The sequence below is a fragment of the Sandaracinobacter sp. T42 genome (assembly GCF_059115405.1).
Genome location: NZ_CM181101.1, coordinates 915005 through 970795 on the forward strand (window position 1 = coordinate 915005; position 55791 = coordinate 970795).

Genomic DNA, 55791 nt, shown 5'->3' on the forward strand with positions numbered 1-55791 from the left:
CCGGTTGCGGCTGCGCCGCGCCGGTCTGCTGCGTCACCTGTGCGGCCGGGGGTGCGGGGGCGGGCGGGGTTTCCTCGTCCGCAAGCCCCTTCTTGAAGCTCTTGATGCCCTTCGCCAGGTCGCCCATCATCTCGGAAATGCGGCCCCGTCCGAAGAGAAGCATGACAACGAGGGCCACGATGACCCAGTGCCAGATGCTCATGCTGCCCATGGTTACTACTCCTCGTCACGCCGCGCGGGGCGCTCGTTCGCCTATCTAGTCGTTCGATCCATCCGGCGCCAGTGCGTCAGCGTCCGCGTCACCCGCAAAGGGCGGATGATCCCCCTCGATCGGATCGGGCAGCGGCTCCAGCAGGCCGGCCGCCTTCAGCTCGGCAAGGCCCGGCAGGTCGCGCCGCGTCTCCAGCCCGAAATGCGCCAGGAAGGCGGGCGTTGTCGCATATTGCATCGGTCGACCGGGCGTCTCGCGGCGTCCGGCCGGGCGGATGAAGCCCGCCTCCATCAGCGTGTCCAGCGTGCCGCGCGCCGTCTGCACGCCCCGGATCTCCTCGATCTCGGCACGTGTCACCGGCTCGTGATAGGCGATGATGGCGAGCGCTTCCTGCGCGGCGCGGCCCAGCTTCCTGGGCACGTCACGCGCCCGTTCCAGCACATGGGCGCAATCGGGCGCGGTCTGGAACAGAAAGCGGCCGCCGCGCTGGACCAGGTTCACCCCGCGCGGGGCGTAATCGGCCACAAGCTGCTCGATGGCGGCCCCCAGGTCGCCATCGCCGGCATAGGTTCGGATGTCGGCCGGCGTCAGCGGCTCCGCAGCGGCGAACAGCACGGCCTCCACCCGGCGGACATAGCCGGCGGAGTCCGCAGTCGCCTCTTCAGTCGACATCTTCGACGTCAGCCTTCTCGCCCGTCACCCGCTGGCTCAGCGCCGCGGCCATGAAGGGGTCCAGCTCGCCGTCCAGCACGTCCCCGGGGGATGTGCTCGTCACACCAGTCCGCAGGTCCTTCACCAGCTGATAGGGCTGCAGCACATAGGATCGGATCTGGTGGCCCCAGCCGATGTCCGTCTTGGTGGCGTTGATGGCGTTCGCTTCCGCCTCGCGCCGGGCCAGTTCCGCCTCGTACAGGCGCGCGCGCAGCATCTTCCAGGCGGTCGCCCGATTCTTGTGCTGCGACCGTTCCGTCTGGCACGAAACCACGATGCCGGAAGGCAGGTGGGTGATCCGCACCGCCGAATCGGTGGTGTTGATATGCTGCCCGCCGGCGCCCGATGCCCGGTAGGTGTCGATCCGGCAGTCCGATTCCTTGATGTCGATCTCGATCGAGTCGTCGATTTCCGGATAGACCCAGACGCTCGAGAAGCTGGTGTGCCGCCGGGCGGAAGAATCATAGGGGCTGATCCGCACCAGCCGGTGCACGCCCGATTCGGTCTTGGCCCAGCCGAAGGCGCCTTCGCCCTTCAGCAGGATCGTCGCGGACTTGATGCCCGCCTGCTCGCCTGCGTTGTAGTCGATCAGCTCGACCTTGAAGCCGCGCCGTTCGCCCCAGCGCATGTACATGCGCTGCAGCATCTCGGCCCAGTCCTGGCTTTCGGTGCCGCCTGCGCCGGAATTGATTTCGATGAACGCGTTCAGCCCGTCGGCCTCGCCCGACAGCAGCGCCTCCACCTTGTCATGCTCGGCCTTGGCTTCCAGCTCCGCCAGGGCCTTCACGCCCTCGTCGACGAGCGCCTCGTCGCCTTCCATCTCGGCCAGTTCGATCAGCTCGACCGTGCCTTGAAGCTCGGATTCGATCTTCTTCGTGGCCGTGATCGCCTCGTCCAGCTTGCGCCGTTCGCGCATCAGCTCCTGGGCTGCTTTCGGATCGTTCCAGAGCGCGGGATCCTCCGCGCGGTGGTTCAGCTGGTCGAGCCGTTGAAGGGCGCGATCCCAGTCAAAGAAACCTCCTCAGCAGGGCAAGCGCCTGCTCGATCTTGTCGATGTGGTTCTGGGCTTCTGCACGCATGATGGCGGCCGTTTAGGGGGCAGGGGCGGCTTCGGGCAAGTTCTTTCCGTTCGTGCCGTTCCACAGCATCAGCCGGAACAGCAGGAAGCCCGCGCCCGCCGCCGCCGCGATGCCTGCATGCAGCAGCCAGAACTGCACCGGCGCCATGGTGGAAAGCAGCCCGCCGATCCGCCCCACCAGCCAGTTCCCGGCCGAAAAGGAAAGGTAATACAGCCCGATCACCGTCGCGTTCAGCGGCGCGGGCGCAACCCGCGCGAACAGCGCCAGCGTCACCGGCATGATGTGCGCGAAACCGATGGAGTTCAGCACATGGAACAGAACCGGCAGCAGCAGCCCGATCCGGCCATCGCCCTGCGTTGCCGCCGCCAGCGCCAGCACCAGCATGCCCGAAGTGGTGAAAGCGCTGCCGATCAGGATCTTCCCCAGTTCGTCAGGCTCCCGGTGGCGCTTGCTCCACCAGCGCCAGAACAGCGCCACGCCCGCCAGGAACGAAACCGACACGATCGCATCCAGCGTCACCAGCCAGGTGGTCGGCAGCCGGGTGTCCCCGAACATCAGGTTGAACTCCGAATCGCCCCACACAAGATAGGCGTTGAAGATCTGGTTGTTGGGGATGATCGCCAGCGCCAGCACCGGGATCAGCGCCAGCAGGCCGAAGGTCTGCTTCCATTCGGCGGGGGTCAGCTTCAGCTTCGCGCGCGCGCCCCTCTCCAGCGCCGGGTCCGCCGGCAGGTGGCGCTGCCCCGCCACATAGATGGCAAGCCCGATCAGCATTCCGATCCCGGCCGCGCCGAAGCCCCAGTGCCAGCCGACCTTCTCGCCCAGCGTCCCCACGATCAGCGGGGACGCGATGACACCGGCGTTGATCCCCAGATAGAAGATCTGGAACGCATCCGCCCGGCGGTTGTCCTCGGGCCCGTACAGCCCGCCCACCTGGCTGGCGATATTCCCCTTGAACAGGCCCGTCCCCACGATCAGGCACAGCAGCGCCAGAAGGAAGGCCGGCTCGAACGCCATCAGGAAATGGCCCGCCGCCATCAGGATCGCCCCGGCAAGCACGGTCCGCCGCCGCCCCAGCCAGCGGTCCGCGATGATCCCGCCAGCGATCGGCGTCAGATATACAAGGCTGGTGTAAAGTCCGAAGATGGCGCTCGCCAGCGGCTGCCCCTCCAGCCCGCCCAGCATCCCCTGCAGTGCCTCCAGCCCCCAGACCTTCTCGAAACGGCCCGGCAGCAGCAGGTATTTCACCATGTAAAGCACCAGCAGCGCCTGCATCCCGTAATAGGAAAAGCGCTCGAAGGCCTCCGCGAACGACAGATAGCCAAGTCCCCTGGGGTGCCCCAGGAAGGCGCGGTCGTCGCGGCTGCTCCGCTCGGTCGTGCTCAATAGATTCCGCCTTGCTGTCTCAGGAAGTCGCTGTCCGATTTCACCCGCGCCTTCGGCTGCACCGGCTGCAGCGCCTTCAGGTCGTCGGCCGTGCGATAGATCCGGCGCGGCTCGCTGTCGGCCTTGAACGCCTCCCAGATCACCGCCGCCTTCGGCTCCGAAGAGGGCCACGCGCCATAGACCCGCCTGCCAGAGCGGCGATCCACCCGCACCATGCGGATGCCCGCCGGGGCGATGAACGGCATCGGCTCCTGCGGATTGTCCTTGTAGGCCTCGGTATAGAATTGGCGCCAGATCGGCGCGGCGAAGGTGCCGCCCTGCAGGCCGCCCAGGTTCCGCGGCTTGTCATGCCCGATATACAGGCCCGCAACCATGGTGGGCGTGCCACCCACGAACCACACGTCCTTCGGCCCCGTCGTCGTGCCGGTCTTGCCGGCGATCGGCACCTCCAGCGACCGCAGGACCGCCGCCGTGCCGCGCTGCACCACCCCTTCCATCATGTGAGTCACCTGATAGGCGGTGCGGGCGTCCATCACCTGCCGCCGCGTATCGCGCGGGCGGGGCATGGCCTGCCCCTGCCAGCGCGCAGCCAGGCAGCCTTCGCAGGGGCGCGGATCGGCGCGGAACAGAATCTTGCCGTTCCTGTCCTGAACCAGGTCGAACAGCAGCGGCTCCACCGCCTTGCCGTTGTTCAGCAGCATGGAATAGGCGTTCACCAGCTTCATCGGCGTGGTTTCCCCCGCGCCCAGCGCGATGGCCAGAACCGGCTGATAGTCCCCGATCCCCAGGTCCTTCGCCAGCTTCACCACATTGTCCATGCCGCTGTTGTAGGCGATGCGGATGGTCATCAGGTTGCGCGATTGCTCCAGCCCCCAGCGCATCGTCTGCGCCCCGGCATAGCCGCCGGAAAAGTTGCGGAAGCATTTGGTTCCCAGGCTGCGCGACTGATACACGCAATAGGGCGCGTCCGAAACGATGGAGGCAGGCGTCATCCCGTTGTCGAGCCCCGCCGCATAGACGAAGGGCTTGAAGCTGGAACCCGGCTGCCGCATCGCCTGCGTCGCCCGGTTGAAGCTCGATCCCTTCACGTCGAAGCCGCCCACCATCGCCAGCACCCGGCCGGTCTGCGGCTCCTGCACCACCATCGCGCCGGACACCTCGGGGATCTGCCGCAGGCCATAGCTCCGGCCGCCGATCGGGGCCACGGGGATCACGTCCCCCGCCTTCAGCAACTGCCAGGCCGGAACGCCGCCCTTGGCGCGCATCGCGTCTCCGTTCGCCAGCCGTCCGCGGGAACCGTCGGCAAAGCCCAGCGTCATGCCGGATCCGTCCTTCGCCAGCACCACCGCGACCTTCCATTCCGGCACGCCCGCACCAACCGGGGCCGCCCGCAGCCGGCCTTCCCAGCCGTCGCCCGTCTCGATCGTGGCGGCCGGCCCGCGCCAGCCACGGCCCGAATCATAGCGCAGCAGCCCGTTCCGCAGCGCCTTTTCGGCCGCCGCCTGGATCACGGGGTCGATGGTCGTGCGAACCCACAGCCCGCCCGCATAGACGCTGTTCGGCCCGTCCTCGGCATCCTCGCCGAACTTCTCGATCAGCTGGCGGCGGACCTCCTCGATGAAGTAGCCGCCCACCGCCGCCTGCCGGTTGGCGACGCCGCCCGTGGTCGTCTCGATGGGGGAGGCCTTCAGCGCCTGCGCCTGCGCCTGCGTCAGGAAGCCATTGTTCGCCATCTCGCCCAGCACATAGTTGCGGCGCTCCAGCGCCCGGGCATAGTTGGTGCGCGGATTGTAATTGGAAGGCGCCTTCAGCAGCCCCGCCAGGAATGCCGCTTCCTCCGCCCGCAGTTCGGCGGCGGGCTTGCCGAACCAGCTCTGCGCGGCGGCCTCGATCCCATAGGCGTTCCGGCCCAGGAACACCTCGTTCAGATACAGTTCCAGGATCTGTTCCTTGGTGAACTGCTGCTCGATGCGCTTTGCCAGAATCGCCTCGCGCACCTTGCGCGCGATGGTCACGTCATTGTTCAGCAGCAGGTTCTTCGCCACCTGCTGGGTGATGGTGGAGGCCCCCACAGGCCGCTTGTCACTCCCAAGTGACCGCACATTGGTCCAGATCGCCGTGAGGATCCCGGCATAGTCCAGCCCGGAATGCTCGAAGAAGGTCTTGTCTTCAGCCGAGGTCACCGCCTGCACCACTACCGGCGGAATCTCGGCATAGGGCAGGTAGATTCGCCGTTCCCGCGTGAAGCTGTGGAAGGGCGTCCCGTCGCTGCTGCGCAGAGTCGTCGGCAGGGGGGACTGGTAATTGGCCAGGCTCGCCGCGTCGGGCAGGCCCCGGCCCACCAGCAGCCAGATCAGGAACAGCCCCGCCAGGCCCAGCGCCAGCAGGCTGCCCAGCAGGATCAGGGTCTTTCTGGGCAGGCGTCCCACCAGGGCCCGGGCACGTTCGAACAGGCCGGGGGTGGGGGCGCCGGCCCCGGAGTTTGCGGCATCCATGCCCCGCCTTTAGCGCGTGCCCGGGCCTTCGCACAGCCCATCTTGCGGGGCAGGCGCCGCGAAGGCGCCGGGCCGATCGCCCTGCGGCACTGAAAGCCGCGCTTCATGGGCCACAAGCTTTCGCTTCTGGCCCGAAAGCCGCTTCGGGCGCATCTGCCGGGCCATGGAACAGACTGGTGAATTGTGGCTGGTGGGCGCAGGGCCGGGGGATCCGGATCTGCTCACGCTGAAGGCCGCCCGCCTGATCGCCCAGGCCGATGTGCTCGTCCATGACGGGCTGGTGGGCGAAGGCATCTTTGCGCTGGCTCGCGCGGATGCCCTGCGCATATCGGTCGAAAAGCGTCGGGACCGGCACGCCATGCCCCAGCAGGATATCAACGCGCTTCTGGTGCGTCTGGTGCGCGAAGGCCGCAGGGTCGTCCGCCTGAAGGGCGGGGATCCGTTCGTGTTCGGCCGGGGCGGCGAAGAGCTGGAGGCCGCGCGCGCCGCCGGAATCGCCTGCGGGGTCGTGCCCGGTATCTCGGCCGCCAACGGCTGCGCGGCCGAAGCGGGCCTTCCCCTCACCCACCGCGCGCTCGCCAGCGCCGTCAGCTTCGTGGCCGGCACCTGCCAGGGCCTGAAAGAACAGGACTGGCGCGGCCTTGCCGGTCCGGGCCGCACGCTCGTCATCTACATGGGCGTGACCACGGCCGCCCTCATCGCCGAAAAGCTGATCGCAGACGGCGTCTCGCCCGACATGCCCGTCGCCGTCCTTGAGCGCGGCACCCTGCCCGGCGCCCGCGCGATCCGCACCCTGCTCGCCGAACTGGGCGATGTCGTCGCCCGCGAAGCCGTGCGCAGCCCCGCCGTGCTGGTCGTCGGGCGCGTCGCAGCCCTCGCCGACGCGGAGGATGTCATGGCGCGCGACGCCGTGCGCGAACTTCAGGAGTATGTGTCGTGGTGAAGCTGCTGACGGGCAATGAACTGGTGCGCGGCGACGTGCTCTGGTGGACCGGCGCCGGGTGGAGCCTCTCCATCGGCGATGCGGTTCCCGTCGAGGACGGCGATGCGATCATCGCGCGCGAATCCGTCCACGAACGCGTCAGCGATCTCACCCTGATCGACGCCGAGCCCGTGGCCGGCGGCGTCCGCTGGCGTCCGGTGAAGATCCGCGAGCGTATCCGCAGCTATGGCCCCACGGTCCGCGCCGATCTCGCGCGCGAAGGACAGGACTGGAACTGATGTACCGCTATGACGAAATCGACCAGGCGATCGTCGACGCCCGCGTCGATGAATTCCGCGACCAGGTCGGGCGCCGCCTCGCCGGCCAGCTGGATGAGGATCACTTCAAGCCGCTCCGGCTGAAGAACGGCCTCTATCTGCAACTGCACGCCTACATGCTCCGTGTCGCCATCCCCTATGGCACGCTGTCATCGGCCCAGCTCAGGAAGCTGGGCCACATCGCCCGCCGCTACGACCGGGGCTATGGCCATTTCACCACCCGCCAGAACATCCAGTACAACTGGATCCGTCTGGAAGACGCCCCCGACATCCTTGCCGAGCTCGCCACCGTCGAGATGCACGCCATCCAGACCAGCGGCAACTGCATCCGCAACATCAGCTCGGATCAGTATGCGGGCGCCGCGGCAGACGAGGTGGACGACCCGCGCATCTGGGCGGAGCTTCTGCGCCAGTGGTCCAGCTTCCACCCGGAATTCAGCTATCTGCCCCGCAAGTTCAAGATCGCCGTCATCGCCTCCGCGGCGGACCGCGCCGCGCTGAAGCTGCACGACATCGGCCTGCAGGTCGTGCGCGATGCGGCGGGTGAAACCGGGTTTCGCGTGTTCGTGGGCGGCGGCATGGGCCGTACGCCGATCATCGCCCCCGTCATCCGCGAATTCCTGCCCGCCACCGATTACCTCAGCTATGTCGAGGCGATCCTGCGCGTCTACAACCGCTACGGACGGCGCGACAACATCTACAAGGCCCGGATCAAGATCCTGGTGAACGAACTCGGCGCCGCCGAATTCGCCCGCCAGGTCGAAGCCGAGCACGCCATCGTGAAGACGCTGGGCATCGACGCCCCCCAGGCAGAGCTTGATCGCATCCGCGCCTTCTTCCAGCCACCGGCCTTCGATACCGGCCTGCCGGATACGGTCGACAGCAGCGATCCGGCCTTCGCCAGCTGGGTGTCCCGGCAGGTCGCCGCGCACAAGGCGCCCGGCTACGCCATCGTCAACATCTCGCTGAAGCCGGTCGGGCAGATCCCCGGCGACGCCTCGGCCGAACAGATGGAGGCCATCGCCGATCTCGCCGAACGCTACAGCTTCGACGAGATCCGGGTGACGCATGCCCAGAATCTGGTGCTGCCCCATGTGCGCAAGGCGGATCTGAAGGCGGTCTGGGCGGAACTGGTCCGGATCGGCCTCGCGGATGCGAACCTCGATCTGGCAACCGACATCATCGCCTGCCCGGGCCTCGATTACTGCACCCTCGCCAACGCCCGATCGATTCCCGTCGCGCAGGATATCGCGAAGCTGCTGGCGCCGCGCGAAGCCGAACTTGGCGAACTGAAGATCAAGATTTCCGGCTGCATCAACGCCTGCGGCCACCACCACGCGGGCCACATCGGCATCCTCGGGGTCGATCGCAAGGGGGTGGAAAACTACCAGCTCCTCCTCGGCGGCTCCGGGGCCGAGGATACCAGCCTCGCCCAGATCCTGGGCCCCGGCTTCGATGAAACCGGCATCGTGGCCGCCGTGGACCGGCTGACCACCGCCTATCTGGCCCGGCGCCAGCCGGGCGAACGCTTCCTCGATACCTATCGCCGCCTCGGCGCGGCTCCCTTCAAGGAGGCGGTCTATGGCTGATCTCTTCGTGCTCGACGACCGCGCCCGTCCCGGCGCCGAACCCGATGTCATACTCACGCCCGAAGAGGATGTCCGCGCCCATGCCGGTCTCGGCAACCATGGGGTCATCGGTCTCGCCTTCCCGAAATGGCGCGACGGCCGGGCCTATTCCTCGGCCCGGATCCTGCGCGAGCAGGGCTTCCAGGGCGACATCCGCGCCATCGGCGATCTCACCGTCGATCAGCTCGTCTATCTGAAGCGGGCAGGCTTCTCCTCGCTCGCCCCGGAACGGCCCGTCGATCCCAAAGTCGCCGCCCGCGCCCTCGCGCGCTTTCCCTTCGTCTACCAGCGCGCGACAGACGACACCCAGCCCGCCTGGGCGCTGCGCCACGGGGGCCCCGCCCGATGAGCGCCGGCCCCTTGAGCGCAGGCCTCTTGAGCGCAGCCCCCTTGCGCGCCCTGTCATGAGGGCAGCCAGGTGAGCACGGCCCCGGCCCCCCGGACCGATCCCGTCTGGACCGTCGCCGATGCCGGCGCGCTCGACGCCCGCTACGCCGGCGACGGCCTCGCGGCGCTGGCCGACGTGCTGACGGATCCGGCCTTCGGCGATGTCGCGATCGTCTCCTCCTTCGGGGCGGATTCCGCGGTCCTCCTGCACCTCGCGGCGCAGATCCGGCGCGACACCCCCGTCCTGTTCGTCGAAACCGGCTGGCTGTTCCCTGAAACCCTTCGCTACGCCGAGGATCTGTCCGCCTGGCTCGGCCTCACCGACATCCGCTGGCTCCATCCCGATCAGGCCACGCTGGATGCGAAGGATCCGAAGCGCCTGCGCTGGTCCTACGATCCGGACGGCTGCTGCGAAATCCGCAAGGTCGAACCGCTCGATCGCGGCCTCAGGCCCTTCAACCTCTGGATCTCAGGCCGCAAATCCCACCAGAACCGCGCCCGGGCCCAGCTCTCCCTGTTCGAACAGCAGGACAGCCGCCTGAAGCTCAACCCCCTGCACGACTGGAGCAACGATCGGCTTCGCAGTTACGCCGCCACGCATGGCCTGCCGCCGCATCCGCTGGTGGCGGATGGCTATCCGTCGATCGGCTGCTCGCCCTGCACCTCGCGCGTGCAGCCCGGCGAAGACCCGCGCGCCGGTCGCTGGCGTGGCTGGGACAAGTCCGAATGCGGTATCCACAAGGCGCCCGATCCGGGCAATGAACCGGTGTTCTAGCCGCCCGAAGGCCCTACACCCACAGCCGCTCGAAACGCGGACCAAGCCGGGTCAGTAGCTCATATTGCGAAACCCCGGACGCGGCCGACAACGTCGGCAACTGCCAGTCCAGCGCCAGCCAGTCGCCTTCCGCCAGATCATGACCGGTCACGTCGGCGGCCAGCATGTCCATGGAAATCAGGCCCACCGCGGGAATGCGCGTCCGCCCGTCCGTCAGGGTCAGGTGGGGCGCCACGGCGCGCGGGATACCATCGGCATAGCCGATGTTCAGGATGGCGATCCGGCTGTCGGCAGGCGCGATCCAGGTCGCGCCATAGCCCACCGCGCGGCCGGCCGGAACAGTGCGGATCTGAAGGATTCGCGCCTCGGGTGTCACCATCTGGTGAGGGGCCGCTTCCGGATGCGCCTTGCCACCATAGAGGCCAAGTCCCGGCCGCACGGCGGAAAAGCTGAACGCAGGCCCCCAGTGGATGCCCGCACTGTTCGCCAGCGCATGCGCCTGTCCCGGCGTCGCGGCGGCGATGGCGCGGAACCGCGCCAGCTGCTCCATCGTCAGCGGATGCGCCGGGTCGTCCGCGCAGGCGAGGTGGCTGTGAATGGTGCGGACAGGCACGGCCGCAATCGCACCGGCCACGTCCGCGGCGTCGATTCCCAACCGGTTCATGCCCGTATCCACCATCAGATCGGCTTCGCGGCCCGGAAAGGCATCGGCCCATGCCCGGATCTGCGCCGCGCTGTTCAGCACCGGCCGCGCCCCCGGAAGCGCGGCCGCCGCCGCGGCGCAATCGGCGGTGAAGCCATGCAGCACCAGCAGCGCGCGATCCACCCGCCCCAGCGTCAGCGCCTCCGCCCAGGTCGCCACGGCGAACCCGGCCGCCCCGGCCGCCGTCAGCCGGCTCACCACGTCCCGCGCGCCCAGCCCATAGGCGTCCGCCTTCACGGCAGCATAGGCAGGCACGTTCGCCCGCCCGGCAAGATCACGGAAGTTCGCCGCCATCGCCGCGCCGTCGAGCCGAATTCGAAGGGGGGCAGGGGCGGCAATCATGGCCCCGCTTTCGCCCAACCCGCCCTGCGGCGCAACCCGCCAGGCGGAATTCGCGCCCGCCGGGTCGCGCCGTCCGGGCCTCCCGGGGTCAGATCCGCAGCGCCATCGCGTTCAGGAACCGCATCGTCTCCAGCGGGCTCAGCGCCGAATTGTCCACCTCGATCCGCACCCGATCGATTCGCCCGGCAAAGGGGAAGGGCGCCGCATAGGCCGGCGATACGCGGTTCCCCAGGTCCGCCCCCACCGAAAAGCCGTCATAGCTGGTCGAAAACAGCGCATGTTCCAGCGCCGCCTCCGCCCGCTTCTGCCCATTCACGAAGAGCGCGCCCGTCCCGACGAAGGGCCGGCTCTTCATCGCCTGCACATAGCGCAGCTCGGCCTTGCCTCTGGGCACCGGCCCGCCGTCGATCAGCACCCGCCAGGGCAGCAGCGACTGCTCATAGAACAGCCGCCCGTCCTTCACATACAGGGTATAGCCCGCCGGCTGGCTGCCGTGCGCCACCAGCACCCCGTCGCCTTCCACCCGGCAGTCCACGATGATCTCGTGCGGCAACCCGCAGCACACCGGCGCCATCTCGCGCGAAAGCCGCTCGATCGGCGGCCGCAGGTCCCAGCTGGGGCGGATGCCGCGCCCCTGCCGGTCCTGCACCATGCGGATCACCATCTGCCGGTCGTCCAGCGGGAACACCCCATTGGCCTCGGCCGCCGCGCGCCATTTTCCAGCCAGCTCGGCCACCTTGTCGGGCATCTTCGCGGCAAGATCCTCCAGCTCGTTGGGGTCCTTCGAAAGGTCGTAAAGCGCCCACCGGTCCTCTGCGAACGGGCGGCCCCGCTCGTGCCGCGCCACCAGCCGGAACGGGGCCGCGTAAAAGGCCCGGTGCCCGCCCAGCTCGAAATATTGTTCGGTCCGCGTCGGCGCACCGGCTGCCCTGAAGGTGCCGGCGATGGATTTCCCCTGAACCGGCTTCAGCTTCATGCCCCGGCGCGTCGCAGGCGCGGGCACGCCCGTCACCTCCAGGATGGTCGGCAACAGGTCGATCACATGCACGAACTGCTGCCGCACCGCGCCCGCGTCCGGCTGTCCCTTGGGCCAGCTGATGATCAGCGGATCGGCCACGCCCCCCAGATGGGTGAACTGCTTGTACTGCCGGTAGGGCGTGTTCGATACATTGGTCCAGCCGATGGGATAGTGGGGAAAGGTCGGGTCCTCGCCCATCACGTCGATCAGCTTCTGCGCCTCCGCCACCGGCACCGGCCGCCCGAAGGCAGCGGCGAACACATTTGGCGTGCCGGTCTCGGTGCCTTCCGCCGATCCGCCATTGTCGGAAAACAGCAGCACCATCGTGTCGTCCGCGATGCCCAGATCGTCCAGCCGCCGCATCAGCCGCCCGATGTTGGAATCCAGGTTCGCCAGCATCGCGGCATAGATTTCCATGTAGCGGGCATAAAGCGCCTGCTCCCCCGGGCTCAGGCTGTCCCAGGGCTTCGCGCCGGATGAAAGCGGCGGCAGCTTCGTGTGCGCGGGCACGAGCCCCAGCGCCTTCTGCCGCGCCAGCCGTTCTGCGCGGATGGCATCCCATCCCTTGTCATACAGCCCCTTGAAGCGGTCCCGTTCGGCGCCGCGCACCTGCAACGGCGAATGCACCCCCGGAAAGGCCATCTGCAGAAAGAAGGGCCGCCCCGGGTCCAGCGCCTGCTGCGTCCCCATCCAGCTGATGGCGCGATCCGCCAGATCGTCCATCACATAATAATCCTGCGTGCGCGGCGGCTCCACCGGGGCCACCCCGTCGAACAGCTCCGATGGATGGAAGAAGTCCGTCGAATGCCCCTGGAACCAGTAGGCCCGCTCGAACCCCCGGTTCGTCGGCCAGTTGTGATAAGGCCCGTTGGCGCCGGTCGAATGGCCGGAATTCACATGCCACTTGCCCACCAGCATCGTGTTCCAGCCCGCGTCGCCCAGGATTTCGGCGACCGTCGCGGCCTCGTGCGTCAGGTCTCCGCGATAGCCGGGGTATCCGGCGTCCACGTCCGCCAGCCAGCCCATCCCGGCCGCATGATGGTTCAGCCCGGTCAGGAAGGAGGCGCGGGTGGGGCTGCACATCGCGGTGGTGCGGAAATTGGCATAGCGCAGGCCGCGCCCTGCCAGCGCATCGATGTTCGGCGTCGGGATCTCCGATCCGAAGCAGCCCAGGTCGGCAAAGCCCACATCGTCCAGGATGATGGCGATCACGTTCGGCGCATTTGGCTTCCAGGCCTGTTTCGTCACGTCGATCGGCCGGCTGTCCTGAAAGCTCTCCGCGATTTGGGCCGGTCCGTCGGCCACGGCGGCGGGCGTGATGAACTGCTTCGCCCGCTTCTCCACCGCCCGCGCGCCCACTGCGGCCGCGCCGGCTACGCCCGCACCCACCGCGCCGCCCACCAGCAGCGATCGCCGGTCCAGCCCCCGGCGTCCGCTCTCAGGCTCATCCGTCATCCGCGTCCCTCCAGATAAGGCAGGCAATCCGCCGCCGAAAGCCGCCCCAGAATGTCCGCCGCACAGTCCGGCTCCAGCGCGGCGAAGGCAGCGCGCAGCGCGGCCAGGCACTTCGCCTGGTACCGGAACGGCGGCTGCACGAATTCATGGCCCATCGCCTCGAAGCGCACCTCGGCATCTCCGGCTTCCACGGCCGCTGCATTGGCCACCAGGAACGGCAGGTAAACTTCCCCGATCACCTTCAGGATCGCGTCCACCACGGGCCGCCCCGGCCCCCACTCGCCCTCCACGCCCGACAGGTCGTCCACATGCGCCAGCCAGCGCATCGCCATCGGATAGTCGGCGCGCAGCATCGCGGCGGGCGTCGGGTCCGTCGCCAGCTGGGAAAGCTGGCCGTAAAGCGCGAACTCCGCCTCGCTCGGGCGGCTTCCGAACAGGAAGGGCGTATCGGGCGTGTGCGTCTCCAGCGCCGCCAGCACGGCGCGGGTGCTGGCTTCGATCAGCGGGAAATTCGCCGCCGTGCAGCCCACCAGCGGCATCCGCCCCACCTGCCGCTCGCGGAAGGCGGCGGCCATCTGCTGCTGCGCCAGCCGCCCCGCGCCGGGGAAGGCGTCGAACATCAGCCACTCGCTCATCTGCCGTTGATCGGCCTCGAACAGCCAGCGGTATCCGAACATGGCCTTGGTCAGCCACTCATCCGCGAAATCCTCGATCAGGAAGGCCAGGAAGGCCAGACAATCATCATTGTGGATCACGCTGCGGTCGGTGTGCCGCGCTTCCAGCTCGCGGGTCAGTACGGTCGAATCATTGGCGACACGGCCGTCCGGAAACTGCAGCAGCGGGATCACCGGCGCCTTCACCTGCGCGAACAGCCGCGTCCGCTCCTCATGGTCCTGCACCCAGGCAAAGGGGATACGCCGGTAACGCATCAGCGCCCGCATCTTCATGGAATAGGGGGAGCCCAGGGCCCCGTGCAGCCGGTAAAGCCCGTCGTCAGTTGGCCCAATAGACATAGTCCTGCCCTTCCTTCCAAGGCGCATCCAGCGTCACGTCGATGCGCACCGGCCCTTCCAGCAGGGCCGGCCACAAGGGCTTTGGCATGGCGGCGGCCTGCGCGTCGATCCGCGCGCGCAATTCCGCCACCTTTTCCGGCATCGCGGCGGAAAGATCCCGCCGCTCCGTCGGGTCGTCCGCCAGATTGTGCAGCCACACCCGCTCGGGCCGGGCGGAAACCTGCAGCTTCCAGTCGCCCTCGCGCACCACCCGGTAATCGCCGGATCGCCAGAACAGCGTGCGCGGCGGGATGCGCGCGCCCGATGTCAGCTGCGGCAGCAGGTTCAGGCTGTCGATCGCCCGGTCGGTTGGCACGGCGGCGTTCGCAGCGGCGGCGGCGGTGGCGAACAGATCCAGGTGGCTTCCCACGCCATCCACCCGCGTTCCCGCCGCGATCCGCGCCGGCCAGCGCGCGAACAGCGGGGCGCGGATGCCGCCTTCGAAGAAGGTCGCCTTCCAGCCGCGATAGGGTTTGTTCAGCCCCGGCATGCCCACATACCAGGCGCCGCCATTGTCCGATGTGAACAGGATCAGCGTGTTGTCCGCCAGCCCCTCGGCCTCCAGCTTCGCCTGCACCGCCGCCACCGATCGGTCCAGCGCCACGATCATCGCAGCATAGACCCGGTCCCGATGGTCGGGGATATGGCCCAGCCGGTCGTAATCGGCCTTCAGCGCCTGCAAGGGCGTATGCGGCGCGGTATGCGCCAGATACAGGAAGAAGGGCCGGTTCCGGTTGGCATGGATCGCCTTCACCGCCTGGTCGGTGAAATAGTCGGTCATGTACCGGTCGGGCGCGAAATGCCGGCCGCCGTTCCACCGCACCGCGTTCGGCAGGTTCGCCCACAGGAAGCGGTCGATCGGGTCCCACGGCAGCTTCGCATTCACCACATCGGGCGAATCCTCGGGCAGGAACTTCGCCCCGCCCGCCAGCACCGCCAGCGATTCGTCGAACCCCTGGTTCTCCGGCCGCAGCCCGTCGGCCTCGCCCAGATGCCATTTTCCGATGTGCAGCGTGCGGTATCCGGCGGCCTTCAGCACTTCGGGCAGCATCACCTCCGTCGCCGGCACGCCCATCTGCGCATAGGGCATGATCCCCGCCACGCGGTCGGCATGGAAGATGGCCTTGTGCGGCCCCACGCCGTCGCCATGCGCCAGATTCTTCGCAAAGATGGGCGGCACCGCGGTGAACTCGAATCCGAATCGCGTCGGGTATCGCCCGGTCATCATCGCCGCGCGCGAAGGGGAACAGGTGGCGTTCGCGGCATAGAAGCTGGAAACGCTCGCCCCTTCGCGCATCAGCCGGTCGATGGCGGGCGTCGGCACCAGCCCGCCGCCAAAGGCGGAGATATCGTTGATCCCCAGGTCGTCGGCCACGATCAGCACGATGTTGGGCGGCCGCTGGCCGGGCGGAACGGCGGCCTCGGCCGGGCCTTCCGCCCATGTCACCGGCTGGGTCGGCTGAACCGGGTTGGTCACCCGCGCGATCAGGCCGGGTGTGTAATACCAGTAACGCTGCCACCCGGCATAGGCCGCCACGCCCAGCGCCGTCGCCGCGCCCAGCAGGATCCAGCGCTTCTTCATCCCCGTCCTCCCAGCCGCGTCCGTGTCATCCCGCCCGCGGCAGGCAGGCTCACCAGCTCGCGATCCTCCGCGATCCACAGTTCGCCCTCGAATCGCCCGCGCGCATCCCCCAGGAAGGCGGCCTCCAGCCCCGGAACCCGCAGCGGCGGCACGATATGCGTCAGCACCAGCGCCTTCACCCCGGCGTCCTGCGCGATCCCGGCGGCCTGTTCCGGGGTGGTATGATAATCTTCGATATCGGCCAGGATCTTCGCCAGACCCGCGTTGCCTGCCGCCTTCGCCGCCGCACCCGGCACCCGCGTCAGGCGCGGCTGCAAGGCTTCATGGATCAGCAGGTCACACCCCTTCGCCGCCGCCGTCAGCGCGGGCGACGGCAGGGTGTCACCCGAAACCAGCAGGCACCGCCCCTTGTAATCGAAGCGATAGGCGACGGCCGGCGTCACCGGCCGGTGATCAACCGGCACGGCTGTAATTTTCAACCCGCCTTCGTCCAGCACCACGCCCCCGGTCACGGCAAAGGCGCGCGGCGAAAATCCGAACCCGGAAGGCGGCACCACGGCCGCGCCATGATGTGCCGTGCGATAGGTCGAATCCTGCCGATAGGCCGCGTTCAGCCCGGCCGCCACCTCGCCCACGCCCACCGGCCCCTGCAGGATCAGCGGAGTCGTCGCGGCCGATCCCACCCAGCGCTGCAAGGCCAGCGGCGCCAGCCCGTCGATATGGTCGGAATGAAAATGCGTCAGCAACACCCGGTCGATCCGCCCCGCCGGCAGCCCCATCAGCGAAAGGTTGCGCGCCGCGCCTTCGCCGGCATCCACGATGATCAGCCGCTTGCCGGCGATCACCGCCAGGCACGGCCCCGCACGCGCCGGATCCGGCATCGGGCTTCCGGTTCCGCAGAACCCCGCGTGCAACCCGTCCGGCAGGCCCGAGATCGTGTCGGCGCCGATCGCCCGCGCCGCCCCGCGTTCATACAGCCCCATCGCGATCCGCTCACGCAGGGCATAGCCCAGCACGCCCGCCGCCAGCAGCAGCAACGCCAGTCCGCCCAGCCAGCGCCTCATCCCGCCTCTCCCGCAATCTCCGCAAGGTCCCGCTCCACCGCCCACAGACGGTCCTGCCCCCACTGCGCCGGGTGGTCGCCCACGCGGAAACTCGGCACCCCCCACAGCCCGGCGTCGAACATCTCCGCGCGATTGGTCTCTGCCACCGCCCGCCAGCCGTCGTCCGCCAGCGCCGCCCGCACGTCCGCGTCCGTCAGCCCGGCCCGCGCGGCCAGCATTCCCAGCCCGGCGTCCGTCGTCGCGTCCACCGCCTCGGCAAAGGCCCCGGCCAGAAAACTCTCGGCGAAGTCCGGCCCCCGGCCCAGCGCAATTGCCCGGTGCAGCACCGCCAGCCCGCGCGCCACGCCCGCGCCCACGGGGTCGCAGATCCGGCCGAAGCCGATCCCCAGCCGCGCCGCCTCCCGCTTTGCATCGCGCACGATATACATCCGCTTCGCCAGCGGCACGGGCAGTCCGCGCATCACCATCGGCAGCACGGGGCGCAGCACCAGCCGCGCATTCCACCGATCCGCCAGCGCCCGCACGCGGCCCGCCGCCAGATGGGTATAGGGGCTGCGGAAGCTCAGGAAGAAGTGCAGCTCCGCCCCCCGCGCATCCCCCCGCAGTTCACCCGCCTCCAGCTGCCGTACCACCGGGTCACCGCGCCGCATATCCGCCAGCCGCGCCTCCAGATGCGACAACCGGTCCACCCCCCAGTAACATTCGCCCTCGAAGGCGAACACGCCCGGTAGATAATGCCCGGCCTTCGCCAGCGCGGCAGCCCCCTCGGCCAGCGCCGCCGCCCGGTCACCGCCGCCCGCGACCGCCCGCCCGGTCCACAGGGCCTCGCCCACCTCCCGCGCCCGCGCCGCAAAGGCCAGCGGGTCGTCGATCCCGGCCAGCGCCGCCTCGGCCCCCGCCACCGCTTCGGCGCCGGGCGCCCCCGCACCGCCCGGAAAGGCCAGCCCGTGCGCCCGCGCCAGCTGCGCCGCATCGCGCAGCCCCCAGCCCTGCAGCCGCCCCGGCTCCGGCGCCGCGGCCTCCGAAGGCGCGGGCACCAGATGCGGCACGATCCGCAGCGGATAGGCCGCCGCCAGCGCCGGCAGCAACTGCGCCGTCAGGTGCGACCAGGGGTCAGCCGCGCCGTGGAAATAATGCAGCGTCGGGGCAGAGCCCATCAGCCGCCGCCGCGTCGCATGCATCCGCCGCACCATGTCGCGCAGCCGCACGCTGGTGATGATGCCGCTGATGCCGCCTTCAAGCCGCCCTCGCACGGCGCGGCCGCTCCCTGTCCCCGAATGTCGCCACAAGACCTCCCCAGGATTGCGCGGCGCGCACTTTTATGGCACTTCAAGAGCCAATAGTGCCATGTCAAACCACCCCGGTCAACGGGGGCTCGACGAGGCCGCCACGCACAGGCAAGAGGCCAGGATGAATTCCGATCCCAAGTCCGATCGTTCGGGCGAACCGCTGGAAACGGATGGCCGCCGCCGTCGTTCCGCCAGCAGCCGCCGCCGAATCGTGGAGGCAATGCTGGAACTGGTGCGCGCCGGCCAGATCACCCCCAGCGCCGATGATGTCGCGGTTCGCGCCGGCGTCGGCCGCCGCACGGTGTTCCGCCTCTTCTCCGACATGGAGGGCGTCTACACTGAAATGCAGGCGATCATGCGCGCCCATATCGCCCCGGTGCGCGCCATGCCACTTACCGGTGACACGCCCCTTGAACGCCTCCATGCCCTGATCGACCGGCGCGTCCGCTTCTTCGAAGAGGTGATGTTCGTCACCGTCGCGGCCGCCATCCATCGCCACCGCTCGCCCCAGCTGCAGGCGGATCATGCCGCCATCCAGATGGAACTGCGCGCCATCCTGTTCGATGTGCTCGGCCCGGATCTCGCGCCCGATCCTGCCACGCGGCAGGCGCTCGATGCCGTCCTCAGCATCGACATGTGGCGCCGCCTCCGGCTGGAACAGGGGCAGGATGCGGCGGCCTCGGCCCTCATCCTCCACCGCCTTGCGGATGCGCTAGTGCAGGGCGGCTGACGCAAGGGCCGTCAGCGCCGCCAGCAGCGCCAGCAACAGGGCAACCCACAGGCGCGGCCCCGCGAACAGCCTCAGCACGGGGCGCGTCGGGAAAGAAAAGGTCTGCATTGTTCCCAGCGCCTTGAAGGCATGGACTGCGGCGAACGAAGGATCGGCCGCCAGCGCCAGAAGATCCCGGCGGCTCCGGTATCGCATGAACCCCACGATCGACCAGCCGGGGTCCGGCTGCACATCACCCCAGGCGTCCACATAGGGGCCGATCTTGCGCGCCACCATCGCCGGATGCCCGCCGCGCAACAAAAGCCGCCGGATGAAGTGGCGGCTGTATTGATCCAGCATCGCCCGGCCGGGAACCGGCTCGCCGGTCTCCGGATGCGGCACCAGCCCCGGTGTCACCTTCACCAGGTTCAGCATCACGAACTCGCGCCCGTCATCCGATTCCAGGAACGCCCGGAACTGAGCCCGGTCGGTGCCGCCGCTGCCGCCGCGCGCGGCGATGGCCGCCAGCCCCGCGTCGATCTCGGCCGGCTTCAGCGGCCCGCGCCAGTTGTCATACCACAGCCTGAACAGCAGATAGGCGCCCAGCGCCACTCCGAACGGCCACCACATCCCCGCGAACCCTCCAGCCTTTCGGCACTATGGGTATCATTAGTTTGCGGGGCTGCAAAGCCTCACTCCGCGCGCTTGCGCTTCCAGCGGTTCCACATGATCACACGGTACAGATACACAGCGAAGCAGCCCAGGATCACCGCCGTCGAAAGCGGCCCCAGCACCTTGTCGATCTCGCTGAAGTTGCGGCCCAGAAAATAGCCCGCCAGCGCCAGCCCCATCGTCCAGATGAAGGTGCCCAGCGTCGAAAAGATCAGGAAGGTGCGAGTGTTCATCCGCACCAGCCCGGCCGGCACCGAAATCAGCGAACGGATGGTGGGGATGATCCGCCCCACGCCCACCAGCCCCGCGCCATAGCGGTCGAACAGCGCCCGGCCCCGGGCGATCTCCGTCTCGTCCATCGTGAACAGCCGGCCATATCGCACCAGAAAGCCCTCGAACCGGTCCAGCCCCAGCTTCCAGGCCAGCGCGAACCAGAAGATGTTGCCCGCCATCGCGCCGGCGGTTCCCGCCAGGATCACGCCCAGGATCGATCCGCCCTGCTGTGCGGCGTTCACCCCGGCCAGCGGCATGATCACTTCGGATGGAATCGGCGGAAACACCGTTTCCACGAACATCAGGAAGGCAACCGCCAGATAGCCCCAGCTTTCGATCAGCTGGCCGATCCACGCATTCACCGGCTGCCCCTCATCCCGCTCACCCGGTCCCAGAACAGCCCCGGCGTGTTGGTGCCGTTGAAGCGGTCGATCGCGACAACGCCGGTGGGCGATGTCACGTTGATCTCCGTCAGCCGCCCCGCGATCACGTCGATGCCCACGAAGATCAGCCCGCGCGCCTTCAGGTCGGGGCCCAGCCGGGCGCAGATGGCCTGCTCCTCGGGCGTAAGTTCGGTCGCATGGGCACTGCCGCCGGCTGCCAGGTTCGAACGGATTTCGCCCTGCTTCGGCAGCCGGTTGATCGCGCCGGCGGGCTCCCCGTCGATCAGCATGATGCGTTTGTCGCCCTTTGAAACATCGGGCAGGAAGGCCTGCACCATGAAGGGCTCGCGCCACACCTGCCCGAACAGCTCCACCAGTGCGGGCAGGTTGGAATCGCCCGCGGGCACATGGAACACCGCGGATCCGGCATTGCCGTACAACGGCTTCACCACGATCTCCCCATGCCTGGCGCGAAACGCCTGCGCCGCCGCCAGCGACCGCGTCACCAGGGTGGGCGGCATCAGGTCGGCATAGTTCAGCACGAACAGCTTTTCGGGCGCGTTCCGCACGCTCGCCGGATCATTCACCACCAGCACGCCCGCCGCCTGCGCCCGCTCCAGCAGGTGGGTTGCGGTGATATAGGCCATGTCGAAGGGCGGATCCTGCCGCATCAGCACAACGTCGATGTCGCTGGCCAGGTCCAGCTGCTGCGGCTCGTCCAGCCAGCGATAATGCGGTTCGCCGGGCGCCGAAGGGCGCATCACCTCGACAGCGCGCGCGGTGGCCACGACGCGCCCCTCCAGCCAGTCCAGCTGGTCCGGCAGATAGTGCCACAGCCGGAATCCGCGCGCCTGCGCCTCCAGCATCAGGGCAAAGCTGGAATCGCCCGCCACATTGATTCCGTCCAGCGCGTCCATCTGGACCGCGATGCGCATGCTCCGTGCCATGACGCTGCTGATAGGCGGTGAAGGCCCCCAGTGAAAGGCCTGCGTGAAAGGCCCCCAGTGAAAGGCGCGGTCAGCGCGTCAGCGCATCATAGGCCTGGCGAATGCGGTCCTTCAGGGCGGGATCCCGTGTCGTTTCCCGCATGGCCGCCAGGCTGCGCCGGGCAGCCGCCGTATCGCCGGATGCCTGTTCCAGCCTGGCACGCTCCCACCATATCGGCGGCAGGGCGGGGGCGATCAGGGTCAACCGGCGATACAGGGTCAGCGCGCGCACATCGTCGCCAGCGGCCCGCGCCCGGCTGGCCTGGTTCATCAGCAGCCGCACCAGCGTCTCGCGATTGCCCAGCAGCGCCGCGTCGCCCGCGCGCAACGCGCGGCCCATCGCCAGCGTCGTCGGCAGCCCGGCCAGTTCGGAAGGAACCAGCAAGCGCCCGCTGGCGAAGACGTCGATCAGAACCAGTCGCTCGCCACCCTCCAGGGCCACCACCACATGCCCCGGCAGCCCCATCACCCGGGCATCCCAGCCCGCGCGCCGCGCCGTCGCCACATACAGGATCGCCAGCGCCACTGGCAGCCCGCGCCGGCGCGAAAGGACGGAAAGCATGTCGGCGTTGCGCGGCGAATCATAATCCTCGCGATCGCCGGTGAAGCCTTCCGTGCCGGCCAGAAGGTCGGCCAGCGCCTGCGCCCGGCTTTCGGCCGTCGGCAGCGAAGGGGGCAGCCGCGTCGCCAGGCCCCGCACATAGGCCAGCGAAGGTTCCAGATCAGCCCGTGTGCGGTCGGCGGCGGCAAGATGAAGCGCGGCCTCGTCGATGCGGATCTCCACATCGTCCTGGCATCCGATGGCGGCGAGAGCATCCATCTCCGGCTCCTCCCGGCAGCTGCACTTCGAACCTGCAGGCGCCTGCCTTCCTACACACCCGCACTGCTACACGTCTGCATTGCTACACATCCGCAATATGCCTCGGCCAGCGGCCGGGCGCCAGTGCGATCAGATCCACCCGTCCGCAAACCTCCGGCCCCGCCTCCGCGGCCAGCTGGAAGGCGGCCGCGCGCAGCCGTTCCGCAGCCCGCGGGGTCAGCGCCAGCGTCGCCGCCTCCAGCGTGGCGCGCCGCTTCACTTCCACCACCGCCAGCATCGCGCCGCGCCGGGCCACAAGATCCACCTCGATCATCGGCATCCGCCGCCGCCGCGCCACGATCCGCCAGCCCTTGGCCATCAGCAGCAGCGCGGCCAGCTGTTCGGCCCGCCGCCCCCGCTTCTCGGCCGCCTGCCGGCTCATGCGTCCTTCAGCGCCATCGCCCGGGCATAGGCCTCGCCGCGCGGCACGCCCAGCGCAGCGGCCACACTCGCCGCTGCCTTGCCCGGCGGCATGGTTCGCAGCGCCGTGCGCAGGGCCTCGTCCAGCGCATCCGCGCCCGAAACCTCTCCGGCTGGCGGCCCCACCAGCAGCACGATCTCGCCTTTCGGCGCCTGCCCGGCATAGCGCGCCGCCAGTTCGGGCAGCGGGCCCGCCACCAGTTCCTCGTGCCGCTTGGTCAGTTCCCGCGCCACCACGGCGTCCCGCCCGCCCAGCGCCGCCGCCAGCGCCGCAAGGGACGCCGCCAGGCGCGGCCCCGTCTCGTGGAAGATCAGGGTCGCCGGAATCCCCGCCACGGCCGAAATGGCCTTGTCGCGCGCCACCGCCTTCGCCGGCAGGAACCCCGCGAACAGGAAGCGGTCGGATGGAAGCCCGCTGATCGAAAGCGCCGCGATTGCCGCCGAAGGCCCGGGCGCCGTCGTCACCGCGATGCCCCGCGCCCGGGCCTCGCGCACCAGCGAATAGCCGGGGTCGGAAATCAGCGGCGTGCCCGCGTCCGAAACCAGCGCAACCGATTCGCGGGCAGCCCGGTCCAGCAGCCGGGCTTCCACCTCCGCGCCCGAATGCTCATGATAGGGCAGCATCGGCCGCTCGCTGCCTGCCGCGCGCAGCAGCTTCGCCGTCACGCGCGTATCCTCGCAGGCCACCACATCCGCCGTGCGAAGGATGCGGGCCGCCCGGGGCGACAGGTCCTCCAGGTTGCCGATCGGCCCCGCCACGATATACAGCCCCGGCGCCAGCCGGTCTCCGGATGGTTGGGTATCGGGTTCATCATCAGGTGGAGCATCACGCATGCAGGCAATCTGGGCGAGTGCGGGCAATGCGGCAAGCCAGCCGCGCATCGCGGCCAACAGGCGCATGCCGCGCATCGCGGCAAAAAGGCACATGCCGCGAATCGCAGCGGCGGGCACGCTCCTGGTCCTGACCGCGCTGGCGGCCTGTGCGCCGCGCCAGAAGGCCCCCGTCGCCCCCGTCGCGCCCGCGCCCGTCGAAAAGCCGGTCGCCGTGAAGCCCGGCGAAGTGCATCGTGTCGCCATCCTCGTGCCGCTCACCGGCCCGAACGCGCCCGTCGGGATCAGTCTCGCCAACGCCGCCACACTCGCCCTCGTCGACACCGGCAAACAGGGCATCCGCCTTACCAGCTATGATACCGCGGCGCTCGGCGCGGGCGGTGCGGCGAACCGTGCCCTTTCGGATGGCGCGCAGCTCATCCTCGGCCCCCTCCTCGCCTCGGATGCCGCCGCCGTGAAGGCGGCCGCTGAAGCGAAGGGCGTCACCATGCTCAGCTTCTCGAACGATTCGGGCATCGCGGGGGGGCGCCTCTATGTGCTCGGCTTCCAGCCCGCCCAGTCCGTCAGCCGCGTCGTGGAATATGCCGCGGGCCGTGGCACGAAGAAGTTCGCGGCTCTCGTCCCCGATGGCGTCTATGGTCAGCGCACCTCCGTCGCCTTCACCCGTGCCGTCAGTGCCGGCAACGGCCAGGTCGTGGCCCTCACCAGCTTCGCCCGCACGCCCGCCGCGCTGCCTGCCGCCGCCCGCAAGGTCACGGATTATGATGCCCGGCTGAAGCAGGCCGGCAGCACCACTGCGGCGAAGCGGCCCGATGGCACCATCGCGCCTGCCACCCGCACCACGCCGCCGGTCGCCTTCGAAGCGCTTCTGGTCGCCGATTCGGGCGCCATCGCCGCCGCCTTCTCGCCCCACCTCGCGAAATTCGGCGCACAGCCCGGCAGCTATCTGATGATGGGCACCGAATTGTGGAACACCGAACCCGGTCTCGGCGCGTCCCCCGCGCTGCGCGGCGCCGTCTTCGCCGCCGTGCCGGATCAGCGCTTCCAGTCCATGGCGAAACGCTATCAGGCCCGCTTCGGCGGCACGCCCTCGCGCCTCGCCAGCCTCTCCTACGATGCGATGCTGCTGGCGATCAGCGCGACGGGCCAGCAATGGCAGCCCGGCGCCAGCTTCCCGCAAAAGCTGCTGGAGGATCCCCAGGGCTTTGCCGGCGTCGACGGAATCTTCCGTTTCAAATCCAATATCGCCGAGCGCGGGCTAGAGGTGCAGCAGGTCGGCCCGCAGGGCTTCACCACCGTCAGCCCGGCCCCCGCCGCCTTCTAGATCAGACTAGCGGCTCGCCTTCGCCTTCAGCTCGGGTGAATCGGCGCCAACGTCGATGCAATGCACGCCGTTCACGGCGGGCCGCAGCCGCCAGTCGCGCACGGCCAGCGCCTTCGCCGCGTCCCGCCGCCCGGCGGCGCGGTGCGCCTCCATCGTCGGGCGGCTGAACTCGTATCCGCGCGCCTTCCCGCTATAGGCCTTGTCGCGATAGATGATCTGCGCGATCTCGATATGCTGCTCGCAGGCGAACCGGCGCAGCACCTCCAACTCGTCGGGCGTCAGCAGGCTCAGGTCGGGCGAACAGCTGTCCAGGATGCGGCGGACAACAAGCCGCGCCGGGCTCAGCGCCATTTCATGGTTCGTCCCCAGCCGCGTCCGGCTGGCATAGCGGATGTCCTGCGCGCGGGTTTCAGCCGCCAGCAGCGTTTCGGGGAACGTCCCTTCGGCGGGGAACAGGTCCACCTGGAAGATGTTCTTGTCGAACTCCGTGCCTTCATCCAGCACATGCTGAAGCGGCGCGTTGGATGCGATGCCGCCATCCCAGAACCAGTCGTCCCCGATCCGCACCGGCGGGAATCCGGGCGGCAGCGCGCCGGACGACATCACATGATCGGCCGTGATCCGGCAGTGATCAGGGCCGCCCTTCGAATCGAAGAAGTGCATCCGCCCGGTCGTCACCGAAACCGATCCGACGGAAAGCCGCACCGGCCCGTCGTTCAGATAATCCCAGTCGATCAGCGCATCCAGGGTCTGGCGCAGCGGCTCCGTGTCGTAAAAGCTGATGGCGCCCACGCTGCCGTGCGGCTGGAATTTCGTCGGCGGAAAGCGCGGGCTGAAAAAGCCCGGCACCCCCGTGGCCGCGATCCACAGCGCCGCCCCTTCAGACCACATGTCCCGCGCCGTCCCGTCGGGAATGTCGATAATCGGCACCAGCGCCGAAGAGATGGTTTCCCAGAACCGCACCAGCGCCGGAATCCGGTCGCCCGGCCGGTTGCCCGCGATCAGCGCGGCATTGATCGCGCCGATGGAAATGCCGCAAACCCAGTCCGGCGCCACGTCCATGCGCGCCAGTTCCTCGCACACGCCCAGATGATAGGCGCCAAGCGCCCCGCCGCCCTGCAGCACCAGCACATTCATGTGCGGCGGCCGCGCATCCGCCGGCGTATCCCGGCACGGGATCAGCGGCTGCCCTCTGCCTTGTCTGCCGCCCATCAAATCGTCCCCATTTCAGCCCAGTGCGGCCAGCTGTTCCATCGCAGGCCGCAGGGCCCGCACATCATAGCCCGCGGCCAGCGCCTTATCGATGATCGTCTCGATGTCGCCCCCGCGGCTTGCCGACGCAAGCGCCCACAGGTTGGTGGAACGCGTGCCCGAACGGCAGTAGGCCAGGATCGGCCGGGGGGAGACCATCAGCGCCGACAGCGCCGCCACCTGCTCCACCGTGAACCCGCTCTGGTCGATCGGGATCGCGCAATAACCCAGCCCCGCCGCCAGCGCCGCCGCCTCGATCTCGTCGCCCGCCGGCTGGTCCGCCGCCTCGCCGTCGGGCCGGTTGTTCACGATGAAGCCGAACCCCGCCGCCTTGATCTCGGCGACATCGGCCGGCGTGATCTGCGGCGCGGCGGCAAAGCTGTCGGTCAACCGGCGAATCTCGGCCATCAGTTCTTCCTCTTCAGGTCCGGCGCCAGCGCCTCGGCCCGCAGGCCTTCCAGCATCTCGCCGAAGGCCGCCACCTGCTGCCGTTCCTCGCCCAGCCGGCGAACGGCAACCGTGCCCTCCTCCGCCTCGCGCCGGCCCACCACCAGCATCACCGGCACCTTGGCCAGCGAATGCTCGCGCACCTTGTAGTTGATCTTCTCGTTCCGAAGATCCGCCTCGGCGCGGATTCCGGCAGACCGCAACTGCTCCACAAGACCCACGGCATAGTCGTCCGCGTCGGAAACGATCGTCGCCACCACCACCTGAACCGGCGCCAGCCACAGCGGGAAGCGCCCGGCATGATGCTCGATCAGGATGCCGATGAAACGCTCGAACGTCCCCAGGATCGCCCGGTGCAGCATCACCGGTCGGTGACGCTCGCCATCCTCGCCCACATAGCTCGCATCCAGCCGCTCGGGCAGCACCCGGTCTGACTGGATCGTCCCCACCTGCCAGGTCCGCCCGATCGCGTCCGTCAGGTGGAACTCCAGCTTCGGCGCATAAAAGGCGCCTTCGCCCGGCAACTCCTCGAACCCCGCCTTGATCCCGTCCGGCAGGTTCGATGCCATCACCGCCCGGCGCAGCTCATCCTCGGAAAGATCCCACATCGCGTCCGAACCGAACCGCTTCTCCGGCCGCAGGGCCAGCTTCACAGCATATTGGTCGAACCCCAGGTCGGCATAAACCGAATGCAGCAGATCGATGAACCCCGCCACCTCGTCCACCAGCTGGTCCTCGCGCACGAAGATGTGCGCGTCATCCTGCGTGAACTGCCGCACCCGCATGATGCCATGCAGCGCGCCGTGCGGCTCGTTCCGGTGGCAGCAGCCGAACTCCGCCATGCGAAGCGGCAGGTCGCGATAGCTCTTGATGCCCTGGCGGAAGATCAGCACATGCGCCGGGCAGTTCATCGGCTTCAGCGCCATCCACTCGGCGTCATCCGAAACGATCGGCCCCTCGTCCTCGGTGTTGGGCACTTCGTCGGGGATCACGAACATATTCTCGCGATACTTGCCCCAGTGGCCGCTCTGCTCCCACTGCTTCGCGTCCATCACCTGCGGGGTCTTCACCTCCACATAGCCCGCCGCATCCAGCCGGCGGCGCATGTAGGCCTCCAGCGTCCGCCAGATGAGATACCCCTTCGGGTGCCAGAACACGCTGCCATGCGCCTCGGATTGCAGGTGGAACAGGTCCATCTCCTGCCCCAGCTTGCGGTGGTCGCGCTTGGCCGCCTCCTCCAGCATCAGAAGATGCGCATCCAGCTGCTTCTTGTTGAGCCACCCCGTCCCGTAAATCCGGCTCAGCTGCGGATTCTTCTGGTCGCCCCGCCAATAGGCGCCGGAAACCCGCGTCAGCCTGAACGCCGCCGGGTCCAGCTTCCCCGTGCTGGGCAGGTGCGGCCCCCGGCACATGTCCATCCAGTCGTCCCCCGACCAGTAGACGCTCAGTTCCTCGCCCTCTGGCAGTTCCGCCGCCCACTCGGCCTTGAACGTCTCGCCCTGATGCTGCCACCGTGCGATCAGGTCATCCCGGCTCCACACCTCGCGCCGCAGCGCCTTGTCCGCCGAAATGATCTTCCGCATCTCCGCCTCGATCAGCGGCAGTTCGTCATCCGTGAACGGCCCGCGCCCGGCCGGCGGCGCCAGATCATAATAGAAACCGTCGTCCGTCGCCGGGCCAAAGGTGATCTGCGTGCCCGGAAACAGGGCCTGAACCGCTTCCGCCAGCACATGCGCGAAATCATGCCGCACCAGCTCAAGGGCGTCGGCCTCGTCCTTTGCCGTCACGATGGCAAGCGCCGCATCCCGCTCGATGGGCCGCTCCAGGTCGACAAGCTCGCCATCCACCCGCGCCGCCAGCGCCGCCTTCGCCAGCCCCGGCCCGATGGCCCGCGCCACATCGCCCGCAGTCGTTCCAGCCGCGACTTCGCGAACCGAGCCATCCGGAAGCGTCAGGTGAATCAGCGCGGACACGTGGCGGTCACTCCTCAGGAAATCAACGGCGCTCCCTAGCGCCGCCAGGGGGCGAACGGCAAGGGAAGAGGGCAGGGGGCAACGCCCGGCCCCCCTTTGCACAACCGCCGGGCCCGCAAGCCCCCGTTGTTCATCCCCCGTTCGGCCGGCATGATCAACCGTCCCCGGGCCGGAACATCCGTCCCGGCCAAACCGTTCAGAACTCCGCAACCGGGCCGCACGAAACAGCAAAGGAGCAGAACATGCTGAAACACACCATCGCCGCCCTCGCCCTCACGGTCCTCGCCGCCCCGGCACTGGCGGATCCGCCCCGGCACGCCCCCGCCCACGGCAAACGCGCCAAGGACGCCGCCCGCTGGGACGCCCGCTACCCCGAACGCTATTATGTGGCCGACAGCCGCTACAAACCGCGCCGGCTCAGCAGCAACGACACGATCTACCGCGGCTCCGATAACCGCTACTATTGCCGCCGCTCCGACGGCACCACCGGCCTCGTCGTCGGGGCGCTGGCCGGCGGAACACTCGGCAACGTCATCGCCCCCAACGGCTCCAAGACGGTCGGCAGCCTGATCGGCGGCAGCCTCGGCGCGATCCTGGGCAAGGAACTGGACGACGGCATCGAATGCCGGTGATCGGCTAAGAGTCGGGGCCTCCGGCGGGGAGGGCGCCGCCCTCCACCCGGCAGGGGCGTGACGCCCCTGCACCCCCAATAATCAGGACCGCCACAACAATCATCCCAGCAGCCCAAAGAGCTGGCGAGGCCAAAGTCGGGTTAACCAACCGCAATCGCCCACAAGCCAGTTATTCGTGTTGAACATTAGAATAGGGGTGCTGCGCGATTCTCTGCAATGTCTCGGCTCGTGTCGCGTGGGCGTTTTGCTGGCGAGTGTAATAAATAATTTCGAAGGACATAGAGGTTTCTCTTTTTAGCCGATTCACTGCTGCCTCCGAATGCCTATCAACCGGAATCACTAATTTCGGCTGCAACTTCAGCATGGTTTCGACAAAACCCAGTTGATACGCTCGATCAACTATTTCCTGCTTAAGCGCACTTCCATTGTCGCCCCGGGTTCGGAAGGGTACCAGATACGGATAAGCCAGCTGCCGCACGCTGCTGTTTGTTGCTGTCAGGATAGCGTTGATGTGGCGCCACTGCGCTCCCCATGAAGGCATCCCCAAACAGTATGCCTCGTTCATCCGCTCAAATGATTGAACATCATCAGACTGGCGAACTGCCTTCGCGGCTTCATAAAGTTCAGCGTCGCCCGAAGTAGGGCGGAAATCATCTTTTCCGCCGGCCGGGTTGATCGAGACGATAGCCAGCCCATTAATCTCGTAATTCTCACCTACCATGCCCGGCACCGCCACGTCAGCTTGAGCTGATATCGAGACAGGCCGCAAAAGTTCGTCTGCTGGCCCAAAAATCTCATACCGCATGACGTTCGAACGTTCATGCCAGAGCTTCGCCAATGCATTCCGATCGATCATATGTTGTCACCACCATTGGAAATCAGGGGGAAGTATACCCAATTCAATGCACCCCGCCTCCTCCCCCGCTCAGCCAGAGCTTGTCGAAGGCCGGGGGGGCGTCAACCTTGTCGCCGTACGCGAGGGTGTTGGCGTGGAGCGTCATGTGGATCCGAAGGCACCAGCGCGTCGGGGCCTTCGACAAGCTCTGGCTGAGCGGGTGGTGAAAGCGGAGGAAGATGCCTCCAGAATTCCGGGGACAGTATACTTAAATGCGACGCACTGCTCGACATCGTGCCAAGTTCGGAAAGTTTCGCGGCCTTATCTGTTTCGGAAAACCAGAAAACATTGGGGGTGCAGGGGTTTCAAACCCCTGCCGGGCGCCGGGCAGGGCCCGGCCCGTCGGAGGCATAAACCTCAGCTATCCAGGGCCCGGCGCAGCTGGTTGATGTCCCGGTCCAGCTCATGATCCGTCGCGCGCAGTTCCTCGATCCGCTTCACCGCGTGCATCACGGTGGTGTGGTCGCGGCCGCCGAAGCGCCGGCCGATTTCGGGCAGGGACCGGGGCGTCAGCATCTTGGCGAGGTACATGGCCACCTGCCGCGGCCGGGCGACTTCGCGGGCGCGGCGGGGCGAGATCAGGTCGTTGATCTTCAGGGCGTAATGGTCGGCGACGCGGCGCTGGATTTCGTCGATGGTCAGCTTGCGGGAATGGGCGCGCAGCACGTCGGCCAGCACTTCGCGGGTGAAGTCCAGGTCCAGCTTGCGGCCGACGAGGTTGCCGTAGGCGATCACCCGGTTGAGGGCGCCTTCCAGTTCGCGGACGTTGGCGACGATCTTGCGGGCCAGGAACTGCACCACGTCGTCGGGCACCTGCGCGTCGGGCATGGCGGCCAGCTTGGCGCGCAGGATGTTGTAGCGCAGCTCGAAGTCGGCCGGGTTGATGTCGGCGACAAGCCCCCAGGCGAGGCGGGAGAGGATTCGCGACTCGATGCCCTCGAGGTTCTGCGGGGACCGGTCGGCGGAGATCACCAGCCAGCGCCCGGCCGAGATGATCTCGTTCATGGTGTGGAAGAATTCTTCCTGCGTCGAATCCTTGCCGGCGATGAACTGCACATCGTCCACCATCAGCAGGTCGGCGGAGCGCAGACGCTGCTTGAAGGCGATGGTGTCCTTGGCACGCAGCGCGGCGAGGAACTCCACCATGAACTTCTCGGCCGAGAGATAGACGACCTTCGCCTTCGGGTTGGCCGCGAGCACCTGAGAGCCGATGGCGTGCATCAGGTGGGTCTTGCCGAGGCCGGTGGGGCCGTGGAGGAACAGCGGGTTGAAGCCTGCCGCCTTGCCGGAGGTGACGGCCGAGGCGAGCGCCTGCGCGGCGTTGAAGGCCAGTTCGTTGGATTTGCCCACCACGAACGAATCGAAGCTGTAGCGCGGCTCGAAGCCGGGCATGTCGGCCGGCGTGGCCGGGGCTGGCGCGGCGGCGGACTCGCTGTCGGCTTCCACGATCGAGGCGGCCGACACGTCGATCGTCACCTGCCGGATGCCGGGGATGTGCTGGGCGAAGGCGTGCCGCAGGCGGTCCGCGAAGTGATTCTTCACCCAGTCCGCCATGAAGCGGGACGGCACGGCCAGGCGGACTTCACCGTTCGACACGCCGGAAAGCTGCAGCGGCTTCAGCCAGCTGTTGAAGGTCTTTTCGCCTAGGTCGGACAGAAGGTGGGCCCGCACCAGCCCCCAGGCCCGCAGCGCCTGCGAATCCAGGCTGCCGCGATGGGCAGCGGGGTCCAGGCCGCCCGCCAGCAGGCCATGGTCCGCGTCCGTCTCCGGCGTGGCGCGCAGGACGTCCGGCGCGGCCGGAAGGGCGGGGCGGCTGGAGGAAGGCGTTGCGGGAAACATACTGTGCATGGAAGCGAAAACCTGCCGTCTTTTCTGTGCGGAGTCGGGCGCTGTCTGCGACGTCTCCGGCTGATTCGGACCCCGGATCACAAGGTGTCTGGCGGAACGGGCCGGGGACTAGTCCAGCCGGGGGCGGGATCGCGGTGCGGGCAGCCGGGCCGTTGCACAGCTTCCGGCTTCAGGCTCCGGCACGTTGCTGGCCGGTGCGTGATAGCTTCGGAATGCGAACTGACCCATGTCTTTTTGCCCTCCCGTACGCCCATGGTTCCACCAGTCCCGGAAAGCTGTCTTTCCGGGTTCCGGCCATGCGAAAGGCTCCGGCGGAACCGGTCGCCATGCGCTTGATGTCTGGTCTGCCGGCCCTGATCCGGAAGCGAATCGGGCTGTTGCCCTTACCCTCTTCCTGATGCCGTCTGGCCGGCTTGCAGGCTGACTAAATCAGCCCCGACGCCCCGGCACAAGGCCGCAAAATTGATCCGGCCGCAAATATTTCGATTGACAGCGCAACCAGCAGATTCTGCGGCACTTTTCCATAACCATTTGAAAACCAACAATTATATATTGACGCTTTTGTTGCAATTACGCGAATCAATTGTTGCCCGCCTTGGGCGTGCCGATCGTCAGGTGTTCGCCACACATGGCAAAGCGGGCGACGCATGCGCCGCCCGCTGTTGCAATTCGATCACGCAAGAAAGGCGCCCGGCTGATACCGGGGCCGGGAAGGCTCAGGCCAGGGCCGAAACCTGCTTGGTCAGACGCGAAAGCTTCCGCGACGCCGTATTCTTGTGCAGCACGCCCTTGGCGACGCCACGGGCCAGTTCGGGCTGGGCGGCCTGAAGGGCGGCGGCTGCGCCGGCCTTGTCACCAGCGGCGATCGCCGATTCGACCTTCTTCACATGGGTGCGAATCCGCGACAGACGCGCCTTGTTGACCGCTGCGCGACGCTCGTTGCGGCGGATGCGCTTTTCGGCCTGCGGAGTATTCGCCATGTCGTCCTGTCACTTTCGAAGAATCAAGGAATACCACCGGCAAGGCATATTACCCGCCGGAAAGGCGGCGCACATAGCTGCGGGGCGGGGGTGCCGTCAAGGTCGGGCTGCCCTTATCGCTGGCAGGCCGGGCAATCGAAGGTGGACCGCCCGGACTGGATCCGGCGGCGGATGACGCCCCCGCAGGCCGGACAGGCCTGCCCTTCGCGGCCATAGACGCGGAAATTGTGCTGGAAATAGCCGAGATCGCCCGAAACCTGGGCGTGATCCCTCAGCGTGGAGCCGCCGGCGGCGATCGCGCGGTCCAGCGTTTCCTTCAGCGCGGCCACCAGCGCCGACAGGCGCGGGGCTGAAACCGCGCCCGCCTTTCGCGCCGGGTTGATGCGGGCCTGGAACAGCGCCTCGCAGGCGTAGATGTTGCCGATTCCCGCCACCGTCTGCTGATCGAGGATCAGCGCCTTGATCGAAGTGGACCGGCCGGCTGCCTTCCCCGCGAGCCAGCCGGGCGAAAAGGCATCGGACAACGGTTCGGGCCCCAGCCTTGCCAGCAGCGGATGGTCGGCCGCGCCTGATGTGGGGACGAGGTGCATGGAGCCGAATCGGCGGTGGTCGTTGTAGGCCAGAGTCAGGCCGGGCAGTTCGAACAGCACATGATCGTGCAGGCCCGGTTCGCCGTTCAGCTGGTGAAACTTCCCCGACATGCCCAGGTGGAAGATCAGCGTATCCCCGCGATCGGTTTCCATGAGGCCATATTTGGCGCGGCGGTGAAGGCCGGTGACTGTGGCGCCCGACAGGCGCTGGGCAAGATCATCCGGCAGCGGCCAGCGAAGATCCGGCCGCCGGGCGATCACGCGGGTGAGGCGCCGGCCCAGCAGCAGCGGCGAAAGGCCGCGCACCACGGTTTCGACTTCGGGCAGTTCGGGCATGGGTGCCAAGTGGCACTGCCGGCCGGTTCGCGCTAGGGGGTGGGTATGGCTGAGAGCGAACAACTGGTTTCCCTGGGTTTCAGGGATGTGGCGCCCGAGGAAAAGACGCGGGCGGTGGGCGACATCTTCCGCCGGGTCGCGTCCCGGTACGACCTGATGAACGACCTGATGTCGGGTGGGCTGCACCGGCTGTGGAAGGACGAGTTCGTGCGGCTGCTGAAGCCGCAGCCGCACGAGACCATCCTGGACCTGGCCGGCGGCACGGGGGACATCGCCTTCCGGATCGCGAAGCGCGGGGCGAAGGTGACGGTGGCCGACATCAACCCCGGCATGCTGGCGGTGGGCCGGGAGCGGGCGGAGAAGCGCGGGCTGGAGCTGGATTTCGTGGAAGCCAATGCGGAGGAAATGCCCTTCGCGGACGCCGGCTTCGACGCGGTGACGATCGCGTTCGGAATCCGCAACGTGACCGACATTCCGAAAGCCCTGCGCGACATCCGGCGGGTGCTGAAATGGGGCGGGCGTTTTTACTGCCTGGAGTTTTCCAGCAGCGAATGGCCCGGATTCGCGAAGATCTATGATCAGTATACGCTGAAGCTGGTGCCGAAGGTGGGGGCGGTGGTGGCTGATGACGAGGAGGCCTATCGGTACCTTGCGGAATCGATCAAGCGCTTCCCGCCGATGCCGGCCTTCGCGAAGATGATCGAGGAAGCCGGGTTCCGGCAGGTGAAGGCGCGGCCGATCCTGGGTGGGGCGGTGGCCATCCACAGCGGCTGGAAGATCTGACCGGCGGATGCCCGGTTTCGCCCATGGCTGGCGCCTGCTGGGCGATGCCCGGCGGCTGGCGGGGCATGGGGCGCTGCGGCCGTTCGAGACGCATCCCGACGTGCCCGGCCCGGCGCGGCTGGGGGCGAAGCTGCTGCGGCTGGGCACCAGCGCGCCGGCGGTGCCGGATTATGCCGGCGGGCTGAAAAGCTGCGGCCCGGCAGCGGTTAAGCTGGGGCAGGCGCTGGCGACGCGGCCGGACCTTGTGGGGCCGGCGGCGGCGGCCGACCTGAAGCGGTTGCAGGATGATCTGCCGCCGGCGCCCTGGGCGCAGGTGGAGGCGGAGCTGAACGCGGCGCTGCCGGGCGGCTGGCGGGCGCATCTGGCGCAGGTTTCCGAGGTGCCCGCGGGGGCGGCCTCCATCGCGCAGGTGCATCGGGCGGTGATGCCGGACGGGCGGCCGATCGCGCTGAAGCTGTTGCGGCCGGGGGTGGAGCAGGATTTCGGCCGGGCGCTGGCGAGCTATGCCTGGGCCGCGGCGCAGGTGGAGCGGCTGGGGGGCGAGTTCGCCCGGCTTAAGCCGCGCGTGGTGATCGAGACCTTCCGGCAGTGGACGAACGCCGAACTGGACCTCAGGCGGGAGGCGGGGAACGCGAGCGAGCTGGCCGAGGCGGTGCGGGGCGAGCCGGGCATCCGCGTGCCGCGCGTGATCTGGGAGCTGACGACGCGGCGGACGCTGGCGCTGGAATGGGTGGACGGCGTGAAGCTGACCGATCTTGCCGCGGTGGAAGCCAGCGGGGCGGATCGTTCGCGGCTGGCCGCGACGCTGGTGCGCGGGTTCCTGAAGCAGGCGATCGGCGGCGGGTTCTTCCATGCGGACCTGCACCAGGGGAACATCCTGCTGACGCCCGGCGGGGAGCTGGTGCTGATCGATTTCGGGATCATGGGGCGGCTGGACCGGCGGGCGCGGGTTTACCTGGCGGAGATCCTGTATGGCCTGATCACCGGCAATTATGCCCGCGTGGCGGAGATTCATTTCGAGGCGGGCTATGTGCCGCCCCACCATGACGCGGGGGCGTTTGCTACGGCGCTGCGGGCAGTGGGCGAGCCGATCCGGGGGCGGAGCACGCGGGACATTTCGGTGGCGAACCTGCTGGACGGGCTGTTTTCCATCACGCGGCAGTTCGACATGCCGGTGCAGCCGCACCTGCTGCTGCTGCAGAAGACGATGGTGATGGTGGAGGGCGTGGCGCTGAGCCTGGACCCGGACGTGAACATGTGGGACGTGGCGGCCCCCTATGTGAAGGGCTGGATCCGCGACGAACTGGGGCCGGAAGCGAAGGCGGCGGACGCGCTGATCGCCAATGTGCGGCTGTTGCGAAAGCTGCCGGGGCTGGCGCAGCGTTTCGTGCGGGCCCTGCCGCCGGAAAGCGCCGCCCCGCCGCTGCCGCCGCTGCCGCCGTTGCCGGAACCTCGCCCCTCTCGCTGGCCGTGGGTGCTGCTGGGCGCGGCGCTGGGGGCGGCGGGCGTGCTGCTGGCGGGGCTGTTCTGACCGTTATGGTTTGTGGAACATTTGAAATTGTTCCACGTGGAACAATTACCTACACTTTGTTTTCAATGGGTTGATGGCATTTCGTGTAGGGTTTGTTGGAAATGTTCCACGGGCCGGAGGTGGCGTGACATGGTGCCTTCGGGGTTGATCATGACGAAGCGGGGTTTCTGCCCTGCCATTGCGAACTGGGGCGGGGCTTGAATTGAGGAAACTGTCCTTGGAATTCCCCGCTGTCCCCGGAATTCTTTAGTCAGTTTACAGTATGGCTATCCGTATCGATACGCAGCACAGTGGTGTCGAACATCGATCTAGTGGCGTGCGGGGGCAACAGAATGATAGAAAGCGTCAAGCTCACCCGATTCAAGCGGTTCGCAAACTCGTCTTTTGAATTACAACCGACCAGTATCTCATTCCTCGCAGGCGGTAACAACTCAGGTAAGTCTACCCTGCTACAGGCAATAGCCGTTTGGGAGTTTTGCCGCTTAGTGTTGGAAAACGAACGCGGCCGTGGGAGCCTGAGTGCCGGGTACGCCGGGCAAGGTCTTGGCCTATCGGACGACGAGTTCTCACCGATAGCTGTTGCTAGTCTTAAGCACCTGTGGACCAACCTCAAGAGCCAAATCCCCGGTCACGACGGCTACTCGCTCTCAATTGAGTGCGGCTGGAAGACCGCAGGCTTGGCCAAGCATCTCCGCCTATCCTTAGCGCTCACCAACGACCGGTTATTCGTCAAGGCGTCGGATTCGAATTTGTCGAATGATGATACCCTTCCGGCGGTCGCCTATCTGCCGCCGTTCGCGGGAATTGCGCAACGCGAGAACAAGATGACTGGTGCCGAGCGGCGCGGATTGATTGGACGAGGACTCGCTGGAGGCGTCATCCGCAACCTACTCCTCGATATGCACGAGACCAACCTAGCGGCACGCGCCCGGCTCAAGGAAGGTCGTGCGAAGATTAAGTCGTCCGACCTCAAGCGGCTCCGCGAGGAGGATCCGTGGGAGATTCTCCAGGCTACAATGGGCCGTATTTTCGGAATGCAGCTCGTCGTCGAGCCGTTCAATGAGCTGTTTCACAGTTACATCAGAGTCAACTGCGTGAAGGGCTCACTCAACGGGACTACATTCACGCGCCATCCCAACTTTAACGCACGCGACCTTATGGCCGAGGGCAGCGGTTTTCTACAGTGGCTTAGCGTCTACGCGCTCGCGCTCAGCCCGAGCACTTGCACACTGCTCCTCGACGAGCCGGACTCGCACCTGCACCCATCGATGCAGGCTCAGCTCATCGAGGCGCTTGAAGAGATCATCGATTCCTCAGGGAAGCAGGTACTGCTCGCAACCCATAGCACCGAGATCTTGCGCGCCGCTGAGCACACGCAGATCATGGAGTTTAGGGGCGCATCGGCCAAGTACCTCCATCGGGATGAGCAGAAGGTAAGCCTGTTCGTCGGGTTGGGCAGCGAATACGCGCCGAAGCTAGACCCCCTTCGCAAGTCGAAGCGGATGCTGATCGTGGAGGCTGAGAGCGACGCGAGACTCTTACAGGCCTGGGCGAAGCAGCTCGGCGTTCAATGGCCGAAGAAGATAGTTATCTGGCCGTGGACCGGCGGCGCGACCGAACGCAAGCACCTCTTCCTCCAATTGAAAGCGGAGATACCGGATTTGGTCGCGGTGAGTCTGCGCGACCGCGATGACATGGCGATCGGCCAGATAGACAAGGCCACGCTTTCCGACCGATCGCAAAACAATGTTGAACCGAACTTGCACCTCAAGATTTGGCGTCGTCGCCATATTGAGAACTACCTGCTGTGGCCCCCCGCAATTGCGCGGGCGAGCGACCGGCCCGAGGCCGATGTCGTGCAACTAATGGCCGGGCACGCCCTTGCCGTGCCTGCCGACTTCGCTTCGCGGGATGTCGTTGACGCGATGGTCGATGCTCGCGGCAAAGAGATCACCCACGAACACCCCAATTCCGTGAAAGCCCAACTCGGTGTCAGGCCGATCGACATTGCCAATGCCATGCTAGCCGCAGAGGTGCCTGAGGATGTGCGCTATCTTGTCGAACTCATCCGCGGACTTTGCGAACCCTAGGATACAGGACACATTGAGCGAGGAATATGATGACCGCCGCGGCGATGATGCAGATAGCCGCGAATATGGCTTACGGCGCTGGGCCCCGGATCAGGTCCGGGGCGAAGGGGGGGTGGGGTGCGGTGATGGCCGGTGCGCGACGGCAGGGTTGGCGGGGGCTCTGCGCCCCCACCCCTGCCCCTCCCCTGAAGGGGAGGGGTGGTTGGGTGGCGGGTTATTTGTAGAGGGCGTCCAGCCTTGTGCCGTAGGTTTTTTTCAGGACGTGGCGGCGGATTTTCAGGCTGGGCGTCATCTGTTCGTTTTCGACCGTGAAGGGTTCGTCCGCGAGGATGATGCGGCGGACCTTTTCGATGACGGAGAGCTGGGCGTTGACCCGGTCCACCGCGGCCTGGACGGCGCGGTGGAATTGGGGGTTTTCCCGCAGTGTCTTCACCTCTGCGCCGTGTTTCGCGGCCCATTCCATCATGAACTCGGCGTCTGGCACGGCGACGCCGACGAGGTAGGGGCGGCGATCGCCATAGACCATGGCCTGGGCGATTTCGGGCTGGAGGGTGAGGAGGCCTTCGACGCGCTGGGGGGCGATGTTGTCGCCCTTGTCGTTGACGAGGATGTCCTTCTTGCGATCGGTGATGACGATGTGGCCGTCCTCGTCGAGGAGGCCGATGTCGCCTGTCATCAACCAGCCATCCGGGGTGAGGACCTTGGCCGTATCCGCCGGGTTGTTCCAGTAGCCCTTCATCACCAGTTCGCCGGCGACGAGGATTTCGCCGTCTTCGGCGATCTTCACATCGGTATCGCGGAGCGCCGGGCCGACGGAGTGCATCTTGATGCGCGCGGCGGGGCGGTTGCAGCTGATGATGGGACCGGCTTCCGTCTGGCCGTAGCCCTGGAGGAGGGTGAGGCCGATGGCATCGAAGAAGAAGCCGACATCGGGGCTGAGGGGCGCGCCGCCGGCGACGAGGGCCTTCAGGCGGCCGCCGAAGCGGGCGCGGACCTTTTTCCGGAGGGTGCGTTCGATGAGGAAGTTCATCGGCTTGTCGAACAGGGGGACGGCGCCGGTTTCGTAGCGCTTGCGGCCGATGCGTTCGGCGGCGGCGAGGAGGCGGGGGGCGAGGCCGCCTTCCTTCTCGATCGTCTTGAGCATGCGGGCGCGCAGCACCTCGAACAGGCGGGGGACGACGACCATGATCGAGGGGGAGACTTCCTCGATGTTGGCGGCGAGCTTTTCGAGGCCTTCGGCATAGTAGATTTCGCCGCCGAGGCCGATGGGGAAGAACTGGCCCGCGGTATGTTCGTAGGCGTGGGAGAGGGGGAGGAAGGAGAGGAAGGTTTCGCGCCGGGGTTCGGGCGGGAAATCGGCCTGGACGATATCGATGCAGCCGGCGACGTTGTGGAGGATGGCGCCGTGGTGCTGCATGACGCCGCGCGGGGTGCCGCCGGTGCCGGACGTGTAGATGAGGCAGGCGGTGTCCGAGCGTTTCATGGTGGCGGCGGCGCTGATCGCGGCGACGTTTCCGGGCTGGGCGGCCATGAGGCTGTCCATGTCGTGCAGGTCGATGCGATCGGATGTCTGCCCCAGTTTCAGCGGTTCCATGCCGATGATGAACCGGCAGGCGTCGGACTGGTAGGCGGCTTCCATCAGCGGGCGGGCGAGTTTGGTGCTGGAGACGATGGCGCCGGCCGCGCCGGAGTTTTCGAGGATGTGGAGGTGATCGCGCGGGGTGTTGGTGGTGTAGGTGGGCACGGTGATGCCGCCGGCGGCCATGATCGCGAGATCGAAGAGGCAGAATTCGGGGCGGTTTTCCGAGACGAGGACGACGCGCTCGCCGGGGGCGAGGCCGAGGGCGGTGAGCGCTTCTGCCAGTTTGGCGACGCGGACGGCGGCTTCGGCCCAGCTGAGGCTGACCCAGCGGCCGTCCTTCTTCTGCCAGAGGAAGGCGGCGTCGCCCAGGCGGGCAGCCTGGCCGAAGAACATCTGGACGAGGTTCTTCCACTTTTCGACGCCGGTTTCGAGGACAGCGCGTTCGGCTTCGCGCAGGCGTTCGGCGCGTTCGATGTCGGCAAGGCTCATTTCGGTTTGGTCCCCCCGGTGGAATAGGCCTGACCTTCCGAGCGCGGATCCGCCGCGCCGCGCCAGCCGCCGGGAACGCGGGCGAGCGCGTTGGCCTTGAGCGGGAGCGGGGCGGGGCGGACATCCGCATGGCCGAGCGCCTTGAGGGCGGCGGCCTGCTGGTCGAGGCGGGTGCCTGCTTCGTAGCGCAGGCCTCTTCTGTCTGCGATGATCTGGGGGGCGGCGAGGGCGTCCTCTATGCCGAGGCCCCAATCGAGGTGGGCGATGATGGCCTTTGCGACCTGGGCGATGATGGTGGCGCCGCCGGCCGCGCCGAAGGCGGCGACGGGCTTGCCTGCGCTGTCGTAGACGATGGCGGGCGCCATGGAGCTGCGCGGGCGCTTGCCGGGCTGGACGGCGTTGGGCGCGGCTTCGCCGTCTGCGCGGACGGGGGCGAAATCGAAATCGGTGAGCTGGTTGTTCAGCAGGAAGCCGGCCGCGACGAGGCCGGAGCCGAAGGGCCCCTCGATCGTGGAGGTGAGGGTGGCGACATTGCCGGCGGAATCGGCGGCGGCCATGTGGCTGGTGGCGGGAATGTCGGCCAGGCGCTGCGCGGCGCGGGGGGCGGCGCCGGCCGGCGTGCCGGGCGGGGCGGCTTCCATCGCGCGGTCGATGCGGATCAGGGCGGAGCGGGCGCGGATGTAATCGGGCGCGAGCAGGCCTTCGACGGGGACGGGCGCGAAATCGGCATCCGCGCCGAAGGCTTCGCGATCCGCATAGGCGAGGCGCTGGGATTCGGCGAAGAGATGCTGGGCCAGCACATTGTCTGCGCCCAGTGACTTCAGATCGAAGCGTTCGAGCTGGAGCAGGATCTGCAGCACCGCGATGCCGCCGGCCGACGGCGGGCCCATGGTGCAGACATTCCACTGGCGGTAGGGGCGGCAGAGCGGTGCGCGATCCGCGACCTTGTAGGCGGCGAGATCTTCCGCGGTGAGGGCGGCGGGGTTGGCGAAGGCGTTGGCGACGGCCGTGGTGACGGCGGCGCCGATCGGGCCCTTGTAGAAGGCGTCGGGGCCCTTTGCGGCGAGCGTTTCCAGCGTGGCAGCGAGTTCCGGCTGGCGCAGGACATGGCCGACGGGCCAGGGTTCGCCCTGCGCATCGAGGAAGATGCGGGCGGCGGCGGGATCGGCGCCAAGCATCGCCTTGCGGCTGGTGGTGAAGAGGTTGAGGCGCGGCGTGACGGGGACGCCCTGCTTCGCCGCCGCGATTGCGGGCGCGAAGAGTTCGGCCCAGGGGCGCTTGCCCCAGCGCCTGTGGGCATCGGCGATGAGGGCGATCGTGCCGGGGACGCCCACCGAATAGCCGCCGGGGACGGCCTGCTGGAAGGTCATCGCTGTGCCGTCCGGCTTGAGGAAGCGCGCGGAGCCGGCGGCGGCGGGGGCCTTTTCGCGGCCGTCGATCGTGTGGGTCTGCCCGGTGGCGGCATCGTGCCAGACGAGGAAGCCGCCGCCGCCGAGGCCGGACGACTGCGGTTCGCTGACAGTGAGCGCGATCATCATCGCCAGCGCGGCGTCGGCAGCCGAGCCGCCCGCTTCGAGGAGGGTGCGGCCGGCCGCGGTTGCGATGGGATCCGCCGATGTGGCGACGGCCGGGCCTGTGGCGGCCGTGCTGGCGGGGGCGCGGCGGCTGGTTTCATCCGAGGGCTGGTAGAAGCGGGTGGTCGGTGCGGTTTCGACCGCCTGGGCCAGCGCAGGCGAACCCGGAACGAGCAGGGACGCGACAAGGGCGGCCGTCAGGAACGGATGTTGCATGGGCTTCCCCTACGGAAGGGCAGGGCGCTGCTCAAGGTGGTGCCGCGCTAATTCCGCAGGTCTGCGCCGACGGCGTCCGCCACGGAGCGGAATCCATCGCGGCGGAGGAGGAGGGACAGGCCCTGTGCGATCCGGCGCGCGAGGCCCGGGCCCTTGTAGATCATGGCGGTGTAGAGCTGGACGGCGGAGGCGCCGGCGCGGATCTTGGCATAGGCCTGTTCGGCCGAACCGACGCCGCCCGCGCCGATCAGCGCCAGCCGGCCTTCGAGGCGGAGCGCGAATTCGCGCAGGATCGCGGTGGACGGCTGGAACAGGGGCGCGCCCGAGAGGCCGCCGGTTTCGGCCGCGTTCGGGCTGGCGAGGCCGGCCGGCCGGGCGATCGTGGTGTTGGAGACGATGAGGCCGGCGAGCGCGCTGTTCCGTGCGGCGCTGACGATGCCGTCGATCTGTTCCGTATCCAGATCGGGGGCGACCTTCAGGAAGAGCGGCGGGCCGTCCTGCCCCCGTGCTTCCGCGGCGGCGGCGAGCAGTTCGGGCAGGGCATCGCCCTGAAGGCCGCGCAGGCCGGGGGTATTGGGCGACGAGATGTTCAGCGTGATCCAGGCGGCCGTGTCGCGCACGGCCCTGACGCCGGTGACATAATCCGCGATTCGATCCGCCGAATCCTTGTTGGCGCCGACGTTGACGCCGAGGCGGCCATGCGGGGCGAGGCGGGGCAGGGCCGCTTCGAGCCCACCGTTGTTGAAGCCCAGCCGGTTGATGACGGCCTCATCCCGGGCCAGGCGGAAGATGCGGGGGCGGGGGTTGCCCGGCTGCGGGCGCGGGGTGAGGGTGCCGACCTCTGCGAAGCCGAAACCGAGCCCGAGCATCTGCCGCCAGACGCGGGCATCCTTGTCGAAGCCGGCGGCGAGGCCGACGGGGCTTGGAAAAGCGAGGCCCGCGAAGCGGGTGGCGAGGACGGGATCGGGCGCGGGGCCTCGGCCGGCGGGCGCAAGGGCGAGCGCCGCGAGCGTGAGTTCATGCGCCGTTTCCGGCGAAAGGGTGAACAGGGCAGGGCGGAGCAGCCGGAACATCACGTGATCCCTGATTAGGGGCGGGGGCGCGCACGGGCAAGCCGGGATGGGCGCGGAAATCCGCCGGAGTGTCGGAATTATTTACACAGGCGGGATCGGGGCCTGGTGACGAAACTTTGATTCACAGCGGCTTGGGCAGGCGGCATGATTCTTGCATGGTTCGGCATGCGAGCCGTCGAGGGTCGGCGGTTCTGTAAACAGAGGGAGTTTTCGATGGGCATCAAGACAAGGATCGGGCTTGGCGCATTCGCGCTGGGGCTGATGCTGGCGCCGGGGGCGGCGTCTGCGCAATCCTGTGTGGGAACCTGCGGCGTGCTCGGCGCCGACGGCGTGGTGACGGCGCCGCCGATCGGCGGCAGCTATCGCTATGTCTCCACCCTGGGTGGAACGTCGGGTGGCGGCGCCATTCCCGGCAGCGTGACCGGCACCAACGGGTCGCGCTACACCAGTTCGCAGTTCACGGCGGCGGCCGGTTCGAAGCTGGAATTCTATTTCAACTACGTCACCTCGGACGGGGCCGGCTTCTCGGACTTCGGCTGGTCGGCGCTGAACAACGGCTCTGACGACCTGATCCTGTTTACCGCGCGCACCACGCCTTCGGGGAATACGGTTCCGGGCTTCGGGCTGCCGGGCCTTGCGCCGGGTGTCGTCCTGTCGCCGGGCAGCACCCCGATCATTGCGGGCGGACCGGTGTGGTCGCCGCTGGGGTCCTATTCGGGGCGCTGCTATTCGACCGGTTGCGGCTACACGGGCTGGATCAAATCCACCTACATCATCGAGACGGCCGGCACCTACACGCTGAAGCTGGGTGTGGCGAACAATGTCGACACGATCTGGGATTCGGGCCTGGCTTTCGCCGGGCTGGTGATCGACGACAAGCCGATCGATCCGACCCCGGGCGTGCCGGAGCCGGCGACCTGGGCAATGCTGATCCTGGGCTTCGGGCTGGTGGGCCATGCCGCCCGCGCCCGTCGGCGGAAGTCGCAGTTCGCGGCCTGATCCGGATCTGAGCTGAGCGGGCGCCGCGCGGATGCACAGGGCATCCGCGCGGCGCTTTGCTTTGCGGCTGGAAGCGGCGGATTTCCGCTGGTTCGGAATCATGTCGAATTCGTCCAATACAGAAGCCGCGCGGCGGCCTTATCAATGGCTTGCGACCCAAGGGATGGTCATTTCCGCCGCGACCCGGCGGGACTGCGCAGTGCGCTGTCCCGCGGCTTCGAGGTGGCGCCATCCTTACTTTTCCACTCCGGGGCCTGGGCCCCGGAGTGGCTTTTCCGCTGGCAGAGTGGCGAGGGTTGCTTTTCGGCCGGATTCGATGGACACTCCTGCTGTTTACCGGCGTGCGACGGCAGGGATTAATCCATGCCGGGGGCTTCATCTTTCCGGGCTTTGCGAAGCATGTCGGACTTGAGGAAGCGGTGCAGCGCCGGTGCGGGCCCTATCCAGGGCGAATCTGAGCAGGTGTTCGCATGCTGGCTGTGCAATCGATGCTGCCCCGGGGCGGGCAAATGCGGCAGTGAGGGCGCCGCAGTTCTCTCTGCGCTATTTTTCCCCGGCCGCGCCGCTGCGCGCCTGGGTTTCGAGCTATTATGTGTTCGAGGCCGATGCCCCCGCACTTTCGGATACGCTGCGTGCGGAACTGCCGCAGGTGCGGTTCCTTTATGCCGGGTCGGGCTTTTTCAACTATGGCGACGGGCCGAGCGTGCCGATGCCGCAGGCTGCCCTGTGCGGGCCGACAAATGTGGCGGTGCAGTTCCGCGCGCTGGGCCCGCTGAAGATCTTCGGGGCGGGGCTGCTGCCTGCCGGCTGGGCGGCGCTGGTTGGGGCGGGCGCGAGCGCGTTCGCCGACCGCCTGACCGACCTGGAGGATGTGGCGGGGCCCGTGGCGCGGCGGGCCCTGCAGCGCATGGGCGAGGCGCGATCCCACCGCGAGGTGGTGGCGGCTGCCGATGCCTTCTTCCTGCTGCTTTCGATGCAGGCCAAGCCGCCGCCCATGTGGTTCACGCGCGCGGCGGACGAGTGGCTGGCGGGCTCCATCAACCCCGACGTGAATGACCTGGTGAAGATGACGGGCATGTCGTCGCGCCAGATCGAGCGGCTGGCGCTGAAGGTATATGGGGCGAGCCCCAAGATGCTGGCGCGCAAGTATCGCGCGCTGCAGGCGGCCGTGCGGCTGGGGCTGGCGCCCGAGGCGGGGTGGGAGCAGGCGGCCGCCGGGGCCTTTTACGACCAGTCCCACTTCATTCGGGACTTCAAGACCTTCGTGGGCATGACGCCAAGCCAGTTCACCGACAAGGAGAGCCCCTGGCTGACGCGCCTGACGATCGCGAAGCGGCAGAATCTGGTGACGATGCCGAAATTGAACCTGGTAAGCTGAAGCGGGCTTCTTCGGGCCCCTGCGGGCGGGCCGCGGCCCTTGCTTCGGCGCACAGGCGCAGGCGGCCGGACGGCCTTGCGGCGCCAGGCGCCAGAGCCGCAACGCGTTGACTGGCGGACCAGCGAGCCCGGCTTTGCCGGGCTCGCTGCCTTGAGACTCTAGCCTTCGATCGCGCGCGGATCGTTGCGGGTTTTCCACAGTGAGAAGCCGACGCCCGCCGCGAGGATGGCAAAGGTGATGCCGAGGCTGATCGACGGCGGCACCTTTCCACCGGCGAGGCCGAGCAGATCGCCGAGGAAGATCTTCGATCCGATGAACACCAGCAGGATCGCGAGGGCATATTTCAGATAGTGGAAGCGGTGCACCATGGCGGCGAGCGCGAAATAGAGCGCGCGCAGGCCGAGGATGGCGAAGATGTTCGACGTGTAGACGATGAACGGATCCGTGGTGATGGCGAAGATCGCGGGGATCGAATCGATCGCGAACACGAGGTCCACGAACTCCACCATGACAAGCGCGAGGAACAGGGGCGTTGCCCAGGTGACGAGGCGGCCGGTTGCCGCATCGGGCTGCTTCACGAAAAACTGGTTGCCGTGCAGTTCTTCCGTGACGCGCATGTGCCCGCGCACCCATTTCAGCACGGGCGAGCCGGCGACGTCATACTCCTTGTCGGCGTTGCGCCACATCTGGATGCCGGTGACGATGAGAAAGGCCGCGAAGAGATAGAGCACCCAGGCATATTGGGTGACGATCGCCGAGCCGAAGCCGATCATGATGCCGCGCAACAGGATCACGCCGAGGATGCCCCAGAACAGCACGCGGTGCTGATAGAGGCGGGGGATTGCGAAATAGCCGAAGATCATTGCGATGACGAAGACATTGTCCATCGCCAGGCTTTTTTCGACGACGAAGCCGGTGACATATTCGATGGCCGCCTGCTGGCCGAGCTGCCACCAGACGAAGCCGCCGAAGCCGAGGCCGAGCGAGATGTAGAAGGCGGAGAGCCAGAGGCTTTCCTTCACGCCGATTTCATGATCCTCGCGGTGGAGGACGCCGAGATCGAGGGCGAGCAGCGCCACCACGATCCCCAAGAAGCTGAGCCAGAGCCAGAGTGGCGTGCCCAGCCATGCCGTTGCCAGCAGATCCATATATCCCCTCTTTCGAACAGCAATGCGCCGCGTCAGCGCCGATTTTCATCTGCGCTTCCGACATCACCGCGCGCGCCCGCGCGGCCAGAGGGGCCCGGAATTGAGGGCGAACTAGGGCCGCGGCCGGATTGTTTCAAGAGGGACATGCAAAATCCCCGACGCGAAGGGGTGGGCGCCGGGGATCGAATTAGCCTGTTCGCGGGGTGACGCCTGCGTCAGGTCGCGTAGCTGGGGTCGAGCCGGTCCATCTTGCGGCGGAGCGCCGGCCAGGCGAGCAGGTTGCCGACCATCTTCAGGCCGGTCGCGCCCTGTTCCTTCGTCTTTTCCGGGGTGCCCTGCGGCGGGTGGTTGACGAGCTGGGTGCCACCGGCCAGCGCGTGAATCTGCGCTTCGCAGGCGCGTTCGAGGAAGTAGAGGCGGATGAACGCCTCGCCGACGGTTTCGCCGACCGCGAGCGTGCCGTGATTCCTGAGGATCATCGCGTTCTTGGTGCCGAGATCGGCGACGAGGCGTTCGCGCTCGTCGAGGTCGACGGCGACGCCCTCGTAATGGTGGTAGGCGACTTCGTCGCGGATGAGCATCGCCGTCTGCGTGAGGGGCATGAGACCCTCGGACTGGGCGGAGACGGCCTGGCCCATGGGGGTGTGGAGGTGCATGACGGCGTGCGCGTCCTCCCGCGCCATGTGGACGGCGGAGTGGATGGTGAAGCCGGCCGGGTTCGTCATGTAGGGCGTTTCCATGACGGGGTTGCCCTGAACGTCGATCTTCACCAGCGACGAGGCGGTGATTTCATCGAACATCAGGTTGTAGGGGTTGATGAGGAAATGATGTTCGGGCCCGGGCACCCGGACGGAGAGGTGGGTGAAGATGAGATCATCCCAGCCGTAGTGCGCGACGAGCCGGTAGGCGCAGGCGAGATCGACGCGGCGCTCCCATTCCTCTGCCGAAACCTGCGCGCGCACGTCCGTCGGGGTTTTCAGTTGGGTTGCCACGTTTTCTCTCCCTCTGCGGACCCCTTCCCGGCCCGGCATGCATCCGAACAGTAGCGCACATTGGCCCAGTCCCGCGACCATTTCTTCCGCCAGCTGAAGGGGCGGCCGCAGCGCGCGCAGATGCGGGTGGGGAGATCGGACTTCTTGCGCATCCTGGGCATGGGCGGGCATGTGGGGTGGGCGGACGACGGCTGCAATGCGGCGGTCATGAACCGGGGCTAGCAGCGTTCGCCGAGGAGACAGAGATGGCAGGACGGGATTTCGATCGGCGGACATTGCTGGCGGGGGCCGCCGCAGCGGGCGCCGGGCTGCTGATGCCGGGCGCGGCCTGGGCGCAGCGCCGCAAGGCCGTGACCGTGGCCCCGCTGGGCGGGTTCACGCACGGGGTCGCATCCGGGGAGCCATCCCAGACATCCATGCTGTTCTGGACGCGGTTCGAGGGCGTGGGCGGGCAGGCCGTTCCGCTGGAGCTGGAGATTTCGACCGATCCGCGCATGGCGCGTGCCCGGGTGATGGGCCAGGCGCTGGCGGAGCCGGGGCGGGACTGGACGGCGCGGGTGACGGTGCAGGGGCTGGCGCCGGGCCGGACCTATTATTACCGCTTCATCGGGCCGGGCAAGGCGGTGAAATCCGTGACCGGGCGGACGCATACGCTGCCGGAGGGGAGCCCGGCGGCGTTCCGCATGGGGGTGTTTTCCTGTTCCAACCTGCCGTTCGGCTGGTTCAACGCCTATGCCCATGCCGTGGCGGCGGACGATATCGACCTGTTCGTCCATCTGGGCGATTACATCTATGAATATGCGCGCGGCACCTATCCCGGTGCGAAGGAGGCCGTGGCCGGGCGGGGGATCGAGCCCGCGGGCGAGACGATCCGGCGCGAGGATTACTGGGCGCGCTATCGCGGATACCGGGCCGACCCGGACTTGCAGGCGTTGCATGCGCGGGTGCCCGCAGTAACGATGTGGGACGATCACGAGATCGCCAACGACGCCTGGCGGGGCGGCGCGGAAAACCACGGGCGCGACGAAGGCGACTGGGCCGCGCGGGTGGCGGCGGCGAAGGCGGCCTATCGGGACTGGATGCCGGTTTCGGATGCGCTGTGGGCGAGTTACGACATCGGCCGGCTGGCGACGCTGTACCGGCTGGAGACGCGGGTGAGCGGGCGGGACCAGCCGCTGGATTTGGGCGCGGCGATCCGCAAGGGGCCCGATACGATGACCGCGCTGAAGCGGCTGCGCGACGAGCAGTGGGTGGCGGGCAACCGGCAGCTGCTGGGAACCGAGCAGGAGCAGTGGCTGTTCGGGCAGATGCAGGCAACCGCGAAGCGGGGCGTGCGCTGGCAGGTGCTGGCGCAGCAGGTGGTGATGGGGAAGATCCAGATGCCGCAGGGCGCCTCTCAGCTGGCGGGGCCGAACCCGAGCGGCGAGGTGGCGGCCTTCCTGGGGGCGGCGGAACTGGCGTCCAAGCTGGGGCTGCCGCTGAACATGGACAGCTGGGACGGCTATCCGGCGGCGCGGGCGCGGGTGCTGGGCATGGCGCAGAAGGCCGGGGCGGACCTGGTGGTGCTGGCGGGCGACAGCCACAATGCCTGGGCGAGCGACCTTGTGAACGACGGCCGGCCGGCCGGGGTGGAGTTCGCAGGGCAATCGGTTTCGTCCCCCGGGTTCGAACATTATCTGCGCTCTGCCCCGCCGGGGCAGGTGGCGGGCGCCCTGACGGCGGCCAATCCCACGCTGCGCTGGGCCGACACATCCGGGCGCGGATACATGCAGGTGGTGCTGACGCCGGCGGAGGCGCTGTGCGAGTGGCGCTTCACCCAGCCGGTGACGGCGCGATCCGACCGGTTGGCGCGGGTGCAGCGTGCGCGCGTGGGCGCCGGGCAGAGGCGGTTGCAGATGGGCTGACGGTGGCGTAGGGGCGCGGCCATGATCCAGCGCTATTCCCGCCCCGAAATGGTTTCCATCTGGACGCCGGAAGCCCGCTTCCGCATCTGGTTCGAGATCGAGGCCCATGCCACCACCGCGCTGGCGAAGCTGGGCGTGGTGCCGCAATCGGCGGCGGACGCGCTGTGGGCCTGGTGGGCGACGAACCCGTCGATCGACGTGGCGGCGATCGATGCGATCGAGGCGGTGACGAAGCATGACGTGATCGCCTTCCTGACCTGGGTGGCGGAGCAGGTGGGCGAGGAAGCCCGCTTCATGCACCAGGGGATGACGAGTTCCGACGTGCTGGACACCTGCCTTTCGGTGCAGCTGGCGCGGGCGACCGACATCCTTCTGGCCGACATGGACGCGCTGCTGGCGGCGCTGAAGCGCCGGGCGTTCGAACACAAGTTCACGCCGACGATGGGCCGCAGCCATGGCATCCATGCCGAGCCGGTGACCTTCGGCTTCAAGCTGGCCCAGGCCTATGCGGAATTCGACCGCTGCCGGGCGCGGCTGGTGGCGGCGCGGGACGAGATCGCCACTTGCGCGATTTCGGGCGCCGTCGGCACCTTCGCCAACATCGACCCCGCCGTGGAGGCGCATGTGGCGGCCGAACTGGGGCTGAAGGTGGAGACGATTTCCACCCAGGTGATCCCGCGCGACCGGCATGCGATGTATTTCGCGACGCTGGGGGTGATCGCCAGTTCCATCGAGCGGCTGGCGGTTGAGATCCGCCACCTGCAGCGGACCGAGGTGCTGGAAGCGGAGGAATATTTCGCGCCGGGGCAGAAGGGCAGCTCTGCCATGCCGCACAAGCGCAACCCGGTGCTGACGGAGAATCTGACGGGGCTGGCACGGCTGGTGCGGTCTGCGGTGACGCCGGCCATGGAGAATGTGGCGCTGTGGCATGAGCGGGACATCTCGCACTCGTCCGTCGAGCGGGGGATCGCGCCGGATGCGACGATCACGCTGGACTTCGCGCTGGCGCGGCTGACGGGCGTGGTGGACAAGCTGCTGATCTATCCGGAGCGGATGCTGAAGAACCTGAACCGGATGGGCGGGCTCATTCATTCGCAGGGCGTGCTGCTGGCGCTGACGCAGGCGGGGGTGAGCCGGGAGGACGCCTATGCCATCGTGCAGCGCAACGCGATGAAGGTGTGGGAATCGGACGGCGCGCTGCAGCTTCGCGATCTGCTGGGCGCGGACCCCGAGGTGGCGTCCAGGCTGACGCCCGCGCAGCTGGACGGGCTGTTCCAGCTGGACCATCATTTCCGGCAGATCGACCATCTGTTCGAGCGGGTGTTCGGCGCGCAGGGCTGACCGGATCGCGCGCGGAATGCTGCGGCGCAGCGGATAGCGTTAAGCGTGTAAAGAATCCTTACAGATTCCCGACTCTGCGTTTGGGTAATCTGTTGAATCACTTCATATTATCGTTTGGCACAGGGTTTGCATGTTTCCCGGGGCTGGGTTTCTTGTCTCGAGGAGCAAAACATGAACTTCAAGTTTGCCATTCCTGCCCTTGCGGTGGCGGCGGCCTTTGCGGCCCCGGCATCGGCCGCGCTTCCGGTCTATGCCCCGATCGGCACGCCGAATGCGACGACCTACAGCTTCGCGGCTGGTTCGACCGGTCACATCACGCTCTACTATCTGGGCGGGATCACCACCGGTTATTCCACCGAGCTGACGCTGCTGGTGAACGGCGTGGAGCGCAACGCCATTCCGGCCGCCGCCGTCAACCCGAAGGCCGTGGGCTGGGATGCGACCTGGGGTTCGGTCTATGACTTCGGCGCCGTCTATGCCGGCGACGAGCTGGTGTGGAAGCTGACGCACATCGCGCCGCCGACCGTGGCCGGCACCGAAATCTATTCGGATCCGTCGCTGAACCCGAATCCGGGCCCGGGTGGCACCAAGAACAATATCTTCAGCGCGGCCTATGGCGGCGGTGATTTCGGCGTTGCCGCCGGCAGCTACACCTTCGTGGCATTCGAGGACATCTATGGCCGGTCGGATCCCGCTCCGCACCGTCCGGGCAACCTCTACAACGACTATGACTACAACGACTTCCGTTTCGCATATTTCGTGAACGGCGCTGCGGTGCCCGAGCCGGCGACCTGGGCGATGCTGATCACCGGTTTCGGCCTGGTCGGCTTCGCGATGCGCCGCCGCAAGGCGACGCTGTCGTCCGTCGCGGCCTGACGGTTTCGAACAACAGGGGGAAGGGGCGGGGCCGCGAGGCTCCGCCCCTTTGCTTTGGGCGTGTCCGGCCGGGTCCGGCTGGGCGATCCGGCGCAGGCTTCGCGTGCCTTGGCCGCCCATCCGAGGGTGGCTTTTCTTGACTCTGGCGGCGGGCTGGGCCATGGCGCGACGCACACGCACCCGAAAAGCTGTTTTCGAGTGTCCAAGGATGCACGCCGGTCAGCGATTTTCGCCCGCCGGCGCGTTTTGCGTTGGGGCTGGGTTTCGGAAGCGGCGCCCCCCTGGAAGCGGAGTGACGGATTGCCCATGGCGAGGATGACCGCCTGATGTTCGAGAGCCTGTCCGAACGCCTTGCCGGCGTGTTCGACAAGCTGCGCGGGCGCGGTGCGTTGAACGAGCTGGAAGTGCGGGCCGCCATGCGCGAGGTGCGCGTGGCGCTGCTGGAGGCCGATGTCGCGCTGCCGGTGGTGAAGGACTTCGTCGACCGGGCGACGGCGCGGGCGGTCGGCGCGGACGTGCTGAAGTCGGTGACGCCGGGCCAGCAGGTCGTGAAGATCGTGAACGACTGCCTGGTGGAGACGCTGGGCGGCGAGAATGCCGACATCGAGCTGAACGTGGCGCCGCCGGCCGTCGTGATGATGGTGGGGCTTCAGGGCTCAGGCAAGACGACGACGACCGCGAAGCTGGCGCGGCTGCTGAAGGAGAAGCGCGGCAAGAAGGTGATGATGGCGTCGCTGGACGTCAACCGCCCGGCCGCGCAGGACCAGTTGAAGGTGCTGGGCGAGCAGGTGGGCGTGGCGACGCTGCCGATCATCGCCGGGCAGCAGCCGGTGGATATCGCGAAGCGGGCGCTGCAGGCGGCGAAGCTGCAGGGCTTCGACGTGCTGATGCTGGATACCGCCGGGCGGCTGCATGTCGACCAGGGGCTGATGGCCGAGATGAAGGCAGTTTCGCAGGCTTCGCAGCCGGCTGAAACGCTGCTGGTGGTGGACGCGCTGACCGGCCAGGATGCCGTGAACGTCGCCGAGAATTTCGGCCGTGAAGTGCCGCTGACCGGCGTTGTGCTGACCCGGATGGACGGCGACGCGCGTGGCGGCGCCGCCCTTTCCATGCGGTTCATCACCGGCAAGCCGATCAAGTTCGTCGGCACCGGCGAGAAGATCGACGCGCTGGAGGCCTTCCACCCCGAGCGGGCTGCGGGCCGTATCCTGGGGATGGGCGATGTCGTTTCGCTGGTGGAGCGGGCGGCGGAGACGCTGGACGTCGCCGAGGCCGAGGCGATGGCGGCGAAGCTTGCCAAGGGCAAGTTCGACATGACGGACATGCTGGCGCAGTTCCGCCAGATGAAGAAGATGGGCGGGCTGGGCGCACTGACGAAGATGCTGCCCGGCATGGCCAAGGCGCAGGAGGCGATGGCCGCCGGCAAGGTGAACGAGAAGTCGCTTGCGCGGCTGGAAGCGATCATCCTGTCGATGACGCCGAAGGAGCGGGCGCGGCCCGACCTGCTGAATGCGCGGCGCAAGATCCGCATCGCCAACGGATCCGGTGTGACCGTTCAGGAGGTGAACAAGCTTCTGAAGATGCACGCCGACATGGAAACCGCGATGAAGCGGCTGAAGAAGATGGGCGGCCTTGGCGCCCTTGCCGGCATGTTCGGCGGGGGTGGCGGGATGCCCGGGCAGATGCCGGGCGCGCCCGGCGAGATGCCGGCGCTGCCGCCCGGGATGTTCCCCAAGCTGCCGGGCGGATTCAAGTTCAAGAAGTAATCACCGAAACATCAAAGAGTCAGAGAGCAAGGAAGAAGATCATGGCACTTTCCATCCGTCTGTCGCGCGGTGGCGCGAAGAAGCGCCCGGTTTACCGCATCGTGGTGGCCGACAGCCGCGCCCCGCGCGATGGCCGCTTCATCGAGAAGCTGGGCACCTACAACCCGCTGCTGCCCAAGGATTCGGCCGAGCGCGTAACGCTGGACACCGAGCGTGCGAAGCACTGGCTTTCGGTTGGCGCGCAGCCGACCGACCGTGTGGAGCGGTTCCTGGATGCGGCCGGCCTGCTGAAGCGCAGCGCGAAGAACAACCCGAAGAAGGGCCTGCCCGGCGAGAAGGCCAAGGAGCGCCTGGAGTTGAAGGCGCAGAAGGAAGCGGAAGCGGCTGAAGCCGCCGCTGCTGCCGCCGCCGCGCCGGCGGAAGAGGCTGCTGCGGACGAAGCGCCTGCCGTCGAAGCCGCCGAGACGGCCGAGGGCTGAGCCCCGTGGGTGCCGGCCGGCCTGTCGTGATGGCGGCCGTGGCCGGCGCCCATGGTGTTGCCGGCGAGGTGCGGCTGAAGCTGTTCACCGCATCCGCCGACGGGCTGAAGGCCCACCGGACATTCGATGCAGGGGGGCGGACGCTGACCCTGCAGAGCCTGCGGCCGGGGCCGCAGGGCGCTGTCGCCCGCTTTGCCGAAGTGACGGATCGCACGGCGGCGGAAGCGCTGCGCGGCACGGTGCTGACGGTGCCGCGCGAGAGCCTGCCCGCTTTGCCCGAGGGTGAATATTACTGGCACGACCTGATCGATCTGCCCGTGGTGGACGAGACGGGCGCTGCGGTGGGCACGGTGGTTTCCGTGGAGAATTATGGCGCGTCCGACGTGCTGGAGATCGCCCTGGAGGGCGGCCGGCGCGTGCTGCTGCCGCTGGTTCCTGATGCCGTGCGCGAAATCGGTGAAAAGCTGTGCGTGAGCCGGGCCTGGATCGATGCCGCATGAGCTGGCGCGCGCAGGTGGTGACCCTGTACCCGGAGATGTTCCCGGGGCCGCTGGGCCAGTCTCTGGCGGGGCGGGCGATGGCCGAGGGGCGCTGGGGGCTGGAGACGATCCAGCTTCGGGATTTCGCCGAGGGGCGGCACCGCAATGTGGACGACACGCCGGCGGGCGGCGGACCGGGCATGGTGCTGCGGGTGGACGTGCTGGCGCGGGCGGTTGACGCCGCGCGCGCGCGGCTGCCCGGTGCGCCGGTGGTGGCGATGACGCCGCGCGGGCCGCGCCTGACGCAGCGCCGCGTGCGGGACCTGGCCGCCGGACCCGGCGTGACCATCCTGTGCGGGCGGTTCGAGGGGTTTGACGAGCGCATCTTCGAGGGACGCGCGGTGGAGCCGGTTTCCATCGGCGATTTCATCCTTTCCGGCGGGGAGACGGGCGCGCTGGTGCTGCTGGATGCTTGCGTTCGGCTGCTCGACGGCGTAATGGGCGCCGCTTCCAGCGGAGTCGAGGAAAGCTTCGAAAGCGGCCTTCTTGAATATCCGCATTATACCCGGCCCGCCGTGTGGGAGGGACATGGGATACCCGAGGTTCTGACATCGGGTGACCATGGGAAGATCGAGGCCTGGCGCAAGCTGAGGGCAATCGAGGACACGAGGCTATGGCGGCCTGACCTGCTGACGGATGAAGCCCGGAAGGGCCAAACCTGACGCATCCGCCCTCTGGCGACATCAACCGGCCCGCAAACAAGGGCATGGGGCGACGGAGGCGACACTCCGGACGTATCCCGATGGAGCGAAGAATGAACCTGCTGCAGAAGATCGAAGCGGAACAGATCGAAAAGCTGAAGTCCGCCCGCGCCGTTCCCGAGTTCCGCCCCGGCGACACGCTGCGCGTGGGCGTGAAGGTGAAGGAAGGCGAGCGCACCCGTGTCCAGCAGTTCGAAGGCGTGTGCATCGCGCGTTCGAACAAGGGCATGGGATCCAGCTTCACCGTTCGCAAGATCAGCTTCGGCGAAGGCGTGGAGCGCGTGTTCCCGCTGTATTCGCCGATCATCGAGACGATCGAAGTGGTTCGCCGGGGCGCCGTGCGTCGGGCGAAGCTCTATTATCTGCGTGGCCGCAGCGGCAAGTCCGCCCGGATCGCCGAGCGCCGCGATGCGCGCCCGGTGGCGGACAAGGCGGGCGCGTAAGACATGGCAGCCGGCGCGGCCTCCGCGCCGGTTTCCGGCGC

General features: G+C 67.8%; 53 protein-coding genes (2 of these 53 only partly in view). 23 read left to right on the forward strand and 30 right to left on the reverse strand.

What is annotated here, in order from left to right:
• From ACW9TV_RS04375 to ACW9TV_RS04395, 5 genes are all read right to left on the reverse strand, one after another.
• Positions 1 to 211: the 5' portion of a twin-arginine translocase TatA/TatE family subunit gene (locus tag ACW9TV_RS04375; protein WP_494304636.1), read on the reverse strand. The gene continues 23 nt to the left of window position 1, outside the view; only the first 211 of its 234 coding nucleotides appear in the window; it begins with the start codon at positions 209 to 211; its stop codon lies beyond the left edge, outside the window.
• A 45-nt stretch (positions 212 to 256) separates the two neighbouring features.
• Complete coding sequence (gene scpB, locus ACW9TV_RS04380) at positions 257 to 883, reverse strand: SMC-Scp complex subunit ScpB (RefSeq protein WP_494304637.1); 627 nt, start codon at positions 881 to 883, stop codon at positions 257 to 259.
• Positions 873 to 2001, reverse strand: a protein-coding gene (gene prfB / locus ACW9TV_RS04385) for a peptide chain release factor 2 (protein WP_494304638.1) whose coding sequence is annotated in 2 segments (ribosomal slippage) — positions 873 to 1931 and positions 1933 to 2001 — 1128 coding nt in all. Because the reading frame shifts where the segments join, the coding sequence is not laid out codon by codon here. Before prfB ends, scpB begins: the two co-directional genes overlap by 11 nt.
• Positions 2002 to 2013: 12 nt before the next feature.
• Complete coding sequence (locus ACW9TV_RS04390) at positions 2014 to 3387, reverse strand: peptide MFS transporter (protein WP_494304639.1); 1374 nt, start codon at positions 3385 to 3387, stop codon at positions 2014 to 2016.
• Positions 3384 to 5882, reverse strand: coding sequence for a penicillin-binding protein 1A (locus tag ACW9TV_RS04395; RefSeq protein ID WP_494304640.1), 2499 nt, complete (start codon positions 5880 to 5882; stop codon positions 3384 to 3386). The genes ACW9TV_RS04390 and ACW9TV_RS04395 overlap by 4 nt, the downstream gene beginning before the upstream one ends.
• 163 nt (positions 5883 to 6045) lie before the next feature.
• On the opposite strand from ACW9TV_RS04395, the gene cobA reads away from it, so the two are divergent.
• The 5 genes from cobA (at position 6046) to ACW9TV_RS04420 (ending at position 9932) form a co-directional block, all read left to right on the forward strand.
• On the forward strand, positions 6046 to 6825 hold the full coding sequence (gene cobA, locus ACW9TV_RS04400; protein WP_494304641.1) for a uroporphyrinogen-III C-methyltransferase: 780 nt from the start codon (positions 6046 to 6048) through the stop codon (positions 6823 to 6825).
• Positions 6819 to 7103, forward strand: coding sequence for a DUF2849 domain-containing protein (locus ACW9TV_RS04405; RefSeq protein WP_494304642.1), 285 nt, complete (start codon positions 6819 to 6821; stop codon positions 7101 to 7103). The genes cobA and ACW9TV_RS04405 overlap by 7 nt, the downstream gene beginning before the upstream one ends.
• On the forward strand, positions 7103 to 8731 hold the full coding sequence (locus ACW9TV_RS04410) for a nitrite/sulfite reductase (protein ID WP_494304643.1): 1629 nt from the start codon (positions 7103 to 7105) through the stop codon (positions 8729 to 8731). Before ACW9TV_RS04405 ends, ACW9TV_RS04410 begins: the two co-directional genes overlap by 1 nt.
• Positions 8724 to 9119: a DUF934 domain-containing protein gene (locus ACW9TV_RS04415; protein WP_494304644.1), complete on the forward strand. Its 396-nt coding sequence runs from the start codon at positions 8724 to 8726 to the stop codon at positions 9117 to 9119. The genes ACW9TV_RS04410 and ACW9TV_RS04415 overlap by 8 nt, the downstream gene beginning before the upstream one ends.
• A 69-nt stretch (positions 9120 to 9188) precedes the next feature.
• The gene (locus ACW9TV_RS04420; RefSeq protein WP_494304645.1) at positions 9189 to 9932 is read left to right on the forward strand and encodes a phosphoadenylyl-sulfate reductase; all 744 of its coding nucleotides are present in this window, start codon (positions 9189 to 9191) and stop codon (positions 9930 to 9932) included.
• Positions 9933 to 9945: 13 nt separating this feature from the next.
• Here ACW9TV_RS04420 and alr read toward each other — a convergent pair whose 3' ends face one another.
• The 6 genes from alr to ACW9TV_RS04450 form a co-directional block, all read right to left on the reverse strand.
• A complete protein-coding gene (gene alr, locus ACW9TV_RS04425) occupies positions 9946 to 10977 on the reverse strand; it encodes an alanine racemase (RefSeq protein ID WP_494304646.1) in 1032 nt (343 codons plus the stop codon).
• Between the two features lie 88 nt (positions 10978 to 11065).
• On the reverse strand, positions 11066 to 13450 hold the full coding sequence (locus ACW9TV_RS04430; protein ID WP_494304647.1) for a sulfatase-like hydrolase/transferase: 2385 nt from the start codon (positions 13448 to 13450) through the stop codon (positions 11066 to 11068).
• The gene (locus ACW9TV_RS04435; protein WP_494304648.1) at positions 13447 to 14463 is read right to left on the reverse strand and encodes a glutathione S-transferase N-terminal domain-containing protein; all 1017 of its coding nucleotides are present in this window, start codon (positions 14461 to 14463) and stop codon (positions 13447 to 13449) included. The genes ACW9TV_RS04430 and ACW9TV_RS04435 overlap by 4 nt, the downstream gene beginning before the upstream one ends.
• Complete coding sequence (locus ACW9TV_RS04440; RefSeq protein ID WP_494304649.1) at positions 14444 to 16084, reverse strand: sulfatase-like hydrolase/transferase; 1641 nt, start codon at positions 16082 to 16084, stop codon at positions 14444 to 14446. Before ACW9TV_RS04440 ends, ACW9TV_RS04435 begins: the two co-directional genes overlap by 20 nt.
• On the reverse strand, positions 16081 to 17148 hold the full coding sequence (locus tag ACW9TV_RS04445) for an MBL fold metallo-hydrolase (RefSeq protein ID WP_494304650.1): 1068 nt from the start codon (positions 17146 to 17148) through the stop codon (positions 16081 to 16083). The genes ACW9TV_RS04440 and ACW9TV_RS04445 overlap by 4 nt, the downstream gene beginning before the upstream one ends.
• On the reverse strand, positions 17145 to 18401 hold the full coding sequence (locus ACW9TV_RS04450; RefSeq protein ID WP_494304651.1) for a DsbA family protein: 1257 nt from the start codon (positions 18399 to 18401) through the stop codon (positions 17145 to 17147). The genes ACW9TV_RS04445 and ACW9TV_RS04450 overlap by 4 nt, the downstream gene beginning before the upstream one ends.
• A 157-nt stretch (positions 18402 to 18558) precedes the next feature.
• Here ACW9TV_RS04450 and ACW9TV_RS04455 point away from each other — a divergent pair, with 157 nt between their 5' ends.
• Positions 18559 to 19167 carry a TetR/AcrR family transcriptional regulator gene (locus ACW9TV_RS04455; RefSeq protein ID WP_494304652.1) on the forward strand — a complete coding sequence of 203 codons (609 nt, stop codon included), beginning with the start codon at positions 18559 to 18561 and terminating at the stop codon, positions 19165 to 19167.
• On the opposite strand, the gene ACW9TV_RS04460 is transcribed toward ACW9TV_RS04455, so the two are convergent.
• The 6 genes from ACW9TV_RS04460 to rsmI all read right to left on the reverse strand — a co-directional run bounded on the left by ACW9TV_RS04460 (position 19150) and on the right by rsmI (position 23573).
• On the reverse strand, positions 19150 to 19776 hold the full coding sequence (locus ACW9TV_RS04460) for a hypothetical protein (RefSeq protein WP_494304653.1): 627 nt from the start codon (positions 19774 to 19776) through the stop codon (positions 19150 to 19152). The genes ACW9TV_RS04455 and ACW9TV_RS04460 overlap by 18 nt on opposite strands.
• Before the next feature lie 62 nt (positions 19777 to 19838).
• Complete coding sequence (locus ACW9TV_RS04465; protein ID WP_494304654.1) at positions 19839 to 20453, reverse strand: DedA family protein; 615 nt, start codon at positions 20451 to 20453, stop codon at positions 19839 to 19841.
• The gene (gene gshB, locus ACW9TV_RS04470) at positions 20450 to 21421 is read right to left on the reverse strand and encodes a glutathione synthase (protein ID WP_494304655.1); all 972 of its coding nucleotides are present in this window, start codon (positions 21419 to 21421) and stop codon (positions 20450 to 20452) included. Before gshB ends, ACW9TV_RS04465 begins: the two co-directional genes overlap by 4 nt.
• Before the next feature lie 70 nt (positions 21422 to 21491).
• Positions 21492 to 22280 (reverse strand): transglutaminase family protein, encoded by a 789-nt coding sequence (locus tag ACW9TV_RS04475; RefSeq protein ID WP_494304656.1) that lies wholly within the window; start codon positions 22278 to 22280, stop codon positions 21492 to 21494.
• A gap of 82 nt (positions 22281 to 22362) precedes the next feature.
• Positions 22363 to 22701, reverse strand: coding sequence for a YraN family protein (locus ACW9TV_RS04480; protein ID WP_494304657.1), 339 nt, complete (start codon positions 22699 to 22701; stop codon positions 22363 to 22365).
• The gene (gene rsmI / locus ACW9TV_RS04485; protein ID WP_494304658.1) at positions 22698 to 23573 is read right to left on the reverse strand and encodes a 16S rRNA (cytidine(1402)-2'-O)-methyltransferase; all 876 of its coding nucleotides are present in this window, start codon (positions 23571 to 23573) and stop codon (positions 22698 to 22700) included. The genes ACW9TV_RS04480 and rsmI overlap by 4 nt, the downstream gene beginning before the upstream one ends.
• On the opposite strand from rsmI, the gene ACW9TV_RS04490 reads away from it, so the two are divergent.
• Entirely contained in the window at positions 23572 to 24894 is a 1323-nt protein-coding gene (locus ACW9TV_RS04490) for a penicillin-binding protein activator (protein ID WP_494304659.1), read from the forward strand. The genes rsmI and ACW9TV_RS04490 overlap by 2 nt on opposite strands.
• Before the next feature lie 6 nt (positions 24895 to 24900).
• Here the strand turns inward: ACW9TV_RS04490 and ACW9TV_RS04495 are convergent, their stop codons facing one another.
• From ACW9TV_RS04495 to thrS, 3 genes are read right to left on the reverse strand one after another with little or no spacing between them, the layout of a single operon-like run.
• The gene (locus tag ACW9TV_RS04495) at positions 24901 to 26106 is read right to left on the reverse strand and encodes a patatin-like phospholipase family protein (protein WP_494304660.1); all 1206 of its coding nucleotides are present in this window, start codon (positions 26104 to 26106) and stop codon (positions 24901 to 24903) included.
• Positions 26107 to 26121: 15 nt separating this feature from the next.
• Complete coding sequence (locus ACW9TV_RS04500; protein ID WP_494304661.1) at positions 26122 to 26553, reverse strand: protein tyrosine phosphatase family protein; 432 nt, start codon at positions 26551 to 26553, stop codon at positions 26122 to 26124.
• Positions 26553 to 28565 (reverse strand): threonine--tRNA ligase, encoded by a 2013-nt coding sequence (gene thrS, locus ACW9TV_RS04505; RefSeq protein WP_494304662.1) that lies wholly within the window; start codon positions 28563 to 28565, stop codon positions 26553 to 26555. The genes ACW9TV_RS04500 and thrS overlap by 1 nt, the downstream gene beginning before the upstream one ends.
• A gap of 242 nt (positions 28566 to 28807) precedes the next feature.
• On the opposite strand from thrS, the gene ACW9TV_RS04510 reads away from it, so the two are divergent.
• The gene (locus tag ACW9TV_RS04510; RefSeq protein WP_494304663.1) at positions 28808 to 29197 is read left to right on the forward strand and encodes a glycine zipper 2TM domain-containing protein; all 390 of its coding nucleotides are present in this window, start codon (positions 28808 to 28810) and stop codon (positions 29195 to 29197) included.
• Positions 29198 to 29366: 169 nt separating this feature from the next.
• Here the strand turns inward: ACW9TV_RS04510 and ACW9TV_RS04515 are convergent, their stop codons facing one another.
• From ACW9TV_RS04515 to mutM, 4 genes are all read right to left on the reverse strand, one after another.
• Positions 29367 to 30053, reverse strand: a complete 687-nt coding sequence (locus ACW9TV_RS04515; RefSeq protein WP_494304664.1) for a hypothetical protein — start codon at positions 30051 to 30053, stop codon at positions 29367 to 29369.
• Positions 30054 to 30449: 396 nt separating this feature from the next.
• Positions 30450 to 31940 carry a chromosomal replication initiator protein DnaA gene (gene dnaA / locus ACW9TV_RS04520; protein WP_494304665.1) on the reverse strand — a complete coding sequence of 497 codons (1491 nt, stop codon included), beginning with the start codon at positions 31938 to 31940 and terminating at the stop codon, positions 30450 to 30452.
• A 716-nt stretch (positions 31941 to 32656) separates the two neighbouring features.
• Entirely contained in the window at positions 32657 to 32920 is a 264-nt protein-coding gene (gene rpsT / locus ACW9TV_RS04525) for a 30S ribosomal protein S20 (protein WP_374374829.1), read from the reverse strand.
• 113 nt (positions 32921 to 33033) lie between these two features.
• The gene (gene mutM, locus ACW9TV_RS04530) at positions 33034 to 33846 is read right to left on the reverse strand and encodes a bifunctional DNA-formamidopyrimidine glycosylase/DNA-(apurinic or apyrimidinic site) lyase (protein WP_494304666.1); all 813 of its coding nucleotides are present in this window, start codon (positions 33844 to 33846) and stop codon (positions 33034 to 33036) included.
• A 45-nt stretch (positions 33847 to 33891) separates the two neighbouring features.
• Here mutM and ubiE point away from each other — a divergent pair, with 45 nt between their 5' ends.
• From ubiE to ACW9TV_RS04545, 3 genes are all read left to right on the forward strand, one after another.
• Positions 33892 to 34629, forward strand: coding sequence for a bifunctional demethylmenaquinone methyltransferase/2-methoxy-6-polyprenyl-1,4-benzoquinol methylase UbiE (gene ubiE, locus ACW9TV_RS04535; protein WP_494304667.1), 738 nt, complete (start codon positions 33892 to 33894; stop codon positions 34627 to 34629).
• A gap of 7 nt (positions 34630 to 34636) precedes the next feature.
• The gene (locus tag ACW9TV_RS04540) at positions 34637 to 36160 is read left to right on the forward strand and encodes an AarF/UbiB family protein (RefSeq protein WP_494304668.1); all 1524 of its coding nucleotides are present in this window, start codon (positions 34637 to 34639) and stop codon (positions 36158 to 36160) included.
• A gap of 332 nt (positions 36161 to 36492) precedes the next feature.
• Positions 36493 to 38250, forward strand: coding sequence for an ATP-dependent nuclease (locus tag ACW9TV_RS04545; protein WP_494304669.1), 1758 nt, complete (start codon positions 36493 to 36495; stop codon positions 38248 to 38250).
• Positions 38251 to 38464: 214 nt separating this feature from the next.
• On the opposite strand, the gene ACW9TV_RS04550 is transcribed toward ACW9TV_RS04545, so the two are convergent.
• From ACW9TV_RS04550 to ACW9TV_RS04560, 3 genes are all read right to left on the reverse strand, one after another.
• On the reverse strand, positions 38465 to 40225 hold the full coding sequence (locus tag ACW9TV_RS04550) for an AMP-dependent synthetase/ligase (RefSeq protein WP_494305030.1): 1761 nt from the start codon (positions 40223 to 40225) through the stop codon (positions 38465 to 38467).
• A gap of 92 nt (positions 40226 to 40317) precedes the next feature.
• On the reverse strand, positions 40318 to 42111 hold the full coding sequence (gene ggt, locus ACW9TV_RS04555) for a gamma-glutamyltransferase (protein WP_494304670.1): 1794 nt from the start codon (positions 42109 to 42111) through the stop codon (positions 40318 to 40320).
• Positions 42112 to 42158: 47 nt separating this feature from the next.
• Entirely contained in the window at positions 42159 to 43184 is a 1026-nt protein-coding gene (locus tag ACW9TV_RS04560; protein ID WP_494304671.1) for a quinone-dependent dihydroorotate dehydrogenase, read from the reverse strand.
• A 213-nt stretch (positions 43185 to 43397) separates the two neighbouring features.
• Between ACW9TV_RS04560 and ACW9TV_RS04565 the strand changes: the two genes are divergently transcribed.
• Both ACW9TV_RS04565 and ACW9TV_RS04570 read left to right on the forward strand, forming a co-directional pair.
• Positions 43398 to 44183 carry an NF038132 family protein gene (locus tag ACW9TV_RS04565; RefSeq protein ID WP_494304672.1) on the forward strand — a complete coding sequence of 262 codons (786 nt, stop codon included), beginning with the start codon at positions 43398 to 43400 and terminating at the stop codon, positions 44181 to 44183.
• Between the two features lie 517 nt (positions 44184 to 44700).
• Complete coding sequence (locus ACW9TV_RS04570) at positions 44701 to 45561, forward strand: helix-turn-helix domain-containing protein (protein ID WP_494304673.1); 861 nt, start codon at positions 44701 to 44703, stop codon at positions 45559 to 45561.
• 158 nt (positions 45562 to 45719) lie between these two features.
• Here ACW9TV_RS04570 and ACW9TV_RS04575 read toward each other — a convergent pair whose 3' ends face one another.
• The 3 genes from ACW9TV_RS04575 to ACW9TV_RS04585 all read right to left on the reverse strand — a co-directional run bounded on the left by ACW9TV_RS04575 (position 45720) and on the right by ACW9TV_RS04585 (position 47823).
• Positions 45720 to 46709 (reverse strand): TerC family protein, encoded by a 990-nt coding sequence (locus tag ACW9TV_RS04575; protein ID WP_494304674.1) that lies wholly within the window; start codon positions 46707 to 46709, stop codon positions 45720 to 45722.
• A 215-nt stretch (positions 46710 to 46924) separates the two neighbouring features.
• Positions 46925 to 47701 carry a class II aldolase/adducin family protein gene (locus tag ACW9TV_RS04580; RefSeq protein ID WP_494304675.1) on the reverse strand — a complete coding sequence of 259 codons (777 nt, stop codon included), beginning with the start codon at positions 47699 to 47701 and terminating at the stop codon, positions 46925 to 46927.
• Complete coding sequence (locus ACW9TV_RS04585; RefSeq protein WP_494305031.1) at positions 47686 to 47823, reverse strand: DUF2256 domain-containing protein; 138 nt, start codon at positions 47821 to 47823, stop codon at positions 47686 to 47688. Before ACW9TV_RS04585 ends, ACW9TV_RS04580 begins: the two co-directional genes overlap by 16 nt.
• On the opposite strand from ACW9TV_RS04585, the gene ACW9TV_RS04590 reads away from it, so the two are divergent.
• From ACW9TV_RS04590 to ACW9TV_RS04635, 10 genes are all read left to right on the forward strand, one after another.
• Positions 47762 to 47923: a hypothetical protein gene (locus tag ACW9TV_RS04590; RefSeq protein WP_494305108.1), complete on the forward strand. Its 162-nt coding sequence runs from the start codon at positions 47762 to 47764 to the stop codon at positions 47921 to 47923. The two genes, ACW9TV_RS04585 and ACW9TV_RS04590, sit on opposite strands and share 62 nt — an antisense overlap.
• A gap of 23 nt (positions 47924 to 47946) precedes the next feature.
• Positions 47947 to 49605: an alkaline phosphatase D family protein gene (locus ACW9TV_RS04595; protein WP_494304676.1), complete on the forward strand. Its 1659-nt coding sequence runs from the start codon at positions 47947 to 47949 to the stop codon at positions 49603 to 49605.
• 21 nt (positions 49606 to 49626) lie between these two features.
• A complete protein-coding gene (gene purB, locus ACW9TV_RS04600; protein WP_494304677.1) occupies positions 49627 to 50946 on the forward strand; it encodes an adenylosuccinate lyase in 1320 nt (439 codons plus the stop codon).
• A gap of 171 nt (positions 50947 to 51117) precedes the next feature.
• On the forward strand, positions 51118 to 51822 hold the full coding sequence (locus tag ACW9TV_RS04605; RefSeq protein ID WP_494304678.1) for a PEPxxWA-CTERM sorting domain-containing protein: 705 nt from the start codon (positions 51118 to 51120) through the stop codon (positions 51820 to 51822).
• A gap of 326 nt (positions 51823 to 52148) precedes the next feature.
• Entirely contained in the window at positions 52149 to 53588 is a 1440-nt protein-coding gene (gene ffh, locus ACW9TV_RS04610) for a signal recognition particle protein (RefSeq protein ID WP_494304679.1), read from the forward strand.
• Between the two features lie 41 nt (positions 53589 to 53629).
• Positions 53630 to 54067 carry a 30S ribosomal protein S16 gene (gene rpsP / locus ACW9TV_RS04615; RefSeq protein ID WP_494304680.1) on the forward strand — a complete coding sequence of 146 codons (438 nt, stop codon included), beginning with the start codon at positions 53630 to 53632 and terminating at the stop codon, positions 54065 to 54067.
• A gap of 29 nt (positions 54068 to 54096) precedes the next feature.
• Entirely contained in the window at positions 54097 to 54567 is a 471-nt protein-coding gene (gene rimM, locus ACW9TV_RS04620; RefSeq protein ID WP_494305032.1) for a ribosome maturation factor RimM, read from the forward strand.
• Entirely contained in the window at positions 54564 to 55268 is a 705-nt protein-coding gene (trmD, locus tag ACW9TV_RS04625; RefSeq protein ID WP_494304681.1) for a tRNA (guanosine(37)-N1)-methyltransferase TrmD, read from the forward strand. Before rimM ends, trmD begins: the two co-directional genes overlap by 4 nt.
• A gap of 92 nt (positions 55269 to 55360) precedes the next feature.
• The gene (gene rplS / locus ACW9TV_RS04630; protein ID WP_494304682.1) at positions 55361 to 55750 is read left to right on the forward strand and encodes a 50S ribosomal protein L19; all 390 of its coding nucleotides are present in this window, start codon (positions 55361 to 55363) and stop codon (positions 55748 to 55750) included.
• Positions 55751 to 55753: 3 nt separating this feature from the next.
• Positions 55754 to 55791 carry the 5' end (the start) of a YbgC/FadM family acyl-CoA thioesterase gene (locus ACW9TV_RS04635; protein WP_494304683.1) on the forward strand. Its footprint extends 448 nt past the window's final position, so only the first 38 of its 486 coding nucleotides appear in the window; it begins with the start codon at positions 55754 to 55756; the stop codon falls past the right edge of the window.

Bases quoted from the DNA above. Each gene is read 5' to 3' on its own strand.
- scpB (WP_494304637.1), bottom strand. From the start codon at position 883: ATGTCGACTGAAGAGGCGACTGCGGACTCCGCCGGCTATGTCCGCCGG.
- ACW9TV_RS04395 (WP_494304640.1), bottom strand. From the start codon at position 5,882: ATGGATGCCGCAAACTCCGGGGCCGGCGCCCCCACCCCCGGCCTGTTC.
- cobA (WP_494304641.1), top strand. From the start codon at position 6,046: ATGGAACAGACTGGTGAATTGTGGCTGGTGGGCGCAGGGCCGGGGGAT.
- ACW9TV_RS04410 (WP_494304643.1), top strand. From the start codon at position 7,103: ATGTACCGCTATGACGAAATCGACCAGGCGATCGTCGACGCCCGCGTC.
- ACW9TV_RS04415 (WP_494304644.1), top strand. From the start codon at position 8,724: ATGGCTGATCTCTTCGTGCTCGACGACCGCGCCCGTCCCGGCGCCGAA.
- alr (WP_494304646.1), bottom strand. From the start codon at position 10,977: ATGATTGCCGCCCCTGCCCCCCTTCGAATTCGGCTCGACGGCGCGGCG.
- ACW9TV_RS04430 (WP_494304647.1), bottom strand. From the start codon at position 13,450: ATGACGGATGAGCCTGAGAGCGGACGCCGGGGGCTGGACCGGCGATCG.
- ACW9TV_RS04435 (WP_494304648.1), bottom strand. From the start codon at position 14,463: ATGTCTATTGGGCCAACTGACGACGGGCTTTACCGGCTGCACGGGGCC.
- ACW9TV_RS04440 (WP_494304649.1), bottom strand. From the start codon at position 16,084: ATGAAGAAGCGCTGGATCCTGCTGGGCGCGGCGACGGCGCTGGGCGTG.
- ACW9TV_RS04445 (WP_494304650.1), bottom strand. From the start codon at position 17,148: ATGAGGCGCTGGCTGGGCGGACTGGCGTTGCTGCTGCTGGCGGCGGGC.
- ACW9TV_RS04455 (WP_494304652.1), top strand. From the start codon at position 18,559: ATGAATTCCGATCCCAAGTCCGATCGTTCGGGCGAACCGCTGGAAACG.
- ACW9TV_RS04460 (WP_494304653.1), bottom strand. From the start codon at position 19,776: ATGTGGTGGCCGTTCGGAGTGGCGCTGGGCGCCTATCTGCTGTTCAGG.
- gshB (WP_494304655.1), bottom strand. From the start codon at position 21,421: ATGGCACGGAGCATGCGCATCGCGGTCCAGATGGACGCGCTGGACGGA.
- ACW9TV_RS04475 (WP_494304656.1), bottom strand. From the start codon at position 22,280: ATGGATGCTCTCGCCGCCATCGGATGCCAGGACGATGTGGAGATCCGC.
- ACW9TV_RS04480 (WP_494304657.1), bottom strand. From the start codon at position 22,701: ATGAGCCGGCAGGCGGCCGAGAAGCGGGGGCGGCGGGCCGAACAGCTG.
- ACW9TV_RS04490 (WP_494304659.1), top strand. From the start codon at position 23,572: ATGCAGGCAATCTGGGCGAGTGCGGGCAATGCGGCAAGCCAGCCGCGC.
- rsmI (WP_494304658.1), bottom strand. From the start codon at position 23,573: ATGCGTGATGCTCCACCTGATGATGAACCCGATACCCAACCATCCGGA.
- ACW9TV_RS04495 (WP_494304660.1), bottom strand. From the start codon at position 26,106: ATGGGCGGCAGACAAGGCAGAGGGCAGCCGCTGATCCCGTGCCGGGAT.
- ACW9TV_RS04500 (WP_494304661.1), bottom strand. From the start codon at position 26,553: ATGGCCGAGATTCGCCGGTTGACCGACAGCTTTGCCGCCGCGCCGCAG.
- ACW9TV_RS04510 (WP_494304663.1), top strand. From the start codon at position 28,808: ATGCTGAAACACACCATCGCCGCCCTCGCCCTCACGGTCCTCGCCGCC.
- ACW9TV_RS04515 (WP_494304664.1), bottom strand. From the start codon at position 30,053: ATGATCGATCGGAATGCATTGGCGAAGCTCTGGCATGAACGTTCGAAC.
- dnaA (WP_494304665.1), bottom strand. From the start codon at position 31,940: ATGCACAGTATGTTTCCCGCAACGCCTTCCTCCAGCCGCCCCGCCCTT.
- rpsT (WP_374374829.1), bottom strand. From the start codon at position 32,920: ATGGCGAATACTCCGCAGGCCGAAAAGCGCATCCGCCGCAACGAGCGT.
- mutM (WP_494304666.1), bottom strand. From the start codon at position 33,846: ATGCCCGAACTGCCCGAAGTCGAAACCGTGGTGCGCGGCCTTTCGCCG.
- ubiE (WP_494304667.1), top strand. From the start codon at position 33,892: ATGGCTGAGAGCGAACAACTGGTTTCCCTGGGTTTCAGGGATGTGGCG.
- ACW9TV_RS04540 (WP_494304668.1), top strand. From the start codon at position 34,637: ATGCCCGGTTTCGCCCATGGCTGGCGCCTGCTGGGCGATGCCCGGCGG.
- ACW9TV_RS04545 (WP_494304669.1), top strand. From the start codon at position 36,493: ATGATAGAAAGCGTCAAGCTCACCCGATTCAAGCGGTTCGCAAACTCG.
- ACW9TV_RS04550 (WP_494305030.1), bottom strand. From the start codon at position 40,225: ATGTTCTTCGGCCAGGCTGCCCGCCTGGGCGACGCCGCCTTCCTCTGG.
- ggt (WP_494304670.1), bottom strand. From the start codon at position 42,111: ATGCAACATCCGTTCCTGACGGCCGCCCTTGTCGCGTCCCTGCTCGTT.
- ACW9TV_RS04560 (WP_494304671.1), bottom strand. From the start codon at position 43,184: ATGTTCCGGCTGCTCCGCCCTGCCCTGTTCACCCTTTCGCCGGAAACG.
- ACW9TV_RS04565 (WP_494304672.1), top strand. From the start codon at position 43,398: ATGGGCATCAAGACAAGGATCGGGCTTGGCGCATTCGCGCTGGGGCTG.
- ACW9TV_RS04575 (WP_494304674.1), bottom strand. From the start codon at position 46,709: ATGGATCTGCTGGCAACGGCATGGCTGGGCACGCCACTCTGGCTCTGG.
- ACW9TV_RS04595 (WP_494304676.1), top strand. From the start codon at position 47,947: ATGGCAGGACGGGATTTCGATCGGCGGACATTGCTGGCGGGGGCCGCC.
- purB (WP_494304677.1), top strand. From the start codon at position 49,627: ATGATCCAGCGCTATTCCCGCCCCGAAATGGTTTCCATCTGGACGCCG.
- ACW9TV_RS04605 (WP_494304678.1), top strand. From the start codon at position 51,118: ATGAACTTCAAGTTTGCCATTCCTGCCCTTGCGGTGGCGGCGGCCTTT.
- ffh (WP_494304679.1), top strand. From the start codon at position 52,149: ATGTTCGAGAGCCTGTCCGAACGCCTTGCCGGCGTGTTCGACAAGCTG.
- rpsP (WP_494304680.1), top strand. From the start codon at position 53,630: ATGGCACTTTCCATCCGTCTGTCGCGCGGTGGCGCGAAGAAGCGCCCG.
- rimM (WP_494305032.1), top strand. From the start codon at position 54,097: ATGGCGGCCGTGGCCGGCGCCCATGGTGTTGCCGGCGAGGTGCGGCTG.
- trmD (WP_494304681.1), top strand. From the start codon at position 54,564: ATGAGCTGGCGCGCGCAGGTGGTGACCCTGTACCCGGAGATGTTCCCG.
- rplS (WP_494304682.1), top strand. From the start codon at position 55,361: ATGAACCTGCTGCAGAAGATCGAAGCGGAACAGATCGAAAAGCTGAAG.